Below are 57671 nucleotides of genomic sequence, written 5' to 3' on the forward strand. Positions count from 1 at the left end.
CTTTGCTGGATAAGGCGCCGAGTTGCCGGCGTTGTGCGGGCGCACCCGTGTGGTAATTTTCCCATAAATTCGTTCGGTAAGCAGGCGGTAAAGGTACCCCACTATCCTCCGGGACTATACAGCTAGCGCGTCTGCCAGTTCCGCCACCCCACAAGGAAATTGAAACAAATCTACACTATCGTTTATCAATAATAAAATAAATAATAAGATTATTTTGGTATTAATATTCGCTTCACACACAAGTTTCACCGCCGGAATCCTGCTTCGATGAACTGGATAACCGCGATGGAGAGCTGGAAACAAAGATTGCGCTCGCGGGGAACGCCGATTTATTTTTGTCCTAATAAATAGACAAGATAGTGAGTGATAGCTCCGTTCGCAAAATTATCCACCTGGATATGGATGCATTTTACGCTTCCGTGGAGCAGCGCGACCAGCCCGAGCTGCGCGGCCGGCCGGTGGCCGTGGGCGGGGCGCGGGAGCGCGGGGTAGTGGCGGCGGCCAGCTACGAGGCCCGGCAGTTTGGGGTGCGCTCGGCCATGCCCTCGACCACGGCGCTGCGCAAGTGCCCCGAGCTGGTGTTTGTGCCGCCGCGCTTCGCGGTCTACAAGGAAATATCGCGGCAGATTCGGGCCATCTTCGCCGAATACACGGCCCTGATTGAGCCCGTGGCCCTGGACGAGGCCTACCTCGATGTGACCCACAACCTGCGGCAGCTGACCTCGGCCACCCAGATTGCCCGCGAAATCAGGGCCAAAATCCTGGCCGAAACGGGGCTGACGGCCTCGGCGGGCATCTCCTACAATAAATTCCTGGCCAAGCTGGCTTCCGACTACCGCAAGCCCAACGGGCAGTTTGTGGTGCGGCCCGAGCAGGGGCTGGATTTCGTGGCGGGCCTGGCAGTGGGGCAGTTTCACGGCGTGGGGCCGGTCACGGCGGCCCGCATGAACCAGCTGGGCATCTTCACCGGGGCCGACTTGCGGCTGCAACCCGTGGAGCTTTTGCAGCAGCAGTTTGGCAAGGCGGGGCGCTACTACTTCGCCATTGCCCGGGCCGAGGACCTGCGCCCCGTGGTGGCCGACCGCCAGCGCAAATCGGTGGGCTCGGAAACCACCTTCGCTCAGGATTTAACCGAGTTTACCGACCTGCTCGACGGCCTGCGGTCCGCGATTGAGGACGTGTGGGAGTACTGCCAGCGCACCGGTATACTGGGCCGCACCGTGACGCTGAAGGTGAAATTCGCCGATTTTCGGCAGATAACCCGGAGCCGCAGCAGCACCGGGCCGGTGAGCAGCGCGGCCGTGCTGGAGCGCATTTGCCGGGAGCTGGTGGAGGGCCTGTTTCCGCTGCCCAAGGGGGTGCGCCTGCTGGGCGTCACGCTCTCCAACCTGACCACGGCCGAGCTGGCGGCGGGGCGGCAGCTCACGCTCAGCTTGTAGCCGAAAGGGGGGCGCGGCCGGGCCGGAGGCAGGCAACCAATCCGCAACCCCCCGGTTTCTTTTCCGACCTTGGGAGCAATTACTGGTGCGATTCTGGTTAATGGAGCAGCATCTTTACCGCCTGGCCCGTAGATAGGGGCGCAGGCTGGCCCAAAGGCCTTTTCTTACGTTTCAACTAGCCTTCTTCCGCATGCCATTTCCCCGCTTTAAACTAGGTATCTACTCCACTTCCGTGCTGGCCCTGCTGGGGCTGGCCTCGTACTCGGTGTACCAAGGCACGCCCCCGCGCGACCAGGTGGTGCTCGGCGTCATGCTTCAGGGCCTGACCCAGCTGCACTACCAGCCCGAGAAGCTGGACGACCAGTTTTCGCAGCGCGTGTTCGACCTCTACCTCAAGCGCGTAGACGTGAACAAGCAGCTACTGCTGGCCCCCGAGGTAGCCGCCCTGCGCCAGTACCAGACCAGGATTGACGATGAGCTGCGCGGCAGCAGCCACGAGTTTCTGGACGCCACCAGCCAGCTGCTGAGCAAGCGCATGCTGGAGGTGCAGACCATCTACCGCCAGGTTCTGGCCAAACCGTTTGACTTCACGGTGCAGGAAAGCTGGGAAACCGACCCTGCCAAGGCCGTGTATGCGGCCGATGCCGCCGCCCAGCGCGAGCAGTGGCGCAAGATGCTGAAGTACCAGACCCTGGCCCGAATGTCGGAAATGATGGACGACGAGGTGAGCAAAAAGGATAAGCCACTGGCCGCCGCCAAGGTGAGTGCCGCGCCGGGCACCACCACCACGCGCCCCCGCACGGCCGTGGAGATGGAGGCCGAAGCCCGCAAGCGCGTACTGAAATACTACGACGACGCCTTTGCCGACCAGCTGAAAAACGACTCGAACGACCGGCTGGCCGAGTTTGCCGACGTGATTGCCAACACCTACGACCCCCACACCAACTACCTCGCGCCCATTGCCCGCGACAACTTCGATATTGCCATGTCGGGCCGCCTGGAGGGCACCGGCGCGCAGCTGATTCAGGACGAAGGCCACCTCAAGGTGACGGACATCGTGGCCGGTTCGGCCTCGTCGCGGCAGGGCGAGCTGAAAGTGGGCGACATTATTCTGCGCGTGGCCCAAGGCGCGGCCGAGCCCGTGAGCGTGGAAGGCATGCGCTTCGACAAGGCCGTGAAGCTCATCCGCGGGCCCAAGGGCACGGAGGTGCGCCTCACGGTGCGCAAGCCCGACGGGGCCACGCTGGTCATTCCCATCATCCGCGATGTGGTGGTGATTGAGGAAACCTACGCCCAGTCGGCCCTCGTGAAGCAGAGCGGCCGCACCTATGGCTACATTCACCTGCCCGGCTTCTACGCCGACTTCAGCGGCAAAGGCGGCCGCAGCAGCGCCGCCGACGTGAAGAAGGAGCTGGCCAAGCTCTCGAAAGAAAACGTGGCCGGCGTGGTGCTCGACCTGCGCTACAATGGCGGCGGCTCGCTGCGCGACGCCGTGGACATGGGCGGCCTGTTTGTGCCCACCGGCCCCATGGTGCAGGTGAAAACCAGCCGTGGCGCCGCCGAGCCCGTGGCCGATACCGACCCGCAGGTGCAGTACGCCGGCCCGCTGGTGGTGCTCGTGAACAAGTACAGTGCCTCGGCCTCCGAGATTCTGGCCGCCGCCATGCAGGACTACAAGCGGGCCGTGGTGCTGGGCAGCACCACCTACGGCAAGGGCACTGTGCAGCAGGTATTCGACCTCGACAACGCGGTGTCGGCGCAGGCGGCCGCCCTCAAGCCGCTGGGCTCGCTCAAGCTCACCATCCAGAAATTTTACCGGGTGAATGGCGGCTCGACGCAGTTTAAGGGCGTGGTGCCGGACATCACGCTGCCCGATGCGCTCACCTCTTTCGCCAAGGGCGAGCAGGAATCGGAATACCCGCTGCCCTGGGATGAAATCATGCCGGCCGTGTACCAGCCGGCCAACACGCTGCCCGCCAGCATGGCCAAGCTGCGGGCCGCCAGTGCTGCCCGGGTGGCCATCAGCCCCGGCTTCCGCCTGATAACGGACGGGGCCGCCCGGGCCACCGAGCGCCGCAAGCAAACCACGCTTTCGCTGAACCTGGCCGCTTACCGCACCCTGCAGCAGCAGGCCCGCGATGCCAATAAGCAACAGACTGCCGCGCAAAACGCCCTGTCCATGCTCGATGTAGCGGCCTTGTCGGCCGACGCCCGCCCGGCCTCCGATTCGGTCGCGGCCAAGCGTCTGGCCCGCTTCCTGAAGCCCCTGCGCAAGGACGCCGCCCTGGCCGAAGCCGTCGCCGTGATTGGCGACGAGCTGTAGCCGGTTTGTAGAAATGGCCAAGCGCCCCCGCCACTCCTGTAGCGACGGGGGCGCTTTTGGGTTTTAGGAGCGGGGCGGTGCCAGCACTGCATGGCCGGCGTACCACCCGTAGGTCTGGCGGTGGTTGCAGCCGTGCGCTACGGGGCCACCACCTGCACCCGCACCGCCGAGGCGTGGCCGGCATCGTGGTACAGCCGGATGGTGGCTTTCTTAAAATCCCGGGCCTCCGCCGTGGCGATGGGCACGAAGGTCTGCGGGTTGCGGTCGACCAACGGAAACCAGGTGCTTTGCACCTGCACCAGTAGCCGGTGGCCTTTTTTAAAGGTGTGCAGCACGTCGGGCAGCTCGTACTTCACTTCGGTGGGCTCATTCGGCTTGAAAGCCTCGGGCTTGCTGAAGCTGTTGCGGAAGCGGCCGCGCATCACCTCGGCGCGCACGAGGCGCTGGGTGCCGTCGGGCTGCTCGTCGATAACTTTCACAATGAAGTCGGCATCGGTGCCGGAGGTGCTCACGAACAGGTCGGCGGTGAGGGGGCCGGCCAGGGTGAGGTCTTCGGGCAGGGCCTCGGTGTGGAAGGTGAGCACGTCGGGGCGCTTGGCGGCGAAGCGCTGGTCCTCCATCATGTATTCGTTGTTGCGGCTGCCGTGGATGCCGTCGGTGTAAGGCACCGGGTTGGCCGGGTCGCTGATGTATTCGTTTGGTTTCTGACCGGCAGTTGGGGCGGTAAAGGCGAGGCGGTTGGCCTCCTGGAAGTACAGCGTGCGGGTTTCTGTAGCCACCGGCGGCCAGGCGGCATACGTTTTCCACTCGTTGGTGCCGGTGTTGAAGACGGTGGCTTCGGCGGGGTTGAAGCTGCCTTTGTCCTTTAGGTAGAAGTTAAAAAATGGTGTTTCCAGCGTCTCGCGGTAAGTCTGGGCGGTATTTGAGCCGAAGCTGAGGGGGCCAAACTTGCTCCAGTCGGGCCGGGCCCAGGCCCCGTGCGTCCAGGGGCCCATCACGAGGTGGTTAGTGGTGCCGGGGTTCTGGTTTTCAATGGCCTTGTAGGTGTTCAGGGCCCCGTACAGGTCCTCGGCATCGAACCAGCCGCCGACGACCAGCACGGCCGGTTTCACGCCGGTGAGGGCGGTGCGAATATTGCGGGCCTGCCAGTAGGCATCGTAGGTATCGTGCTGCTGATACTCGTTCCAGATGCGGGCGCGGTTGTTGAAATATTTGGGACCGTTGGCGTTTTTGATGGGACCGAGCGCCAGAAAAAACTTGTACGCATCCTTGGGCTCGAACTTGAACAGCTCTTGGTACTCGGCCACCGGCCTGGGGCGCGGTACGTCGAAATAGTTGGTGAACTCAAAGTTATCGAGCAGGAAAAACGCGCCCTTGTGCCGGGCATCATCGCCCAGAAACTCATCCGTGACCGGAGCCTGGGGCGACACCGCTTTCAGCGCCGGATGGGCGTTGGGTAGCGCCGCCGAGGCGTAGAAGCCGGGGTAGGAAATACCCATCATGCCCACGCGGCCGTTGTGGCCGGGCACGTGTTGAAGCAGCCATTCAATGGTATCGAAGGTGTCGGTGCTCTCGTCGTGGGGCGTGGCCGGGCTTGGGCCGTTACCCGTTGGAATGGCCGTCAGGGCCGGGGTCATCTCCTCAAACCGGCCTTCGCTCATATACCGTCCGCGCACGTCCTGATACACGAAAATGTACTTCTCGGCCGAGAGCTCCTGGCTGGGTCCGGGGCCGCGGGTGCGGTACTTGTCCTCCCCATACGGCCCGGCCGAGTAGGGCGTGCGCGTCATCAGAAACGGGTAGGGCAGGGCCGCGGCGGCATCTTTGGGCACGTAGATGACGGTGTAGAGCTTCACGCCATCGCGCATGGGAACCTGGCGGTCAAGCTTGGTGTAATGCTGCCGCACGAAGGTGGAATCCTGGGCGCGGGTCTGGGCCAGGGCCGGGGCCGCCACGCTGGCAGCGGCAAGTAGCGCGGCAAAGAAAAAACGAGTCATGCGGGCGGTTTAGGGCTGAATTGGTGGGCAAAGAACGGCAGGCAGGAACAATGAAATTGCGCGGATAGCAGAACGTCATGCCGGATAAACAGAACGTCATGCTGAGCGCAGCCGAAGCATCTCGCGTGCAGCAGTAAATCTTTTCTTGCGATTTGATTACTACCACAAGCGAGATGCTTCGGCTGCGCTCAGCATGACGTTCTGTTTGCTTAGCCTGACGTTCGCGTTTCAGCCTGACCGTTCCCGTTCTTCTGTCGCTCAGTCGATTGCTACCGCAGCATGCGCACCGTAGTATCCAGCTTCTGAGTGCGCAGGTAGCCACGGTACAGCTCCAGCAGCCGGGCCTGGGCGGCGCGCTGCTCATCGCGCTGAAACAGCCGGACTTTGTACTTCTCACCGGGGGCCGTGCGCCGCAGGTTCAGGTAGGTGAGCTTGTTTTTGCCCTTGGCATCGGCTTTGTTCATCGGCTCGCCATTCTGGATGCGCTCGACCCGCTTGTCGTTATTTCCAAACAGGGCCTGCAGGGGCTTTAGGCCCACGTACAGGTTGGTAGCGCCGTCGAGGCCGTAGTGGCCACTCACTTCCAGGTTGCTCAGGTTGCTGTTCAGCTTCAGGCCGGGAATGAGGAGCTGGCCCTGGGCAAGCACGAACTCGCCGCTCACGGGCTCAAAATAGAGGTGGCCGGTGCGCTCGGCCTTCATGAATTTGAGGGCCTCCATCAGCACCTCCACGTTCAGCAGCTCCAGGTCGCGGAAGTCGGTTTTGAGGTAGCCCGCCGTTTGGGGCAGGGCCGGTAGAAAGGTGCGGCCCAGGTCGGTGTGCACGTCGGCCACGCCGCGCAAGGAGCCCCGAATGTTGTCGCCGCTCATCACGTTCAGGCCCATGCTGGTGATGGTGGCGAACAAGGCTGGCAGCTGCACATCCCGTAGGCGCACTTGCAGCTGGGTGGGGTGATGGGCCCGGTTGGCGGTGCTGCGCATGTAGCCGCTCAGGCTGATACGGCCCTGCAGGGCATCGAGCGAGCAGGTATCGAGGCGGGCCTCGCCGTCGAGCAGGTGCGATACCAGCCGGAAGTTGCGGCCATTCACCGTCGCGTAGCTCACGCGGTCGGCCTCCACGCGCAGCACGGCGCTCAGCACACCATTCGAAAACAGCGACGGGTTGCCGCCGGGCTGGCGCAGGCGCTGCTGGGCGCGCCGCTCGGCCCGGCGTTCGGCCCGGGCCAGGGTGCGGGCGGTGGGCACCGAGTCGGCGGGCGTGGTGAGGCTGGCGATGAGGCCCAGCAGGCGCTGCACGTCGAGGGTGCCGTAGCGCAGGGTCAGGTCGGCATCGGCGGCGGCCAGGCGCAGGCCATCGACCTGGGCCGTGCCCGAGGCCACGCCGGTGCCGCCCTCCGGCGTGCGGAAGCGCAGGTAGGGCATGCGCAGGGTGGGGCCGGTTTTTTCCAGCCGCAGGCTCACGCGGCTCATGCTTTCGTCTTCGGGCAGCTCCACGCGGTCAATATCGAGGTTGAGCTGGCCGTTGGCCATGAGCAGCAGCTCGCGCAGGGCGGGCAGGGCCACCCGCTTGCGCTGGCCCTTGGCGGTGCGGGCGGCCTCGGGTACGGGCCGCGTCAGGCGGGCCAGAAACTGCTGGTAGTTGAGCGTGGCAAAGCGTACGCCCATCTGATACTGCAGGGGCACTACCTTGTTTTCGGGGTCGGTGGGCCATTGCACCGAGCCGCGTACGTCGCCGCCCCACACGCGCCCGGCCAGGTTTTGGAGCTGCACGCGCTGGCCGTCGTGGCGCACGGTCACGGCCAGGCTGCTGAGGGTATCGGCGGCCAGCAGCAGGCGCTGGCAGCGCAGGCTCACATCCAGTAGCAGGCCCGCCGGAATCAGCTCGCTGCCTAGGGTGGCGGCCAGCTGGGCCTTGTCGCGCGGGGCGCGGGTTGGTTTGGGCAGGCTGGTGGGGGCAAACCCGGCCCCCACGGCGCGGGGCCGGGGCCGCATGAGCTCCTGCAGCCGGGCCACCCGCAGCTCATCTACCACAAACCGCCCGCTAATGCGGGCCGTGGGCTGGCGGCCATTGAGATACCCCAGCAGATTCACGGTGGTGGCCGAGGCTTGAAACTGCATCTGATTTAATACCCCCGAGGCATTGGCCAGGTGCCAGAGGCTATCGCGCATGCTCACCCGCACGTTCAGGCCCGAGATGTCGGCCCCGCGCGTGGGCAGCAGCAGCGAGGCACGGTGCAGCGTGACCGTGCCGCGCAACGAGAGCGGGCGCTGTGGCACGCGGGGCCCGGCGCGGCCGGCGCGGGGCGGCAGCCGGCCCCGCAGCCGCACGTCGATATCGGCGGTGCCGCCCCGGGCCTGCCACTGGCTGGGGCCCAGCAGGGCGGCCAGCTCGGGCAGCGTGGCGCGGCCCTGGAAGTGGCCATCCAGCAGCGGCCGCCGGAAATTGCGCAGCGTGAGGGCCACATCGAGCTGGCCCGCCGCCGAGTAAATCCGGCAGCGCCGCAGCGTGAGTATCGTAGATTTGATATTGTGGGCCGGGCCGTTATCATAGGTGCCCTGCAGGTCCCAGCGGCTGATGCGGCGGGCGGGCTCGGGCCATTGCAGGCTGGCCCCGCGCAGCCCGAAGCTGAGCACGTTTCGGGGCGTGACTTTGGGCCCGCTCAGCCCCGTGATGGTGTAGTGAATGTGGGCCTTGCTGGGGCTGCGGGTGCCGCTGAGGTAGGACTCCAGGCGCGGGGGCAGGGCCGCCCGCAGCACATCCACCAGCGGCTGGTTGCCCACGAACCGCAGGTTCATGAGCGTGCCCACGGGCTGTTTGGGGTCCACGGTGTGGGTGCCGCTCACCCGGATGGTATCGCCATTGAGCGTGGCGCGGGTGCGGTAAAACAGGCCCTGGCGCTCCTTAAAGGTGTAGCGGTAATTTACCAGGGCCGTGACCGGCTCGCGCTCAAACAGGGTGCCGCCGCGGGTGCGCAGGTAGCTCAGCTCGCCGGCCAGCGTGCCACCCACGCGCAGCACCCCGCCCCGGAGCCGGGCCCGGAGCCGGGCCTGCCGCACCAGCACGCCAAAAGCCCCCCGCGAATAGTCATTGTGCGAGCTGAACCGGAAGTTATTCACCACCAGTTCGTCGAGTTTCAGGTTGAGGGTTGGGACGTTGCCGGTGCCCTTTTGGCGCTTGCCGCGCAGGCCCCAGGCCCGCCCCAGCGAGTCTACCCGTTCCTGAAAGTTCACGTCGGTCACGGCCAGTCGGCGCACCTCAACCCGGCCGCGCAGCAGGCTCAGCAGCTCCACGCGCAAGTCGGCGCGGGCAATGCGCAGCACGGGCACGCTTTTTTGGTGCGACGTGTCGGTTAGCGCCAGGTTGTGCAGCGAAGCCGTGAGATGCGGGAAGTCGCGCCAGGGCGAAAACTCCACCGTGAACGGGGCCAGCACCAGCTCCGAATTGTGCGTGAGGGCGTAGCGTACCCGCTGGGCCACCACGCGCCGCCCGTATTTGCTGCCCACCAGCCACCCGGCCACTCCCACCCCCAGCACGCCCAGTAGCACCACCGATGCCAGTACTCGTCGCAGGGTCAGGAAGTTCATAAATGCCGAAAACGCCGTGGGGTGGCCGCGTGCCGTGGTGCCAAATTAGGCCCGCCGACGAGAAAAACCCAGCCGCGTACGGTTGGGAGGGCGCCTTAAAAGTTGTTGCCCCGGTCCGACCGCCCTGGGCGGTCCGACTGGTCGAAGTGAGAACGGTGGTTATACCAACGACGACCGGTCGGACCGGGGCAACGATTACTCCTCCTCAACTGCTACCGTGTCGGCGTGGGTCGCGGCTTCGTAGGTGTCGGCGTACTTGAAATCTTCCAGCCAGTAGGCCGAGCTCACTACGTCGAAGGTGATGGAGGTGGCCGTTTTTCCCTTCTCCGTCAATTGCCAGAGCATGGATTTGGCTTCCTCGAACTTATCGCCTTCGAGCTGCGAAGAAAACAGGCGGTTTATCAGGGCTTTATCCGAAAGGCCGGGGGCGAGCAGGCGCAGCAGCGGCGCGGCCGGCTCGGTGGCGAACACGGCCAAATCCTCCGCGTTTTCGGCCGTGACTTTTACCTCAAATTCCACGGCTTTGGTGGCCGGGAACGTGCCGTTATAAGCATCGTGCAGCAGCTGCGTGGCCTGGTAAAAGCCCTTGTGCAGCGGCAGCTCGGGGTTTTCTTCCCAGAGCTTTTCGGTGAGCATCTGGTGAGAAAGATTCTCGATTTGACCGGCGTTCAGCTCCTCCGGGTATAGGTAGCCCAGCACCACTTCGGCCGCCTCGCGCGGCTCCAAGTCGGTGAACGACATCAGGCACATTTCCTTCAGCTCAGCCTCGCTGATGCCGTCCGGGTTATCGTAGTTCATTTTCACGAGCAGGGCCTTGTAGTCCTGGTTTTGCCAGGTGTTCGGCAGCTCGGTCAGCGTGGCAAAGGTGAGGCGCTCAACGGTGAATTTCGGGGTGGGGGTGGTCGACATAAAACGTGTTTTCTGGGAGATTGAGGGGCAGCCCTGGGCTGCCGTTACGGTTGGGTTTACGCACGGCGGCGGCAAACAGCCGGAAAGGCGCGTATTAGAGTAGATAGAACGTCATGCTTCGGCTGCGCTCAGCATGACGTTTTACAATTCTTCCAATCCCGCCCTACGCCACCGGCAGCGTAAACAAAAACCGGCTGCCGGCCGCCGGCTGGCTTTCTACCCAGAGCTGGCCGCCCTGCGCATCAATAAACTCGCGCGAAATGCTCAGCCCCAGCCCCGAGCTGCCGCTGTGCCCGGCCTGCCCCGGCATGCCCGCGAAGCGCTCGAAAATGCGCCGGTGATGTTCGGCCGGAATACCCGGCCCGCAGTCTTCCACGCTCACGCGCACCATTTCGCCCCACGGCACCGCCCGGATGCACAGCGGTGCCCCGGCCGGCGAGTAGCGGATGGCATTCGAGAGCAGGTTGATGAGTACCCAGGTGGTTTTTTCCACGTCGCCGTGTACTTCGGGCAGGGTCTCGGGCAGGTTGGTGTCGAGCAGGAGCTGCTTGTCGTGGAGCTGCGGCAGCACCGTGCGGGTGGCGTAGCCGATGACATCGGCCAGGCGCATGGGCTGCACGTTGAGCTTGATGCCCGCGCCCGCGTCGAGGCGCGACACGTCGATGAGCTGGCCCACCATGCTCAGCAGGCGCTGGGTTTCTTCGCCAATGCCGGCGGCCAGGGTGTGGCGCTCGGCATCGGTGGTGCGCTCGTTCTGCAACAGCATCAGGCTGAGCTTGATGCTGGCCAGCGGGGTTTTCAGCTCGTGCGAAATCGTGGCCAGAAAACCCGACTTCACTTCATCCAGCTTCTTGAAATCGGACACGTTGCGCAGGCACAGGATGTAGCCGGCGGCCACCGCCGGGCCCGCCCCCGGCCCGGCGGCCGGCGCAATCGGGCTGATGCTGAGCTGGTAGTGCGGGGCATCGCCCTTGTGCGGAAACATGAACACGGGGTCGGGCACGGCGTCGCCGGCCAGGTTGGCTTCGGCCAGGGGCACCAGCAGCTCGCGCAGCAGCTCGTTGGTGGCGGCCACGGCTTCGGCCGACTGGCCCAGCAGGGCGGTTTGGGGCAGGCCCAGCAGGTCGCAGGCCACGGGGTTGGCCAGCACGATGGTGCCGTGCTCGTCCAGCAGCAGCAGGCCCTCATCGAGGTTGCTCACCAGGCTGGCCATGCGGTTGCGCTCGGTGAAGAGCTCGGCCAGCGTGGTGCGGCGGTCGGTCTGGGCCTGGCTCAGCACGAGGTTCACGGCGGCGGCCACCGAGCCTACTTCGTCGCGCCGGCCCACGGCCACGCGGGTGGCGGGGCCGGGGCCGGCTACCCGCTCCACATCCACGGTGAGGCGGCGGAGCGGCCGCACCACTATGCGCGGCAGCCGCACCATCATGACGATGCCCACCAGCGTGCCGGTTGCTAAAAACACCAGTACGGTGGTGCGGGCCAGGTCGAAATCATGCTGCTCGATGCCGTGCGCGCCGTGCTCCAGGTAGCTGATGGTGAAGAAAGCGTAGCCGCCCAGCCCCAGCAGCAGCAGGAGCAGCAGAAAGACGCTGAGGCGGATTTTGAGTTTGAGAGACATAGCGAAGGAAAATCCGGACCCGGCACCCGGGCCGGTTGCGGGGCCGAAGTAAGCGCCCGGGGCCGCATTGCGCGGCCGGCGGCGGGCGGGTCCGGTTCCTGAATCGTGCCGGCCCGCGGGGCATTACATGCTTGCGCCGCCACGGCCCGGCGGGCCCGGCACGCTCCCAAGCCGTGGCCACAGCACTTCAGCAGGGAAATAAAATCAACGGAAACAGATTTTTATTATTGAGTGAGCAGCTGGAATCAAATAAAAACGCTAACACCTTATTTATCAATTGTCTGATAGTTGTTTTGTTGTTTATTATTCACAAATTTATATTTATATATTGTATTTATTGTCAAAAAAGCCAGGATTGGGCCTGCCGTTTTGGGTTCTTATATTTAGGTTGCGTAGCTCCCGAAAGTCTGCCCGGTGGTCCTCGTTAGCGGGTCCGGGCGGCCTTGCGGGGCTGCGTTTTTAGTTCTCCTCGCGCCTTGGCCATGCCCGCTGTCTCCTCTTTCTCCGATGCCGAATGGGCGCAGCAGCTGGCCGCCGAGCGGGCCCGGCGCGAGCACGCCGAAGCCGAGCTGGCCCAAATGCGCGCCCGCCTGGCGGCGCTGGAACAGCCGGTTGCTGCGCCCTTCCACACCCTGCGCACCCAGATTGGCGCGCTGGTACACAACCTGCGCCTGGGGGTGGTGCTGGTCGATGGTAGTGGCCTGATTCAGTACGTGAGCCCGCATTTCTGGCGTTTATTTGGCTTGGAGCCGGTGGCCGGGCCGCCGCCGTTTGCCGCAAGCCAGCTGCCCATTGCCGCCGCCTTTGCCGACCCGGATGCCTTCCACGCGCGCGCATGGGCGCTGCACGCCGCCGGCAAAACCGTGCTCGGCGAGGTCTTCCGGCTGCGCGATGGCCGCCGGCTGGTGCTGGATTACCTCGTGCTCGACGAGGCCGGGGCGGGGCGGGTCATCTGCTACCGCGACGTGACCCAGGCTCACCGTCGCAAGCAGCAGCGCCTGCGCATGCTGGCCGCCGTGCCCGAACAAAACCCCAACCCCATTCTGCGCCTGGCTCCCAGCGGCGAAGTGCTCTACGCTAACCCCGCCGCCGCCCCGCTGGTAGAGGCATTGCGCACGACGGCGGCCGAGGTGCTGCCGTCCCTGCTGGCGCTGGCCCGAGCCATGCGGCAGGGGACCGCGCCAGGCCCGCAGGAGCTGACCGTGGCCGGGCAATACTACCTCGTGACGGCCGCGCTGGTGCCGGGTGGGGCAGATACGACGCTTTACTTCACTAATATTACCGACCGGCGGCTGGCCGAAGAATGGCTTGGTCGCCAGCGCATCTTTTATGAAAGCGTGCTGGAGCAGGTGCCCATCCCCGTGGCCGTGTTCGACGACGAGCACCGCTACCTGTTCATCAATTCCAGCGCCGAGCCCGACCCCGCCCTGCGGACCTGGATGCTGGGTAAAACCAGCACCGAGGCCTGCGTCCGCCGCCAGCATCCGGCCGCCAGCGCGCAACAGCGCGCCGCCGCTTTTGCCGAAGTGTTGCGTACCGGCGGCGAAATGCAATGGGAAGAAACCTTGCCGATGGCCGATGGCCCCGACCGCCACTCGATGCTGTGGTACCGGCCGGTGCGGGGCCTGGCCGGGATACCCCTGGTCATCAGCCTGGCCATCGACCTGACTGAGCGCAAGCAGGCCGAGCAGCGCGTAATTCAGCAGCAGGAGTTCTACGAGTCCATTCTCAATCTCCTGCCCTTTGATGTGGCCGTGTTCGACGCCGAGCATCGTTTCCGGTTCGTGAACCCGGCGACAATAGCCGACCCTGCCGTGCGCGAGCAAATTATCGGCCTCACCAATGCCGAATACTTTGGCCTGCGCCAGCTCCGGTACCCCGAGCTGGGCCGGCTGCGCGAGCAGTATTTCGACCTGGCCGTGCGCACCCGTACCGATGTGACCTGGGAGGAAGAGGGCCTCGACCGTCGGGGCCGCCCCCAATTGATGGTGCGCCACCTGCGTCCCGTGTTCGGGGCCGATGGCGGGCTGCGGTTGGTGGTGGGCTCGGGCATCGACATCACGGCCCGCTACCTGGCCGAAAACCTGCAACACCAGGTGCAGGACATGCTGCGCGAGCAGGAAGCCTTTATTCGTCAGATTGTGGATGCGCTGCCCAACGGGCTCCATCTGATAGAGCCGGGCGGGAATATCTCCTTCTCAAACCGCGTCTTTAATGAGCGCCTCAACGACTCGGCGCACTTGACGGCAGCCGAACCCAAACCGGAGGTCGTGGCGCGGGAAATAGCCGTTGTGCGCGCGTTGAACCGGGAAGTGCTGCGCACGGGTCAGCCCGAAACCCGCGAAATTTCCCTGACGCTGAACAGCGGCGAGCAGCGGTATTGCCAGGTGTATATGCAGCCGCTGCGCCGCGCCAATGGTCAGGTGGGCGTGCTCACCATCAGTACCGACGTGACCGAGATGAAGCGCACCCTGCAGGAGCTGGAACGCCGCGAAAAGCAGTACCACGACCTGGTGCACTACTCGCAGGCCCTCATCTGCACCCACGACCTGCAAGGCATCCTGCTGTCGGTCAACCCGGCCATCGAGCGGCTGCTGGGCTGGTCGGCGGCCGAGGTGGTGGGCCGCTCGCTGGACGATTTGCTGGCCCCAGCCCACCTGCCGGGCTTCCAGGCGTACCTGAATGACCTGCAAACCGTGCACCCGCAGGACCGACACATGACCATCCGGACCCGCACCGGCAACCTGCGCTACCTGCGCAACAACTCCTACCTGGTAGTGGAGGCCGGCTGCCCGTCGTACGTAGTGGCCTCGGGCTACGACGTGACGGCCGGCGTGCTGGCCCAGCGTGCCCTGGAGCAGGCCAAGCGCGAGGCTGAAGACAACGCCCTGGCCAAGGAAAACTTTCTGGCCCGTATGAGCCACGAAATCCGCACGCCCCTGAACGGGGTGCTGGGCATGGCCGCGCTGCTGCACAAAACGCCGCTCTCGGCCCAGCAGACCGACTACCTCACCGCCATGCAGCAGGCCGGCCTCCACCTGCTCAGCCTGCTGAATGATGTGCTGGACATGGCCAAAATCACGGCCCACCACCTGCAGCTCAATCCCGCGCCCTTCGACCTGGCCGAGCTGCTGGCCAGGGCCGGGCAGGCCGTGGCGGCGCTGGCCGCTACCAAGGGCCTCGCGCTGGAGGTGCAGCCCCCGTCCGGCGGCCCGCTGCGCGTGGCAGGCGATGCCTATCGCCTGCACCAAATCCTGCTCAACCTGCTCGCCAACGCCATCAAGTTCACCGAGCAGGGCCGCATCGGGCTGGGGGCCGACGTGTTGGCCGAAACGCCCGCGGACCTCACCCTGCGCTTCTGGGTAGTTGATACCGGTATCGGTATCGACCCCACCGAGCAGGCCCATATTTTCGAGGCCTTTGCCCAGGCCAGCGCCGACACCAGCCAACGCTTTGGCGGCACGGGCCTGGGCCTGGCCATCAGCCAGCAGCTGGTGGAGCAGATGGGCGGCATGCTGGCCCTGCACAGCGTGCCGGGCCAGGGCAGCACCTTTTCGTTCGAGCTGCACCTGCCGCGCGCCGCCGGGACCGCGCCCGCCGCCAGCAGTGCCGCCGAGGCCCGGCCCACGTTCGAGGGTCTGCGCGGCCTGCGCGTGCTGCTGGCCGAAGACAACCACCTGAACCAGCTGATTGCCCGCGCCGTGCTCGAGTACTGGGGCGTGGCCGTGGTGGCCGTGAGCAACGGCACCGACGCGCTGGCCCAGCTGCGCGGGCACGACTACGACGCGGCTATTCTCGACATCCGCATGCCGGGCCTGAGCGGGGTGGAGGTAACCACCGCCCTGCGCCTGCTGCCCGACGCGCGCCGCGCCGGCCTGCCCATCATCGCCCTCACGGCCAACGCCTTTGAAACCGACCGCCTCGCCTACCTGGCCGCCGGTATGAACGCCTGCCTCATCAAGCCCTACGAAGAAGCCGACCTCTGCCAGCTGTTGCTGGACCTGACGAACAAGTAGGGTGCGGGGCCTGGTTTCGCACCCTACCCCAGGCCGTACTCCTCCAATTTTCGGTACAGCGTGGTCAGCCCAATGCCCAGCCGCTTAGCCACTTCGGGCTTATTCCCTTCCAGCTCACCCATCAGCTTGCCGATGTGCCGGGCTTCCAGCGCCCGCAGGCTTTCATCGGCGGCGTCGGCACCGGGCCGCACGGGCCGGCCGAGGGCGTGGAACTCGTCGGGTAAGTAATCAGCCGACAGCATTTCCCCGGCCGGAGCCAGAATAGCCGCCCTTTCCAGCACGTTTTTCAGCTCGCGCACATTGCCGGGCCAGGGGTAGGCTTGCAGCAACTGCAGGCACTCCGGCTCCAGGCCGGGCAGGCGCTTGCTGAGCCGGGCGGCGAAGTATTGCAGGAAGTGCTGAGCCAGCGGCGGCACGTCGGCGGGCCGCTCTTTGAGCGATGGGATGAGGATGGTGAAGACCGAGAGGCGGTAGTACAAATCGGGGCGGAAGCGGCCTTCGGCGGCTTCGAGCTTGAGGTTGCGGTTGGTGGCGGCCACCAGGCGCACGTTCACCTGGGTGGGCTTGGTGTCGCCGAGCTTGGTGAACTGCTGCATCTCGAGCACCCGCAGAAACTTGGCCTGCACGTTGAGCTCCAGCTCGCCGATTTCATCCAGAAACAGGGTGCCGCCGTTGGCTTCTTCCAGCAGGCCCTTCTTGTCGGTCAGCGCCCCGGTGAAGGCCCCTTTCTTGTAGCCAAACAGCTCCGATTCGAGCAAATCCCTGGGGAAGGCGCTGCAATTGACGGCCACGAAGGCCTTGCCCTTGCGCCCGCTGGCCTGATGGATGGCCTGGGCAAACAGCTCCTTGCCGCTGCCGGTGGGACCTTCGAGCAGCACGGTAGAGTCCGTCGGCGCTACCTGCTGGGCCAGCTTCTGCACCCGCTTCAGCTCCGTGGAGTCGCCAATCATCGACTCGAAGCGGTACTGCTGGCCTACGCGGCGCTCCAGCTCGGTCACGCGCTTGCGGAGGCGGGCTTTTTCGGCGGCGCGGTCCACCACCACCACCAGCTGCTGCTCAAAATCGCCCTTGGTGAGGTAGTCGAACGCACCGAGCTTCATGGCCTTCACGCCATCGGGGATGGTGCCGTAGGCGGTGAGCAGCACCACTTCGGCCTCGGGGGCGGCGGCTTTGAGGCGGGGCAGCAGGTCGACGCCGTTGGCATCGGGCAGCTTCACGTCGCAGAGCACGAGCAGCACGTCGTCGGCGTGCTGCCGGAGCAGCTCCAGGCCGCGGGTGGCATCGGAGGCTTGCAGCACGGTATAGCCTTCCAGCTCCAGCACCTGCGCCAGCAGCTGGCGCAAGCGCGCCTCGTCGTCGATGATGAGTAGGGTACCGGTGGGCATTGGGTTGCGTTCGAAAGGCTGGATTCTTAGTATATCATTAGAGCCCTCGGCCCTGCAGCATCAAAAGTATCGGCTTGGATAGGAAGTAGCATTGCGGTGTCGCGTTTACCTTTCCATTATGTCTACTAAAGAGAGCCGTGAATTATATCTGTTAGAACGATTCCTTCCCCAGCTATTTGGGGCAAAATCCTACTCATTGTTGCAACCTGCGCCACCATTACCCGATGTGCTAATTCAGGTGGATGGAAGAAAAATCGGGATTGAAATGACTGCGCTCATTTTGAATGAACAGGCTAGAGAGAGAGAAGCAAATCAAGATGCAATTCTGATTGAAGCACAAAGAATTTTTGAGAAAAAACACCAGTTGCCACTTCAAGTCACGGTAGATTTTTTTGAAGCAGTCAACTGGAGGAATTTAGACCGGAAGTCGGTTGCTGCTCTTGTTGCCGAAGCTGTTGGAACGTGCGTATTGGAGGTAAAAGAAATGCCTCAATACCAAATTCATTTTGATGTAACAATAGACTCTTTTATCCACTCGCACATTCGGGGCATCAGCGTATTTTACTTAGATACTTTGACTCAACCCTGCTGGTCGCCAATTACAACTTTTTGGGTCCCAGACGCCCCATTCGAGAAGATTCAAGAAATAATTAACCGCAAAAACAAGAATGTGAGCGGCTACTTGGCTGGTTGTGATGAAGTATGGTTGTTGATGCTCGAAACTGGTAGTCCGTCTTCTTCCTTTCATAGATTTGAAAAATTGCAAGAACTCGCGTTTGCAAGTGCATTTACACGAACATTAATTGGCCGAGTTTCGAAAGGAGAACTACTGACACTACCAACAAAATCTTTGACGTAAATTAATTAACTCCCCCGAATCTCCTCCTTAATCTCGGCCACGAACTGGGCGAATTCGGGTTCGGCTTCGACATCGGGGTGCCAGGCGAGGCCGAGCTGGGCCAGGTTGTACTGGTGGCGGGGGCAGATGGTGGCGCCGGGCAGGAACTGGCCGCTGTCGTCGCGCTCGCGGCCCAGCAGCCAGAGGCGGTCGGCCAGGGCGGTGGTGGTCACGAGGTCGTGCGAGACGATGACGACGGTGTTCAGCTCGTCCATGGTCGTTACTTCGACGATGAGGCGTTTCACCTCGTCAATCATGGCCACGTCGAGGCCGGAGAAGGGCTCATCGAGCAGGATGAGGTGCTCGGAGCAGAGCAGCTGCTGGGCGATGGCCGCCCGCTGCCGCTGCCCGCCCGAGAGCTGGGCCGGGTACTTCTTGCGGTGCGGCGCGAGGCAGAACCGCTCCAGGTAGGTTTCGACGTGCTGGCGGGCGGCCTCGGGGGCGTACTTGCGCTGGGCGGCCACCAGCAGGTTGTCGAAGAGGGTGCGGTGGTCGAACAGCGGGTAGCGCTGCTGCACGAAGCCCACCATGCCGGCCCGCACGGGCTGCTGGGCGAGGCCCACTTCCACGGTGCCGCTGCTGGGGGCCATGAGCCCCGCCATGATGCGGCACAGGACCGACTTGCCGATGCCCGAGCGGCCGTAGAAGCCCAGAATCTGGCCCTGGGTCATGTTGGGTCGGATTACGTCGAGGATTTGGGCGTTGATATCGCGCAGGATGGGCTCGCCGTGGAAGGACATGGAGATATTGTCCAGGGTGAGGATGGGGCCGTGGTAGGCGTGGGTGTGGGCGGTCATGGGTGGTTTCGTTCTCACGCTCACCTCACCCCCCCGGCCCCCTCTCCTGCGGAGAGGGGGAGCCGAGGCGGCGCGGGTGGCGTTGGGCCGTTTTTTTGATGTTGACTGATTGAAAATCCTGCCGTGGCTCCCCCTCTCCGCGGGAGAGGGGGCCGGGGGGTGAGGTGAACGTTAAGCGGTTGTGCCCAGCGCCGAGTAAGGAAAAAACACCCGCCGCAGCAGCACAAACACATAATCCTGCGCCGCCCCGGTCGCCAGAATCACCAGCTGAATAGCCAGCACCCCATCCAGATGCAGATACCGGTTCTGCTTATACAGCAGCAGGCCAATGCCCCCTTCAGACTGATAGAGCGTTTCCACGAGCGTAATCATGGTCCAGATGATGGCGAAGTTCTGGCGCACCACTTCGAGCATTTCGTCCAGTTTGCCCAGCACTACTACTTCGTAGAAGCTGCGCCACTCGCCCATGCCCAGGGTGCGGGCGTGGTCCATTTCTTCCTGCGTGGTGGTCAGAATCACGCTCGTCATGCCCGTGACCAGGTACACCGTAGCCCCGAAAATGAGCACCGAGAGCTTGACCTGATGGCCGGAGCTGACCATGAGGGCCATGAAAAAGGTGAGGCCGGTGAGGGTGAGGTAGCGCATCTTGCTGGCCGCGTAGGCAATGGGCCGGAAGAAGGGCAGCGCCGTGAGGTAGGAAATGCCCAGCGCCAGCACCGTGGCCACGGCCAGGGCTTGCAGGGCCGTGGTCATGCTGGCCCACAGCTCCTGCACGAGGCCCTGGCTGGTGATGAGGTCGCCGAGCGAACGGAATACCTCGCCCAGACTGGGGAACAGCTGCATGGGGTAAAATAGCCACAGCAATAGCAGCAGGGCCACTTGCGCCACTACCATCGTGGTGAATACCAGGCGGGCGGGCTGGGCGTTGGGGGCGAATAGGGTTTTCATGGGGGAAGGGGATGAGGCGGTCAAACTCCCCTCCTTACCAAGGAGGGGACGTTGAGCCGCAGGCTCAACTGGGGTGGTTGGGGCGTATGAGCCGCCAGGGGTGGTGCGGTGGGCATCGTTCGGGTGTCGTTCAACGAATCAAACCACCCCCGTTCTCGCCTTTGGCTCGAACATCCCCTCCTTTTCCAAGGAGGGGAGTTGTCGTTCTAATTCCCCAGTACCACTTCCACGCGGCGGTTTTTGGCCTTGCCCACCGGGGTGGTATTGCTGGCCATCGGCTCGCTGGCGCCGTGGGCGTACACCTGCACGCGGCCGTCGGGGAAGGCGCTGCGGCTCTTGGCTTCGAGCCAGCGCTCCACGGCCATGGCGCGGTCTTCGGAGAGCTGCTGGTTCTTTTGCGGGTCGCCGGCGTTGTCGGTGTGGCCGTGCACGGCTACTTTGAGGCGGCCGGCCACCACGAGGTCATCAAATAGCTGTTTCAATTCCTTTTCAGCCATCGGGGTGAAGCTGCTCTGGCCGCTGTTGAACTCGATGTTCCAGGCCCGCTTGCTCACGCTCTGGCGGATTTCGTCGCCGGCGGCAAACTGCTGGGTTTCGGCCGGGGCCACGGCTTTGCCTTTGTATTGCTGCTGGAGTTTCTTGAGGGGCGTCAGGTCCAGCATTTGGGCCAGCGGCACGTAGCTGGGCAGCTCTTTGGGGTAAAGCTTGCTTTGCACGTCGCCGAAGGTTTTGTACACTGCCGCGTAGATGTTGGTGCCACCCTCGTCGAGGCCAAAGAGGCTCAGGTTGTCGCTGAAGTTGAAGGCTTTGCTGCCGCCCAGCTCCACCACCTCGCCGTTGCGGTCGGCCTCGCTCACGCCCTTGTAGTACTTCAGCCAGTAGGCGCCGGGCTTGTCCTGGTCGCCGTACACGGTGGCCGAAATGTCGGCGGCGCGGGCCAGGGCTTCGGGGTGCGATTTCACCTGGTCGCCGGCCACGGCCAGGCCCGTCATCAGGCCCAGTACTTCTTTGGGGTGGGCGTCGTACCAGCGCTTGGTGGTCACCATGATGTTGGGCATCTGGTTCGAATAGTCCTTGGTGCTCACGATGTTGACGAGGCCGCCGCGCTGCTTGGCGATGTTCACGTCGCCGGGCGTCCAGGTGGCCACGGCATCGGCCACTACGTCCACCTTCACGCCGGTGTTTTTGCCGTTCACCACTTTGGTGCGGGCCTCGGGCTTGCCGAGGATATATTTCTCGGCAGCTACCAGGAAGTCGCTGGCGGCCATGAAGTTCACGGCTTCGGGGTCGTAGGTCGTCTCGTCGGGGTTCACTTTCAGGCCGTTGTCGGCGCACCATTTCAGGGCGATGTTCTGGTCGCCGTCGCGCAGGTAGCAGGCCACCGTTTTGCCCAGAGCGAGCTTGGGGTTATCCAGCCATTCTTTCGGACCCATCAGCTTATCCTCACCAAAGCTTTTACCCATGCTGTAGGGGATGATTTGCAGCTGCGTGCCGACCTTTTTGAGCTGTTCCTGCACCGCCGAGAAGCCGGGCAGGCCGTCGCCCATGATGCTCACAATCAGGCCCGGCGTTTCGGGGTTGTTTTGCAGGTCGAGGGCGTTTTTCACCAGGTCGGCCTGCATCTTGCTCACGTCGTCCTGCCGCACAATCTGCAGGTCGAGGCCATTGGCGGCCAGGGCTGAGCCCATGGTGCTGCGAGGGCCGCCGTTGGCCAGCATGCCGGCCATCTGGCTGTTCCAGGCCATCACTTCCCACACCACCGGCGTGCCCTTATCGGCCGGGGCCGTGCCGGGCAGCTGCGCCAGCGGCACCACGATGTTGGCCCGGTTGCCGCCGGTGGTGGCGGGCAGCTCAATCGAGTTCAGCAGTACCGACTGCGTGTCGGCTTTTTTAAATACGGCCCCGCTGGAAACCAGCTTGTTGATGCCGAAGTACAGGGCCGTCACGAGGATAAGGCCGATGAGAAATTTACCGCGAGTTGTCATTTTAGTAAGGGCAAAAGAGGGGTGGTGCGCCCTTTTTGGGCACAAGGGTTTTTCGGTTTTTGGGGGAGTGATTAGTAGCTGTCCGTCTGCTTGGCCGTCACGCCGAGCGTAGCCGAGGCATCTCGCTTGGGTGCCCAGAACGGTCATGCTGAGCTTGTCGAAGCATCTCTACCGCTTAGTTGGAACGTCATTGATTACTACCACACGCGAGATGCTTCGGCTACGCTCAGCATGACGTTCTGTTGGGGTGTGATGACCCAGCAGGCCCACCACATAGTAGGCCAGCAAAAAGCTAATCAAGCAGGCTAGAATAGGCATCATCAGAGGCTTTTTTGGTGGCTAGAATACTTTGCTGCGCTTGTGGCTTTTCGTTGAGCACGGCGTTGAAATCGCCTTTCTGGTATTTCTCCAGCAGACGCTGGCCCTTCTCGCTCATCACGCCGTTCTGGATGTCCATTTCCTTCACGAACTCCTGCGAGTAGCGCATGGCCTGCTTGATTTGACCGAGCTGCTGGGCCATGTCCTGGGCCACGCGGTCGGTGGCCAGGTCGAAGAAGTACTTCTTGTCGGGGTCGCCGCGCAGGATGTTCATGGCCGCCCGCATGCCCGAGCTGGTGCGTTTCACCAGCTGGTATTCGTCCTTCAGCAGGCCTACTTTGAACTTGCTGCCGTCAATCTGACGCAGGGCGGCTTTCAGAATCTGGCGCATCACCACCGTCACGTTGGCTGTGGTGGTGGCCATGGGCTGCAGGCGACGGTTGTAGTCTTCGAGCTGGGCGGCGCGCGAGGCGTAGGCTTCGGAAGCATCCTTTTCGCCCTGGCGGGTGGCCGAGTCGGCCAGGGCCAGGTACTCCTTCATCTGAGCTGTGTTGTCGGCCAGCTTGCGCTTCACCAGCTCGTGCGCGCCTTCGATGTGGCCCACCTCGGCGTCCATCTTGCGGGCTTCCTTCTCGGTGTTCGAGATGTAGTCCTCCATGATGCCGATGGGGTCGGTGTTGACGAAAATACCGGCGGCCGTGCGCAGAATGCGCTGCCCGGCGTACCACAGCCCGGCATGAATCCGCTTGTTGGTCAGCACTAAAAACAGCACAAACAGCACGCCCAGGCCAATGCCCAGCTTCACGGTGTCGAACACCATGTCGACCAGAAAGGGCAGGATGCGGCCCCAGAAGTACACTGCCGTGCCCGCCAGGCCGGCCAGGAAAAACCAGCCGGCGACTTTCTCGGGCTGCTGCCACTTGGGCAGGTCAGAATCGGAATTAAGGGTTGGGAGCGTGTTCATTTTCGTAAGGTTTTGGAATGGTTAGCGGGTAGGAGTGGATGCCAGGAATGATTGCGCCGCCTGGCGGTGGGCCTGCAGCTCGGCGGCGGTAGCCGCGTTGGCCAGCTCGTAGGATGCCAGCGCGCCCTGGGTCTTCTGGTGTTCGGCCTGGGCCTGCTGCTGGATTTCGCGCAGCTGCTGGTTTTTCTGGCTGAGCTGCTCGGTGAGGGCGGCCACGTCGGCCTGCAGCTGGGTTTCCTGCTTTTGCAACTGCACCAGCGGGCTGGGGGGGGCTTGCGGATTGGCACTTTCGCCCAGCTTTTCGCGGTGGCGCTGGAGCACCTGGGCGCGGTCGTCGGTCAGCTTCTGAGCCAGCGCATCGGCCGAGGCCAGGAGGGCGGGCTGGTCCACGCCGGTGAGGGCAGCGAAGGCGTTGAAAGCCGTTTGGTAGAGCAGCGGGCCGGTGAGGCCGCTGCCGGCCATGCTGGTCACCATTTTGGTGTAGGCCCCGAAATCCTTGCCATCGCCGGCCAGCAGCCTGGCGATGTGGTCGAGGTGGCGCGGCTCGGCCTGGGCGACGAGCGGCCCCGTGCCGGCCGGCAGCGGGGCCGCCGGAGCGGCGGGCGTCAGGCCCGGCGCGGGGGCGGCAGCCGTTTCGTCTTCTTCAATGAAGAAGCCTTTGGCGGCTTTGGTAAGGTTATCGAGAATGGCCATGGCAGCAGGTGTTTGGTGACGGATACCCAATGCCAATACCAGTGCCGATTCAGTGATTACCGTGAGTTATTTTTGATGATAGATTGATTAATAGGGTGTTAATTAAAAATCCCCGCCCGGCACAAGGCCGGGCGGGGATGGATTTTTTCAGAATGGAAAGGCTGAATTTTCAAATCAGCAAGGGAAAGGCATCAGCCGGTGGTGAGGTGGACGTCAGGACGCGAGGTTTCCCGCCGCCACTTCGCGTGGCATCGCCCGCAGCAGCCACTGAAATAGCCGCTCCGCATCTTCCTTATGAAACAGCTCGGTGCCGAAATTCATGGTGGCAGCCGTGCCGCAGGCTACGCCCATGCGCACGGCCTCGCGCACCGACTGGCCCTGGCAGAGCGCGAACACCATGCCGGCCACCATGCTGTCGCCGGCACCCACGGTGCTGTTTTTTTTCACGGCGGGGGCCGATATATGTTCCACCACATCGCGGGTGACGAGGCAGGCCCCGGCCGCGCCCAGCGACACCACCACGATTTCGCACTTGCCCCGCGCGATAATGGCCTGGGCGGCGGCAGCGGCCGATTCGCTGTCCAGCGCCTCCACGCCGGCCAGCTTGCTCAGCTCGCCCAGGTTCGGTTTAATCAGGTAGGCGCCTTCTTCCACGGCGCAGCGCAGGGCTTCATCGGAGGTATCGACCACCAGCTTGGCCCCGGCCTGGCGGGCCCAGCGGGCTATTTCGCCCATGAATTCGGGCGGCACACCCTGGGGCAGACTGCCGCTGGCCACCAGCATGTCGGGTACGGGGTTGAGGGCGGCCAAGGTGGCCAGAACCTGGGCTTGCTCAGCGGCGGTGAGGGTAGTGCCGGGCATGCCGAAGCGGAATTGCTGGTTGCTGGCGGCCTCCACTACGGTGAAGTTTTCGCGGGTCCAGTCGGCCGTGGGTACTGGGCAGCAGGCGATGCCCTCGCGGGCCACCAAATGTTGCAGCACTTCGCCGGGCGGGCCGCCAGCCGTGAATACGGCTTGTGCATCGAGGCCCAGCCGCTTCAGGCCCCGGGCTACGTTGATGCCACCCCCGCCGGGCTCCACCTTGGGCGGGTCGCACTTAAGCTTTTGCTCGGCCACCAGTTTGGGCACGGACGTGCTTTTGTCGATGGCCGGATTCAGGGTGAGGGTGACGACGGTTTTCATGGTGGAGAATGGAATTGGTCTGGTCTGACCGCCCTAGGCGGTCCGACCGGTTGAAGTGAGAACGGTAGGTATAACAACAAGAATGAGCGTCATAACAACGACAATCGGTCAGACCGCCTAGGGCGGTCAGACCGGCGCAATGGTGCTACTGCACCAGGACTAAGGCGGAGTTGCCAGATACCTGAACGCCGCTAGTTACTTCCAGTACGTCGAGGCCGTCTTCGTTGAGCTGGTTGCCGCGCAGCACCACCTTATACGTGCCACGGGGCAAAGAAACCCCAGTTGCCGACTTGCTGCCGTTGAAAATGACGGTGATATTTTCCCATGCGTCACCGCCAGCGTGGTCTTTCAACTGATAGGCAATTGACCCAGGTCGGGTAGGCAGGAACTCCAAGTGCTGCTGAATGAGCCCGGCGGTGGGCAGGCGGAAGGCGGGATGGGCGCGGCGCAGGGCAATGAGGCGGCGGTAGAAATCATACACCTGCGCATATTTCGCCTTGCGGCTCCAGTCGATTTGGTTCACGCTATCGGGCAGGTTGTAGGAGTTGTGTGCGCCGCCCTTGGTACGCAGAAACTCGTCGCCAACCGGCAGAAACGGGATGCCCTGCGAGGTGAATACAATGGTATTGCTGAGCAAATCCATCTTAATCAGCGTGTCTTCCGACACGTTGGGATTCGAGACGTGGAGCTTGTCCCAGAGCACCATATCGTCGTGGCAGGCCACGTAGTTGATGGCCTGGGCGGGGGAGCTGGCCCAGGGCGCTTTCGAGTAGTTCACCTTGGCATAATCAAGCTGCGGGTGCTGGGTGGCGGCCACGATGCCGAATTTCACGCTCTCCTCCAGGCCGGGCTGGCCACTGGCGAAGCCGGGTTCGGTCTGGCGGGCGTAGTGGCCCTTCACGCCGTCGCGCAGCTCATCGCCGAAGGCCGCGATGCGGTCGAGCTTCATCATATTGCCTTTGAGGGCGCGGCGGGGGTCGGGCAGGGGCGAGGGGCCGGCGGTCCAGCCCTCGCCATACACGAAAATGCTGTGGTCCTGCTGGTCGAGCGCAATGCGCACGGCGCGCATGGTCTCGATGTCGAGCACGCCCATCAGGTCGAACCGGAAGCCGTCGGCGTGGTATTCGCGGGCCCAGTGCGCCACCGATTCCACGATGAGCTTGCGCACCATGGGCCGCTCGGAGGCGATTTCGTTGCCGCAGGCGGTGGCGTTGCTCAGGCGGCCGTCGGGGTTTTGGCGGTAGTAGTAGCCGGGCACCAGCTGCTCGAAATTGCTGCGGGCGGCATCGGCGGTGTGGTTGTACACCACATCGAGTACCACGCACAGGCCCGCGCCGTGCAGGTTTTCCACCATCTGCTTGAACTCGCGGATGCGGGCGGCGGGGTCGGCGGCGTTGGTGGAGTAGCTGCCTTCGGGCACCGAGTAGTGGAGCGGGTCGTAGCCCCAGTTGTAGCGGTTGGCGCGGGCGGGCGCGGCTTCGTCGATTGAGGCAAAGTCGTTGGTGGGCAGCAGGTGGACGTGGGTCAGACCCAGCTCCACGAGGTGGTCGAGGCCGGTGCTCAGCACGCCGCCGGGGCCGCGGGTGCTGGTTTGGGCCAGGCCCAGGTACTTGCCCTTCTCCCGAATGCCCGACTGCGGGTGCATGCTGAGGTCGCGCAGGTGCACTTCGCCAATCACGATATCGGTGGCCTGTTTCAGGGCCGGGCGCAGGTCGTCGGGCCAGCCGGGGGGCTGGGCGGTGGCGGGGTTGAGCACGGCCCCGCGCACGCCGTTGATGCCGACGGCATGCGCATACGGGTCGGCTACTTCGGCCAGGGCTTTGCCGCCGATGGTGGCCTGCACGGTGTAGAAGCCGGTGGTGCCGGCGGGCAGGGCGTAGGTCCAGGTGCCGCCTTCGGCCTTGGCCATGGCGTGGGTGGAGGTGGGGATGCCACCGGTGCCGGCTACGTAGAGGCGCAGGCGCAGCGCCTCGGCGGTGGGGGCCCACACGCGCAGGGTGGCCTGGGGGCCGCGCCAGGTCAGGCCCAGGTCGGGGCCGAGGTAGGTGGGGTAAGTGGAATAATCGGGCAGGGGCGGGGCCGCCGGGGTAGGCGTGGGGGCAAGCAGCACAAGCAACAGCAGTAGCGGGCGAATCATGGGGGCAAAGGTCGGGCGGCAGAACGACAAACTCCCCTCCTTTTTTAAGGAGGGGATATTTCAGCAACGCTGAAATTGGGGTGGTCGCACTCGTTGAACGACACCCGACCGGTATCCTGCTAATGGTATGAGATGCCTTACTTGTTCATCGTTCAACGCCCACCCTCCGGTGGCACCACCCCGGTTCAGCCTTGCGACTGAACATCTCCTCTCTGGTAAGGAAGAGTTGCCGTTCGCCTTTGCAGGCCTTGCCCCAACCGATAAAACTCTCCCCGCCGTCGATACAATTCCCCGGGCGGTCGGTTTGGAAGCGGCTGGTTCGCCGGGCTCCGCTATGTTTGCCTGTAACGGTTTCCTGCTCCATGACTTTGACCACTCCCCGTCGCTACCTCTCGCCGCTGATTCATGTGCTGGTGTGGGGCTTGTTCGGGCTCACGTTTTTGCTGTTTCAACCGCTCACCGGGCGGCTCACCATGCCGCCGCAGTTCTGGCTGAAGCAGGGCCTGATGTTTATCGTCTGGGTTTCGGTGTTTTACCTCACGGCCAGGGTTACGGTGCCCCGGCTGTTGTTTCAGGGCCGCAACGAGTGGTTTGTGTTGGCGCTGTTCGGGACCACCGTGGCCGTGCTGCTGTTCAGCAAGTTCCTGGAGATGACGCTGGACCTGCCCGCCCTGATTGACAAAGCGTTTATGGAGGTGACCGGGCGGCCCCGGCTGCCCCGCTCGGGTTTCCGCCTCGACACCATGGGCCTGCTCACCACCCTATTCGTGCTGGGCATCAGCACCAGCATCACGGTGGTGCAGAAGTGGCAGAACGATGCCCGGATGCGCCAGACCTTGGAGCAGCAGCGCGTGTCGTCCGAGCTGTCGGTGCTCAAGGCCCAAATCAACCCGCACTTCTTCTTCAATACCCTCAACAACATCTACGCCCTCACGCTGCTCGACGGCGAGCAGGCCCGCGAGGCCATTCACCGGCTCTCGCGCATGATGCGCTACGTGCTCTACGACACGGCCAGCGGCCCCACGCTGCTCAGCCAGGAAATTGCCTTCGTGCAGGACTACATCAACTTGATGCAGCTCCGGCTCGACGACCGGGTTACGGTCACCTTCGAGCGGCCCGCGCCCGGCCACGACGTGCCCGTGGCCCCCATGCTGCTGCTGCCCTTCCTCGAAAACGCCTTTAAGCACGGCGTGGCGGCCACCGAGGCCAGCCGCATTTTCGTGGCCATCCGCCAGCCCACGCCCGATGTGGTGGAGCTCGAAGTGCGCAACTCCCTGCTGCCGCTGCCCTCCACCGACCTGGCCGGCAGCAACGGCATTGGCCTGGCCAACACCCGCCGCCGCCTCGATTTGCTCTACCCCGGCCAGTTCACGCTGCTGGTCGACAACCACACGCCCGCCAATGAATTCCGGGTTCACCTCACGTTGAATGTAGGGTAGGAGGGTGAGTTTTTAGGGTAGGAGGGTGTGGGGGTAGGAGGGTAGGAGTTGTTATTGGTTTATTATTTTCTGCCCTCATACCCCATACCCCCACACCTCATACCCCCATACCCCCATACCCCCATACCCCCATACCCTCCTACCCTCCTACCCTAAAAGTCCACCCTCCTACCCTAAAAAAATGTCCCCCCTCAAAACCATTGCCGTTGACGACGAGCCGCTGGCCTTGGGTCTGGTGGCGTCCTTCGTGCAGAAAACGCCATTTCTGGAGCTGGTGGGCAAGTTTGGCAGTGCCGTGGAAGCCCTGAAGTACCTGCATGCGCACCCCGGCACCGTCGACCTGGCCTTTCTCGATATTCAGATGCAGGAGCTCAACGGCCTGGAGCTGGCCCGGGTGCTGGGCCCGGCTGGGCCGCGCGTCGTTTTCACCACCGCCTTCAGCCAGTACGCCCTGGAGGGCTACCGCGTCGATGCCCTCGATTACCTCGTCAAGCCCTTCAACTACGAGGAGTTTCTGCGGGCCGCCGGCAAGGCCCGCGCCTACGCCGAGCTCACCGCCCAGCACGCCGGCGCCCCCATCACCACCGGCCCCGAGGAAGAAGAATACCTTTTCCTGAAGGCCGAATACCAGCTGGTGCGCGTGGCCTTCAGCGACATTCTCTACGTAGAGGGCCTCAAGGATTACATCAAGGTTCACCTCAAAAGCGCGCCCCGCGCCCTGCTCTCGCTCATGAGCCTCAAGGCGATGGAGGAAAAGCTGCCCGCCCGGCGTTTCATGCGTATCCACCGCTCATTCATCGTGGCGCTCGATAAGATTGAGGCCGTGCGCCGCCTCACCGTGCAGATTGGGGCCGTCACCATCCCCGTCGGCGACCAGTACAAAGACGCGTTTCTACAGTTTCTCAGCCGCTGGAGTTAAGGCAACGGCGCGCTGAAAAGTCATCCGCATCTGGCGTTCGCACTAAACTTTCTCGCTTTCTACCCCTCCAATGCCCTCCGCACATCCTGTTTCCCTGAGCTATGCACCCATTCACCTCTCCCGGGAGTCCCATTCCCAGCCTGGCTTCCAGTAAGCAGGAGGCAACTCCCCAGCTGGGCGTGCTCTGCCTCTCCGGCAGCCTGGGCGGGCTGGAGCTGAACAGCCTGAAATTTGCCAGCTGGATGCGGGAGCGCGGCTGGCGCGTCACCTTCTTCGCGCCGGCCGCCACGCCGCTGGCCCAGTGGGCCGAAGACTGGCTGGTGCCCCTCGAAACCCCGGCCGTGCGCCGGGGGCTGGCCATGCCGCTCCTGGCCTGGGCGCTGAAGCAGCAGGTAGAACGCCTGCGCATCGACGTGCTGGTGGTGACGCAGAACAAGGACCTGGCCCTGGCCACGCTGGTTAAAAGCCTGCTGGGTGGCCGCCTGCGCATTATTTATCAGCAGCACATGCAGCTGGGGCGGCCCAAGCGCAGCCTGGTCCATACGCTGCGCTTCCGCCTCGTCGATGCCTGGCTGACGCCCTTGCCCGGCCTGGCCCGCGAAGTCACGCGCCTCACCCGCTTTGCCGCCGAGCGCCTGCACGTGGTGCCGCTGGGGCTGCCCATCGAGCAGTTTGCCCCGCCCACCCGCACGGCCGCCCAGGCCCGCCACGAGCTGGCCCTGCCCGCCACGGGCCGCCTGCTGGGCATTCTGGGTCGGTTCGATGACGGCAAGGGCCAGGATTTCGTCATCGACACTCTCCACCACCTGCGCCAGGAGATGGGCCACGACGTCGGCCTCGTGCTGATGGGCGAGCCCACCCGCAACGAGGGCGACGACTACCTGCACCACCTGCAGCGGCAGGTGGCCCGGCTGGGCCTGTCCGCCTACGTTCACTTCCGGGGCTTCCGCGCCGACCCCGCGGTGTTCTACCAGGCCATCGACGTATTCGTGCTGGCCTCCGAGAATGAAACCTACGGCATGGTCACCCTCGAAGCCCTGGCGGCCGGGGTGCCCGTGGTGGCCACCGCCACCGGCGGCACCCTCGAGCTTGTCACCCACGACCAGACCGGCCTGCTCTACCCGCACCGCGATGTGGCCGCCTGCGCCCGCGCCGTGCGCCACACCCTGGCCAACCCCGCCGCCACCGCCCAGCGCGTGGCCCGCGCCCGCCTCGAAAGCCGGCGCTATTCGCACCACCGCCAGTGCGCCCTCACCGAAGCCGTGATTCGGGGCCTGGAGCCCGTGGCCAGCCGGGCCGCCGGGCATCCGGCCGCGCCCGGGGCCACCCCGGCCGCGTTCTCGTCTGCGCCACCGCGCTAGTTATTGCCCGTTTCCCCGGGTTCAAGTCCTGTCGTTTCGGGGCCGGCCGGGCGGCCGGGCCGGGGCCACCCACCCAGCCGCTTCGCCGCTGCTGGCTGCCCTGGCCCACGCCGCCCCCGGCCCGCAATAGCAGGCACCAAAAAGAAAGCCTCCGCAACCGTGGAGGCTTTCTTTTTGGTGCCTGCTGGAAGCCGGGCCTGTATTGAAGTCGTCGGGCCGGGATAAGTGCTTAATTGGCAGTCGATGTGCCCTTTCTACAGCGGGTAGGGGGATATAATGATTTAGTAATTCTGGCTGGCCAGAAGTGTGTTTGCCTGGGTGCAATTCAAATTGTCGCGGCGTATTGGTAACTTGTGTCATGCCGACCTCCCCCACCACCGCCATGAGCAAAGCCGAATATCTCGCCTTGGCCGAGCAGAAATACAACGATTTGCAGGCCCTTGGGACCGCGCCGACTTTCTACGATTACGAGAAGTCGTTTGAAGCCATCTGGCTGGAATTGGGCCGTCAAGTGCTTGAGCGCAATATGGGCCCCGTGCCAGACGACCGGCGTAAAAAAAAAGATGATGACGCGCTTTGGCCAAATCCAAATAGCAAATAGTGAGGTCTTTAGCGCGCACCCAAACGGGTTTGGCATCAGCCCCTACCTCCAGGAGAAGCTTATTTTTTTAGGGCAATCCGAGGTCTACCAACAGGCTGCCGCCTTGACCGAAACCCTGCTGGGGGTGCCCGTAGGGGCCAGTCAGATTGACCGGCTCACGCGCTTTTACGGGAAGGCCATCGCCGATGACCTGGACCAGGTTCCGGCTTGCCCGGCCCCTGAAGCCGCCCCGGCGGGCATCGTCTATGCGCAGGCCGACGGGGCGATGCTGCTCACCAACTAGGGGTACAAGGAAGCCAAGTTGGGCCGCATTTTTGCCGCGATGGCCTTGCAAACGAGCGTGGTCGAGGAGCGCGGCGGGCACATTGCCGCGTCTGTTTTTGTGGGCCATCTGGGGACTGCAGCCGCGTTTGGGGACAAATTTGCCGCGCAACTCGCCCCCTACAAAGACCATGGGCGCGAACTGGTCTTTCTCAGCGATGGGGCCATTTGGCTGCGCCAGTTCATCGAAAAAACCTGTCCACAGGCCACACTGATTTTGGACTTCTACCATGCCATGGAACACATTGGCCAGGCCGGCAAGGCGTGTTGGGGGAGCGGAAAAGCGGCTTCCGGCTGGTTTAAATAACAGCGCAAGGTACTGATTAACAGCAAATTATACCAAGTTTTAGTCCATCTAAAGCAGCTCTCCATCGCCCCGGCCCTGTGCGAGTCGGTCTGTGCTTACCTCGAAGCCAACCGCGACCGGATGGATTACAAAGCCTCCCGCAAACGCGGCTTGTTGATTTGCTCGGGTGCCATTGAGGCCGCCCACCGCACGGTGATGCAACGCCGCATGAAGCGGGCGGGCCAACGCTGGGGCAAAAACGGCGCCCAACGCGTCTTGACCCTGCGCGTCTGCGCCATGAGTAACCGATGGCAATTGGTACGACAGCAAATTGAACCCTTCAATCCCGCAAGAGAGGCCTAGCGACAATTTGAATTGCACCCAGGCTGCCTTGCTTTATTATCGCCTGCGCCAGGTGGACCGCGACGGCACGTTCACCTTCTCGCCGGTAGCCACGGTGGTCGGCAGCGGCGTAGCTAAAGTGCTGCTCTTTCCAAACCCCGCGCACAGCTCCATCAGCTTCCTGGCCGCTGAGGCCACGCCCTACCGCGTGCTCAACCAGCTGGGTCAGTCCTTGCTGACGGGTACTGCCGAAGCCGGCTCACCCAGCATCAACATCGAGAAGCTGAGCCCCGGCCTCTACTTCCTGGAACTGCAGACCGCTACCGGCCGCATGGTGCAGAAGTTCGAGAAACAATAAATCACGGATTACGCGGATTTTAGCGGATTTCGCGGATTTTGTAGGCGATTATTTTTTCGCCACCTTATTCAACAAAACAAAAAGGCTTGCCAAATGGCAAGCCTTTTTTGATGATAATGCCCGGTCGGTAGTCGCCTACAAAATCCGCGAAATCCGCTAAAGTCCGCGTAATCCGTGATTAGACGGAGAAGCTTTCGCCGCAGCCGCACTCGCGCGAGGCGTTGGGATTGCTGAACTGGAAACCCTTGCCGTTGAGGCCATCGGAGAAATCCAGCTCGGTGCCGGCCAAGTAGAGAAAGCTCTTCATGTCGACCACCACGCGCACGCCCTTGTCCTCAAACTCCTGGTCCATGGGCCGCACCTCGTTGTCGAAGTCCAGCTTGTAGCTCAGGCCCGAGCAGCCGCCGCCGGCTACCGAGGCGCGCAGGCGAAACGTGTCGTCGAGGTTGGCGTCCTGAATCAGACGCGATACTTTTTCCTTGGCTTTATCCGAAACGGTAATCATGGCGGTAGGAGTGGTGCTTGCTCAACCAGCAAATAGGTTAATGAGCACGCAATTTAGACACATTATAAACAAGCGCGTGTGTCGCAAGGTTCACGCGCCGCCTCGGTGCCGTCAGGAGCTGGGGTTCAAGACCACGCTGAACACGGTAATCGTGTTCAAATCGCGGCCGAAATAGAGCTTGTCCAGCGCCTCGTACACGTTGTGAGCGCGGAAGTAGGAAGTGTGTAACTCCTTGTCGCCGTGAGCGCGCCATTGCACGGTGTATGGGCTTTCGTTATCACGGTAGCCGCGCACGTAAGCCAGCATCTTCTCCAGGCATTCTGCCTTGTCGCGGCCGGTTTCATAGCGAAACAAAAAGCTCTGCTGGTGCCGGGGACTCACCGTGATGAGGTCCAGCCGGGCCAATCCGTCCAACTCCCGAAACTCAAAGCGCAGTTGCTCGGCTTCCAGGCCGAGGTACTGCTGAATCTCGCGTTCCAGGCGCGCGGTTTCAAATTCGTCCATCAGGGGGTAAATTAAAAATTGAGAACTAAAAATTAAAAATGTTGGCGTTGACCGACATTTTTAATTTTTAATTCTCAATTTTTAATTGTCTTTGAATTAGTGGTGAGCCAGTTCCAGCGCGGGCAGGCCATTCTTCACGCGGTAATCCGAGATGGCCGACTTGATGGCATCCTCAGCCAGTACCGAGCAGTGGATTTTCACGGGCGGCAGGGCCAGCTCTTCCACAATCTCCATATTGTCGATGGCTAGGGCCTCGTCGATGGATTTGCCCTTGAGCCACTCCGTGGCCAGTGACGACGATGCGATGGCCGAGCCGCAGCCGAACGTCTTGAACTTCGCGTCGGTGATGGTGTTGGTGGCTTCGTCCACCTCAATTTGCAGGCGCATTACGTCGCCGCACTCGGGTGCGCCCACGAGGCCGGTGCCTACGTTCTTCTTGCTTTTATCTAGCGTACCCACGTTGCGGGGGTTGCTGTAGTGGTCGATTACCTTATCGGAATAAGCCATGGCTTTTTTGAATTAAGAATTAAAAATTAAGAATTAAAAATTGAGTTCTAACGCAAATGGGTCAAGCCATTTTTAATTATTAATTCTCAATTTTTAACTAAGGCGAAGCCTAGTGTTCGGCCCACTCGATTTTGCTCAAATCGATGCCTTCCTGGAACATCTCCCACAGGGGCGACATTTCGCGGAGCTTGGTTACGGCCTCTTTTACGTGGCCGATGGCGTAATCGATTTGCTCGTTGGTGGTGAAGCGGCTCAGGCCGAAGCGCAGGCTGCTGTGGGCCAGGTCGTCGCTCAGGCCCAGGGCCTTGAGTACGTAGCTAGGCTCCAACGAGGCCGAAGTGCAGGCCGAACCCGACGAAACCGCCAGGTCTTTCACGCCCATCATCAGGCCTTCGCCTTCCACGTATTTGAAGCTGATGTTGGTGACGTGCGGCAGGCGGTGCTCAATCGAGCCGTTTACGTACGTTTCCTCCATCGTCATCAGCTCTTTTTCGAGGCGGTCGCGCATCACGCTCAGGCGAGCGGTGTCGGCGTCCATTTCGAGGCGAGCCAACTCGCAGGCCTTGCCCAGGCCCACAATGCCAGGCACGTTGAGGGTGCCCGAGCGCATGCCGCGCTCGTGGCCGCCACCGTCCATCTGGGCGGTCACTTTCACCCGGGGGTTCTTGCGGCGCACGTAGAGCGCACCCACGCCCTTGGGGCCGTACATTTTGTGAGCCGTGAAGGCCATGATGTCGATGCCGTCGGCAATGACATCAACCGGGATTTTACCCACGGCCTGGGTGCCATCGGTCATGAACAAGGCACCGTGGCTGTGCGCAATGCGGGTGATTTCACGGATGTTATTTATCGTGCCCGTCTCGTTGTTGCCGTACATGATGCTGACCAGGATGGTTTCCGGCGTCATGGCAGCTTCCAGCTCTTCCAGGCTGATGAGGCCCTGCTCGTCCACGGCCAGGTAGGTCACGCGGCCACCCAGCTTCTCAATGTGCTTGCAGGTATCGAGCACGGCTTTGTGCTCGGTGGTACAGGTGATGACGTGGTTGCCCTTCTGGCTATACATCTCAAACACCCCCTTGATACCCAGGTTGTCTGACTCGGTAGCGCCCGAAGTGAAAATGATTTCTTTCGGGTCGCAATTGATGAGCTTGGCGATTTGCTCGCGGGCGTAGTCCACGCCTTCCTCGGCGGCCCAGCCGAAGGGGTGGTTGCGCGAAGCCGCATTGCCGAACACGTCGGTCAGATAAGGCATCATGGTCTCCAATACCCGCGGGTCAAGCGGCGTGGTGGCGTTGTTATCGAGGTAAATAGGGAGCTTCAGCATTGCGCGTAGCGGGATAGCAAAAAGTTAAACCAGTGAATCGTTGGTCGGTGTTAGAACACGGTTCGGGGGCAATCAGTTTTCTTTGGCCTCACAAAAGTAGACACAATCTAAATAAGGATATGCTCTACCCGCCGGCAGCGGTCCAAAATTCCTGGTAAATCAGGCTTCTTTGCCCGGTCAGTGCCATTTCTGCCCATCCATTCCATCCAATGATTACCAACCTCGAACACCTCGGCCTGGCCGTACACGACCTCGAAGCCGCCACGGCTCTCTACACCAACTTGCTCGGCGCGGCTCCTTACAAAAAGGAACATGTAGCCAGTGAGGCCGTGGACACGGTCTTTTTCCAGGTTGGCGGCTCCAAGATTGAGCTTCTGGCCGGCACCTCGCCGGATAGCGCCATCACGAAGTTCCTGGCTAAAAAGCCCGAGGGTATTCATCACGTCGCATTTGAGGTGGATGATATCCGGGCCGAGATGGCGCGACTGAAAGGGGAGGGCTTCGTATTACTAAATGAAGAGCCCAAGCGCGGGGCCGATAATAAGCTGGTGTGCTTTATACACCCCAAAAGCGCCGCCGGTGTATTGGTGGAGCTCTGCCAATCGCTGATTAGCGCTGATTAACCGTGATTTCGCTGATTCTTCACCAACCCTCATGTCATCGTTACTGGTGGAAGATTGGCAGTCCGGCTAAAAAAAAGCGCTATTCAGCACCCATCAATTCAATAATTCAGAACCGTGTTGCCCAGTAAAAAAAAGCAGCAAAATCACGGTTAATCAGCGTCAATCAGCGATATGAAATTCCTCCGTCAAGAAGTAGATGCCGCCGTGGATGCCCTGCTGCTTCAGCAAGTCATTCTTTATCCCACCGATACCGTGTGGGGCCTGGGCTGCGATGCCGAAGCACCGCCCGCCGTGCAGGAGCTGTATAAGCTGAAGGGCCGGCCGGAAGGCCAGCCCGGCATCGTGCTGGTGGCCGATTTGGCGATGCTGAAGCGCTATGTCGCCGAAGTGCCGGCCGAGCTGGAGGCGTTGCTGGCCGCCGATACGCGGCCCACTACGTACATTTTGCCGGCCAGTCGGGCCGTGGCCCCGGCACTGGTGGCGCCCGACGGTACGGTGGGCCTGCGGGTGGTGAAGGACGAGTTTTGCTTTAAAGTAGTGCGCCGGCTGGGGCACGGGCTGGTGTCGACGTCGGCCAATAAGGCGGGCGAGCCAACCCCGGCGGTGTACTCGGAAATTGACCCGGCGATACTGCGCGGGGCCGACCACGTGGCGAACTGGCGGCAGGACGATGCCACGCGCACCGCGCCTTCGCGGGTGGTGCGGCTGGGGGTCGGCGGGCAGGTGGAAGTAGTGCGGGAGTAGCAGAACGTGTACCCCGAAATTTCATTTCGGCTCCCCCAGAACGTGTACCCCGAAATTTCATTTCGGCTCCCCAGAACGACAACGGCCGGACGTTCCGGCGGCCGAAATGAAATTTCGGGGTACACGTTCTGGTGCCAGCGCCGAACTTTGCACCCATGAAGACGCCTGAACTGCCCGAGCTGCCCATTTTCCGGACCATTGCCGCCGCCGCGGCCGAGCTGAAGCAGCCGGCCTACGTGATTGGCGGCTACGTGCGCGATTTGGCGTTGGGCCGCGCCAGCAAGGATATCGACGTGGTGACGGTGGGCGACGGCATTGCGCTGGCGCAGGCCGTGGGCGCGAAACTGCCGGGCCGCGGCCGGGTGCAGGTGTTCAAGAACTTCGGCACGGCCATGCTGCCAACCAAGGAAGCCGGCGACATCGAGTTTGTGGGAGCCCGCAAGGAAAGCTACCGCGCCGACAGCCGCAAGCCCGAGGTGCAGGCCGGCACGCTGGAAGAGGATTTGGCCCGGCGCGACTTCACCATCAATGCCCTGGGCCTGAGTTTGAACCCCGAAGATTTCGGGGCGCTCGTGGACCGCTACGAGGGCATGAAGGACCTGGCCAGCAAAACCATTCGCACGCCGCTGGGGCCGGATGTGACGTTCTCCGACGACCCACTGCGGATGATGCGGGCCGTGCGCTTCGCCTCGCAGCTGGGCTTTGATATTGAGCCCGACACGTTCGATGCAATCATTCGGAATAAGGACCGGATAAAAATCGTGTCGCAGGAGCGGATTACCATCGAGCTGAACAAGATTATCGAGTCGCCCACGCCGAGCTACGGCTTCAAGCTGCTCTTTCAAACCGGGCTTTTGCAGCTCATCTTTCCGAAGATGGCGCTGCTGCACGGCGTGGAAAAAGTGGGCACCCATGCCCACAAAGACAATTTCTACCACACCCTGCAAGTGCTGGATAACGTGGCTGCCGCCGGCGGCGACCTGTGGCTGCGCTGGGCCGCCGTGCTGCACGACATCGCCAAGCCCGCCACCAAGCGCTACTTCCCCAAAGTGGGCTGGACGTTTCACGGCCACGAGGACAAAGGGGCGCGCTGGGTGCCGGGCATCTTCACGGAGCTGAAACTGCCGCTGGGCGAGGAAATGCGCATGGTGCAGAAACTGGTGAAGCTGCACCTGCGCCCCATCGCGCTGGTGAAGGAAACCGTGACCGACTCGGCCGTGCGCCGCCTGCTGTTCGAAGCCGGCGACGACATTGACCGCCTCATGCTGCTGTGCCGGGCCGACATTACCAGCAAGGACCACGAGCGCAAGGCCCGCTACCTGCGCAATTTTGGCGAGGTGGAAGAAAAGTTGAAGGAGGTGGAAGAAAAAGACCACCTGCGCAGCTTTCGGCCCGTCATTACCGGCGAAATCATCATGGAAACCTTCGGGCTGAAACCCTCGCGGCAAGTGGGCGAGCTGAAGGAAGCCGTGATGGAGGCCATTCTGGAAGGCACCATTAAAAACGAAATGGAGCCAGCCCTGGCCTTCCTGTTGCAGCAGGGAGGGGCTATGGGACTGGCTCCGGAAGGAGGCCTCGTTCACTCACCAAACTAAGCCTGACTTCTTTTTTCTCTCGCAAGATAGACGCAGGTATACGGATAACATTGCCCACGGATTAATTAATCCGATAAATAGGGAGGCAGAAGCTGAGCACAAGTAGCAGAGCTGCCTGTCAGCTACTTATCGGCCGCTTTGGCTGCTTGTTTTTTACAGGCGCTTGATGCTGGAAGGGCCGGTGGCATCGAGCTTCACGCGGGCGGGCTGGCCGCTGTAGGCCACTTCGCTGGCGCCCACGGCATCGCCTTCCAGGCTTTCGGTCACGTTGAGGCGGGCCTTGCACACGCCGGCAATGGATACTTTGCTGTTCCGGGTTTTGAGGTTGGCTCCGGCCAGCTCGCAGGCACCGGCGGCGTCCAGGTCGAGGTTGTCGGCGTTGCCGGTGGCGGTGGTGCGGCAGGCACCGGCCTGCTCCAGCTTCAGGGTGCCGTAGCTGCCATTGAGGCGCAGGTGGCTGGCGCCGGTCTGCTCCACGCGCAGCTCGTCCTGGCGTTCGAAGCCGCCGAGGTCGGCGTGCACGGCCCCGGCCAGCTCCAGGCGGCTCACGCTGGGCATTTCGATGCGGATGAGCACCCGGCGCTGCTTGCGGTTCCAGTCGCCGCCAAAGAAGCTGGTGCTGCTGCGGGGGCGAATCTGCAGCTCGTCGCCATCGCGCTCCACGCGCATATCTTTCAGGGCTTTGTCGTCGCCGCCAGCCTCTATTTTGAAGGAGTCGCCGCGGCGCACCACCACCCGGTAGCCGCCGGCCACGCTCACCCGCGAGAACCCGGTTTCCTCAAACGTGCGGCGGGCGCTGCCGTAGCTGCCCAGGTCGGTATCGAAGGACGGGGCCCCGCCGTAGTTGAGCGAGAGGCCGCTGCTGTTGGCGCGGTCGTTGCCGTCGGCATCCTCGTCGCTGTTGTCGCTGTCGGCATTGTCGTCGTCGTCGCTGTCAATATTGATGTTCACATTGCCATCGTTCTCGTCGTCGCGGCCCAGCTGTTCGGCGGTGCAGCCGATGCACTCCAGCTTGTTGCCGCGCAGCTGGTAGCGGTGCTGCGCGGGGTCTTCTGGGCGGCGGTTGCCCACAAAGTCGTCGTCATCAAGCAGGTTATAAGCAAAGTCCCGGCTCATGCGGAAGGTGCGGTCGCGGGGCAGGCGAATGGTGAGGGCTAGGTCCTGCTTGCGGAACGAAGCGCCGGGCAGGAAGGAGAAATGGTCGTCGAACACCAGCGAGGAATCGCCGCTGGGGCGCACCGTGTAGTCGATGGTAGTGAGGGCGGTGCGGCGGGCTACCTCTTCGCTGGGGCCTTTGGCACCCAGCGTGCGCAGCACTTCCACGGTTTTGCCGCTGTCGGCGGCGGCCAGACGCACATTCACGCGCTGGTCCCATTCGCGGTCTACGTGGCGGGAGTCCAGCATCAGCACGGGCGTGGTGAGGGCGGGGTAGCGCTCCAGCTGTTCTACTTCGGCATTGTACTGGTACTGGCGGCTCTGGCGGGCAATGGTCATGGTCAGGCCAACGACGCTCAGTAGCCACAGGCCCAGCAGCGACAAGCTCACGGTGCGGGGCACCAGGGTGCGCTTAAAAAGCAGGTTGAGTCCGCCCAGCAGCATCCACAGGGCCGGAATGCCGGCGGCCAGGAACCCGGCCAGCAGACCCCAGGCCGGAATCCCGTTGAGCAGCACGTGGGCGGGTACGTCGCCGGCCACGATGTTTTCAGAGTTTGGAATCAGGCCAATGCCCGCGCCCAGCATGATGGCCAGCATCAGCAGCAGCGAGAAGCCGCCAATTGTGAGCAGCACGCCGGCCGCAATGCGAATGGCTGAGCCCACAAAGTTCACCAGCGGCTGCAGGCCGCGGGCCGCATCCTCTACAAAAGCGCCCACCGGGCGGTTGGTGGTGGTAGGGCCATCGGCGAAAGCATTGTTGCGCACGCTGCTATCGAAGCTTTCGAGGGTCATGGCGTCGCCGCGCATCCGGAGCTTGTCCGAAACCGTTTTGGCCTCGGGCAAGACTATCCAGAGAATGACGTAGAGCAGGAAGGTGAAGCCGCCCGCAAAGAGGCCGGCCAGCAATACCACCCGCACCAGGGTCACATCAATGTTGAAGTAGGCGGCCAGGCCGGCGGCTACCCCGGCTACTTTGCCCGTGCCGGTATCGCGAAACAAGCGGCGGCCGGCCAGCGGACCCGAGTTCAGCAGGGCCTCCGGATGGGCGGGGGCATCGTAGCGCTTGGGCAGTACAATCCAGAGTACGATGTAGCCCAGCACGGCCCAGCTGCCCAGCTGTAGGTTGAAGCGGAAGTCGCCGTCTTCGAGGATGCGCCACACGGCGGGCGACAGAAGGGCCGTGACCACGAAGCCCAGGCGAATCCAGAGGGGATTTACGGCGAAGTATTGGGCAATGCCGGCGGCTACGCCCGCAATCTTGCGGTTGGCCATGTCGCGGTACAGCCGCTTGGGTTCGGCTGAAGCACCTGCTGCCGCCGCGCCGGGGCCGAAAGGACCTTTGGAACCAAAAGTGCCCTCGGGGCCAAAAGGACCTTTGGTGCCGAAAGCGCCCTCGGGACCAAACGTGCTGCCGCTTGCGGCGGGCTCGGTGGCTTCATCGTCCTCGTCGGCATCGGGGGCGAAGTCGCTCACCCGGCCCATCTTGGCGGTCATGGCCTGCACGTCTTCCAGCGAAATAACCTGCTGGGTAGGGGAGAGGCGGGCCGAAAACAGCTCGGCGATGCGGCCTTCGATGTCGGCTACGATGTCTTCGTGGCCGCGATAGTTGGCAAAGTGGGCTTTCACCTCGGCCAGATAGCGGCTGAGGACGTCGAAGCCATCTTCCTCGATGTGGAAGATGATGCCCTGCAAATTGATGCTGATGTTCTTTTTCATGTGAAAGAAGGCCGAACGGGCCGATTGAATGCTGGTGAGTGAAGCAGAAAAGAAGGCGTGGTGCTAGCGGCTATCCCCTGGCGGCCGGCTGTGGCGGATGATGCCCACCGAAGTGGCCATTTCCTCCCAGGTATCGCGCAGCTCGGCGAGAAACTGGCGGCCGGCATCGGTCAGGGTGTAGTACTTGCGGGGTGGGCCGCTGGTGCTTTCTTTCCAGACATAGTCCAGCAAAGCGGCGTTTTTGAGGCGGGTTAGCAGCGGGTAGAGCGTGCCCTCCACCACTATCATGCGGGCCGAAGTCAGTTCCTCCAACATATCGGAGGCGTAGGCTTCGCCGCGGGCGATGATTTCCAGGATGCAGAATTCAAGGATTCCCTTGCGCATCTGAACCTGGGTGTTCTCGAGTTTCATGGGCGAGTTGGATGACTAGTGGGTGAGAAACAGTACAAATGTATGGTAGGTACTTTGTAACGCAAGGTACTGGATGAATAATTCAATTAAAACCATCAAAATGATTTGCTATACATTGATAATCAGCAATAAAAGTTTTTGAAATAAAGCAGCTGAATGTCATGCCGAGCGTAGCCGAGGCATCTCGCATGGGTCGGTAGCCTAATTGTTGTCGCGGTATTGATTAGTGGTGGCACGCGAGATGCCTCGGCTGCGCTCGGCATGACGTTCGTATTCCCAGGGTTGTCGTTTAGGCCCAAATCCATAATTGGCCCGAAATTGGCAGGCCCGAGCGCACTATAATGAAGTAACTTGCGTTCCGTCCGCGCAATTCGTACCCGCTTTCCAATTATCCTATGCTCCAGCTTTCCTCTGCCGCCCGTGGGCTGCTTCTTCTGGGTGTTTCTGCGGCGCTGGCGCTGCCCGCCGCCGCCCAGTCGACCAAAACCCCCAAATACAGCAACGAATTTTTGAATCTGGGCGTGGGAGCCCGGGCCCTGGGCATGGGCAAAGTGCAGGTGAGTCTGGCCGACAATGCCACCGCCGGCTATTGGAACCCGGCGGGCCTGACCAACCAAACCCACAAGTACGACGGCGTGCTGATGCACTCCGAGCTGTTTTCGGGCGTGGTGAAAAACGACTACGCGGCCTTCTCCATGCCGCTCGACGACAAGAGTGCCATTGGGGTGAGCGTGCTGCGGCTGGGCGTGGATAACATTGCCGATACCCGCAACCTCGTGAACGAGTACGGCTACATCGATTACAGCAAAATCGAGTATTTCTCGGTGGCCGATTACGCCCTGCTGCTGTCGTACGCCCGCAAGATTAGCCGCGTTGAGGGCTTGAGCGTGGGGGCCAACGGCAAAATTATTTACCGCAACATTGGCAAGTTTGCCACCGCCTACGGCTTCGGCTTCGATGCGGGCGTGCAGTACAACCACAAGGGCTGGAACCTGGGCCTGATGGCCCGCGACATCACCACCACCTTCAACGCCTGGAATATCAACTCGGCCGAGTTCCGCAAGGGTGTCAACAGCCAGGTAGCAATCGGCAGAGACTCCATCCGGAAAAACAGCACCGAAATCACGCTGCCGCGCTTCGTGCTGGGCGCGGGCCGGCGCTTCGATTTGCCCAAGCAGTTCTCGGCCCTGCTGGCCGTCGACATCGAAGCCACTACTGATGGTCAGCGCAACACGCCCATCTCCACCCGCGGGGTGAGCGTGGACCCGCGCGTGGGCCTGGAGCTGGGCTACAAAAACCTGGTATTTCTACGCGGCGGGGCTGGCAACTACCAGAAAATACAGGACTTTGCAGTCAACAGCAACGGCACGTACAACAGCAGCTGGAAAGGCCAGTATACCCTCGGGGCCGGGGTAGCCGTGAGCGGCCTGCGCGTGGACCTGGCCCTGTCGCGTCTGGCCGTGGAGACACTGAGCAGCCCCTCGCAAACCAACTCGCTGATAGTATCGTTGGGCTACGCCTTCAAATAAAAGATTGAACAAGGAAAAGAAGCCCTCAGCCTCAGGCTGGGGACTGATTGGGAATAGTTAAAAACGAATGTTATGACTAAAAAATACCATCAGCTGCCCAGTGGCTGGGCTATAGTGGCAGTGCTCTTAGGGCTGCTATTGAGTGGCCCGGCCGTGCAGGCGCAGTCGGGCCCGGTGGGCAACGAATGGATTGTGCCGGGTCAGCAGTACTATAAAGTGAAAATAGTCCGTGATGGACTTTACAAGCTAAACTATCAGTACTTAACCCAGGCGGGTATTACCGGCGTAGCGCCCAGCCAGCTGCAAGTCTGGCGGCGCGGGCGCGAGCTGGCCCGGTACGTGGGCGGCAACGCCGCCGTGCTCGACCCGACGACGTTTCTGGAGTTTTATGCCGTGCGTAACGATGGCCGGCTCGATGCGGAGCTGTACAAGGACCCGGCCGCGCAGCCGCATCAATTCTATAGCTTTTACACCGACACGGCCAGCTACTTTATTACCTGGGCCGTGGGCAGCGCCGCCCGGCCCGGCCGGGCCATGAGCCAGCCAGTGGCAGCCGGTGGCACCGCTCAGCCACATTGGCTTACCAGTCAGGTCAACCTCAAAGTCAACATCTTTCTCGATGCTCCACCAATCCAATTTACTTTCCTGCCGTGGTTAGAGCCCGGGGAAGGCTTTTTTGGGGGCGGAACCAACACTGTTGACTCCGACTCCATCATTCGGAACGTAGCCCCAACCGGCCCGGCTCCTATGCTGGAAGTGGCCATGTTCGGGGCTAATACGCTGGCTCATGCCACCGAAGTACTGGTGGTAACGCCAGCCGGCACGCAACGGAGCCTGGGGGTGATTCGGTGGACCGGCCGCACCCGGGGCATTCGCCGGTTTCAGCTGCTGCGCTCCGATGTGAGCCCCGCCGGCCGGGTTCGGGTGATGTACCGGTTAGACGCCTCCGCGCTGCCGGGCGATAACTACTACGCCGCGTACCTGCGCGTGGTGGCTCCACAGCTCAGCCGCTGGTTTCCGAACCGGCGTAGCGTCAGCTTCCAGAACGACTCGCTGCTGGCGGGGCCCGCCACCTACGAGTTTGAGGCCGACTCTATTCCCGCTACCGTGGTTGGCTTTGATGTCCAGGATTTAGCTAACGTACAGCGGATAGTGAGTGTCCCGGGCAGCACGGCTACCCGGCGGCGGTTCGTGTTTCCGGCCGCCACCGCGGCCGCTACGCGCCGCTTGCTGCTGGCCGACGAAGCCTTTCCGGCCGTGCCGCCGCTGCCGGCCCGTCGCGTGCGCTTTCGCGCCATCAACCCGGCCGCGTCCACGTTCATCATCATCACGCACCCGCAGCTGATGGGCCCTGCCGCGGGCGTTCCCAACGCTGCCCGGGCCTATGCCAACTACCGGGCCTCGGCGGCCGGCGGCAGCTACGACACGCTGATGGTGATTTCCCAGCAGCTCTACGACCAGTTCAACTACGGCGAAAAATCGTGGCTGGCGCTGCGGCACTTTTCGCGGTGGATGGCGGCGGCCAGCCCGGTGGGCAGCAACCGCTACCTGATGTTGCTGGGTAAGGGTATTGTGCCCAGTGAGCGGGTGAATGGTGCTCATTTCGCTCGCAATGGGGAATTTGGGGTGGATTTGGTGCCCGCCAGCTCGCGTGCGGTTTCCGACAACCTGCTCACGGCCGATTATATGAACGACGATTTTGTGGCCAAGCTGCATACCGGCCGCCTCAACGTGACCACCCCCCAGCAGGTGATGACGTACTTCAACAAATTGACTTCCCACGAACGGCTGGGGACCGAGCCGTGGCGCAAAAACGTTCTTCACCTGGTGGGCGGGTACGATGCGAACGAAACAGCAGAGTTTAAGTCATACCTGGATGCCGGCAAGGTTCGGGTGGAGCGGCCCTTTCTGGGCGGGCGCGTCACTACCGAATCGCGCATCACCCCCAACCGCTTGCCAGTCAGTATCGACATTTCGGCGCAGCTCAATGCCGGTCTTGCGATGATTACTTACTTCGGCCATGCGTCATCCACAAGCTTCGCACTCAATTTTGGTGCTCCCTCCACTGCTCCGAACTATACGAATACCGGAAAGTACCCTTTCCTTTTCCTGAACGGCTGCGCGGCCAATGCTACCTATACCCAGGGATATACCGTTGTTCAGGACTGGCTGCTGGCTGAGCAAAAGGGGGCCCTGGGCTCGCTGGCGGAGTCTGGTTTCAGCTACGCGACCCAACTGAGTATTGCCCAGGACTCGCTCTACAAACTGCTCTTCAACGACCCCCGGTGGTACGGCAAGCCGATTACGGTGGTACACGATGAGTCGGTGCGGCGGCTGCAGGGGAGTCTCTTTTTCAATAATGAGCCTGGGATTGAGCAGCTGCTCGGCACGGGCTGGCAGGGCGACCCCACGCTGGCACTGTTTGCGCCTCCCCGGCCGGACTTCATCGCCAGCGCGGCCACGGTTTCGGTTACGCCATCGGCCGGGCAGGGGCCGGTGCGGGCGGCCTCGGCCGATTTCGTGCTGAATGTGGGCGTGGCTAACCCTGAAAAAATTACCTACGAACCGTTGCAGATTCAGGTAACGCGCATTTTCCCGTCGGGCTCGGGCCGCCCCAACCAGGTGTACCCGCTCGTGACGGTGCGGCAGTCCTGGCGGGCCGACACCACCTACGCCCTCACGCTGCCCAACGCCGTGGGTGTGGGCGGCACCAGCACCTTCCGGGTAGTGCTGGACCCCAATAACCTGGTGCTGGAAAAGAACGAAACCAATAACACGGCTCAAATCGACTTCTCCTTTCTGCAAGGTGGCCTGACGGTAATCAACCCCACCGAATTCGCCATTTCCACCACCAACCAGCCCCGTTTGGTGGTGCAGTCCAACGACCCGCTGGGTGCCCAGCGCGTGTATGAGTTTGAAATTGATACGGTGGCCACGTTCGACCGGGCCGTGCAGCGCACCACCGTGTCGGCGGGCGTGGTGGCCGAGTGGCGGCCCACGCTGCCGGCCACGCTCGGCCAGCGCGACAGCCTGGTGTGGTACTGGCGGGCGCGTTTCCAAACCCCCGGCCCGCTGGAGGACGGCAGCTGGGCCACCTCCTCGCTGCGCGTGATTCCGAATAGCCCCGGCGGCTGGTCGCAGAGCCACTACACGCAGTTCAAGCGCGATGCGCGCACCGGCGTGGAGGTGAATGCCCCCACGGGCCGCTGGACATTTGTGAATACCCGGGTGCCGCTGACGCTGCGCACCCGCGGGGGCGGTGCGCCACGCAGTGCCGCTACGTTTAGTACGCTGGTGGGGGCGGGAATCAATATTCAGACGGCCGCCGGTCTGGCTTCGGTGAGTGGCTGTGGCATCCTTTCGCCCAACCTGCTGGTGGCCGTTTACAACCCTGCCTCGCTGCGGCCGGTGGCCATGCCAGCCAGCTTCCAGCGGTGCGGTCAGGCCCCGGACTACTTCTATTACTTCTCCACTACCGACGCGACCACCCCGCGGGATACCCTCGACAACCTGAACTACAGCACCGTACGGCAGCAGCAGCTCGACGCCTTTCTCACGGCCGTGCCCGCCGGCTCGTACGTGGCGGTGGTGTCGACTAACCGCTTGCGCTACACCCTGCTGCCGGCTGCGCTGAAAGCGAAGCTGCAAACCCTGCTCGGCTCGCAGCTTATCACCCAGCTCAACGATGGAGAGCCGTTGGCCCTGCTGGGCCAGAAGCTGAGTGCCACCACCGGCCGCCTGGTGCATGAGCGTGGCCCTGACCGCAGCAACGTAACCATCCTGCCCTACAACCAAACCATTGAGCTGCGCGACACCCTGCAACGACCCAGCAGCTCGGGCCGGGTGGTTTCGACGCGTATTGGCCCGGCCAAAGAGTGGCTGAACCTGTATAGCACCATCAAGCGCATTACGCCCGATGCCCGGCACCAGCTGAGCGTGGTAGCCATCGACACGCTGGGCCGCGAAACCGTGGTATTGCCCCGCGTGACGCTGGCCACGCAGCCGCTGGGAGCCTTGATTTCGGCCGTGCGCTACCCCTACCTGCGCCTGGAGCTGGAGCTGGCCGATACCGTGACCCGCGTGCCCCCGCAGCTGATAGAGTGGCTGGTGACCTCGCGGGGCCTGCCCGAAGGCGTGGTGCGCCGCGACCTGGTGGCCGCTGCCGACTACGACCCCGCCAAGCTGGCCCTGGGAGTTGCTACCACGGGCTTCCTCGATTTTCCGGTGAAGTTCCAGAATATCTCGGACGAAGCTTTTCTCGCTCCTTTGAGCACCCGCATCAATGTGCGCGATGTGAGCCAGCCCACCCGCCCGGTGGTGGCTACCGCACTGGTGCCCTCGCCGGCGCTGGCCCCCGGCACTACGCTCACCCTGCCCGTGCGCCTCAGCCTGGCGGGTAAGTTTGGCACATTCGTTACCGAAGTAGTGGTGAACCCGCGCCTGCAGCCCGAACAGATTTATTCCAATAACGAGTTGACCCTCGCCCCCTTCTCGGTGCAGGACAACAACGTGCCGCCCACCTTGGATGTGGCCTTTGACGGCCGCCATATCCTGAACGGGGAGCTGGTGTCGCCCACGCCCACCATCAATATTCAGCTCAGCGATGAGGACCGGATACGCCAAATCACTGACCGGTCGGTGTTCACCGTGACCCTCACCCGGCCCGGTGGCACGCCCACGCTGGTCGACCTGAACAACAGCGCCGAAGTGGCTTTCAGCGTGAACGTTACCCAGGGCAGCGTGGCGACGCTGAAATACGAGCCCGGCAAAAGCAAGCCCCTCGCCGATGGCATGTATACGCTGCGCGTGCAGGGCCGCGACCCCAGCAACGCCAGCGCCGGCTCGCAGGAGCTACAGGTGAAATTCGAGGTCGTGAATGCCTCCAAAATTACCAACGTGTACCCGTACCCGAACCCGGTGGTGAACAAAGCCCGCTTCGTGTTCACGGTGACGGGCCAGACGCTGCCCACCAATATGAAAATCCAGATTATGACCCTCACGGGCCAGGTAGTGCGCGAGCTCTACATGAGCGACCTGGGTCAGCTGCACATCGGCAACAACATCACCGAGAATGCCTGGGACGGTACCGACAGCTACGGCGACCGCCTGGCCAATGGCACCTACCTCTACCGCGTGGCCCTCGACGACCCCAACGGGCAGTTTGGCCGCCGCGATACGGCCGGCGATAAAGCCTTCAAAAACGACTGGGGCAAGCTGGTGCTCATGCGGTAATTTTAATGAGTGAATGGGTGAATGAGTGAAGTTGCTGTTTGACCTGCGCATATGGCGCAAGCTGAACAGCAACTTCACTCATTCACCCATTCACCCATTAAACTTACCGCCGCCGCAGCGTCACGAAGCTGAAGGCGTAGGCGTGCCGCTCGTCGGCCTCGTGGCGCTCGCGGGTTTCTTCGCGCCAGTCGGTGGGGCTGAGGTCGGGGAAATACGCGTCGCCTTCGAAGGAGTGATGGACTTCGGTGAGGTAGATGACATCGGCGGCGGGCAGGGCTTCGCGGTAGATTTCGCCACCCCCAATCACGCACACCTCCTCGTCCAGCTCGTGGGCGCGGGCCAGGGCATTGAGCACTGATGCCGCCGTTTCGCAGCCGGGCGCGGTCCAGTCGGCCTGGCGCGTGATTACGATGTTGGGGCGCTTGGGCAGGGCGCGGCCCAGGCTGTCGTAGGTGCGGCGGCCCATCACAACAGGGTGCCCCAGGGTGAGGCGTTTAAAGTGCCGAAGGTCGTCGGGGAGGTGGCTCCAGGGCAGCTCGCCTTTGTACCCAATAACCCCGTTTTCAGCAACTGCGACGACGAAAGAAACCATATATTTTTGGTTGTTTAACAGTGAGGAATTAACAACGAGAACCGTAGCCCGAGGACCCCGAAATTTCATCTCGGCGCGTTGGACGATTCCTGTCGGAGTCGTTCGCGCGGGCCGAAATGAAATTTCGGGGTACTCGGGCTAGGCCGGCAGCTTGAAGCCGCGTAGCAGCTCGGCCACCGGCATCCGCTTTTTGCCTTCGAGCTGCACGTCGAGCAGGTCGAGCCAGGCATCGGCGGCGGCCACGCGCAGGTAGGTTTTGCCATCGGAAGCCCAGGTGCCGGGGGCGGCCAGGGGCCCGGTAGTAGCATCGGGCACGGCGGCCTGAGCCCGGAATATTTTCAGCATGCGGCCATCCGTGAGCGGGGCGAAGGCCGTGGGAATGGGGGAGAGGCCCCGCACCCAGTTCACGAGGTCGGCGGCGGGGCGGGCGAAATCGAGCCGGCCGGTTTCCTTCTGAATCTTGGGCGCCGGGCGCAAAGCCTCCCCCTGCACTTGCGGAATGCTGGGCGCGGTGCCGGCCGCGATGGCCTCCACCGAGCGGCGGGCCAGGGCGGCCCCGGCCGTTTTCAGCTTGTCGTAGAGGCTGCCGAAATCATCCTCGGGCGCAATGGCCACCCGGTCCTGAAAAATCAGGTCGCCGGTGTCAATCTCATGCCGCAGGAAGAACGACGTGACCCCCGTTTCCTGGTCGCCGTGCATCAGGGCCCAGTTGATGGGGGCCGCGCCCCGGTACTGCGGCAGTAGCGAAGCGTGAATGTTTATCGAACCCAGGCGGGGCATGTTCCACACGGCCTCGGGCAGCATGCGGAAGGCCACCACTACCTGCAAATCGGCGGCGTAGTTTTTGAGCTCAGCCTGAAACTCCGGCGACTTCAGGTTGGTGGGTTGCAGCACGGGCAGGCCGTGGGCTTCGGCGGCCACCTTCACGGCCGAGGCCTGGAGCTGGCGGCCGCGCCCCGCTGGCCGGTCCGGGGCCGTGACGACGGCCACCACCTGCCCGCCCGGCCAGGCCAGCAGGCTTTCCAGGGTGGAAACGGCGAAATCGGGCGTGCCCATGAATACGATATTCAGCATGTAAGTTGTTGTTAGTATTGTTGTTATAGCAGTTTTGAAATTCATGTACCCAGTTAAAAGTTGAGAGTTAAAAGTTAAAAAATCAAACAGATTGGGTTTTAACTTTTAACTCTCAACTTTTAACTGGGTACACCAATAGAATAACTGCTGTAGTTGCGCTTAGCTCGTTGTCAGGTCGTGCAATGGTGTCACCGGCAAAAAACGAGCGACTGACAACGGGCACCTGACAACTATTTTTCCGGGTACAACAAATATTTCTTCCGCAGGGCTTTAAACCTGCCCAGGCCCGGCTCCCAGGAAGCACGGATTTCAGCCTCGGTTTTGCCGGCGATAATCTGCTGGCGCAGGGCGGCGGTGCCGGACAGCTCCTCGAAATACTTGCCGAAGAAATGGGTTTTGTCGGTGCTTTGCTGGTAGAAATCGAGCAAATAGCTCAGCACCAACCGGCCCGCGTCGCGGGTAGCGGCCTCGGCCAGGTTGAGGCCGTAGCACGGCTGGCCCTTCAGGGGCGGGCTGGGCGAGCCTGCGTTGGGCTGGGGTGTGAACGAGTAGGGCCGCGTGCCGGGCTGGGTGGGCCCGCCAATTACTTCAAACGGCGTGGCCGTGCCCCGGCCCACGCTGATGTTGGTGCCCTCAAACAGACAGATGCTGGGGTAGAGCGCCACGGCGTGGTCGGTGGGCAGGTTGGGGGAGGGGCGCACGGGCAGGTGGTAGGCCGTGGCGTGGGTGTAGCCTTTGGCCATCGGTACGACGGTGAGGCGGCACTTCCGGCCCCCGGTCAGCCACTTTTCGCCGTTGAGCATAGTGGCCAGCTCGCCCACCGTGAGGCCGTGGGCAATGGGCAGCGGGTCCATACCCACGAAGGATTTGTGAGCCGGCTCCAGGATGGGGCCGTCCACGAGGTCGCCGTTGGGGTTGGGGCGGTCGAGCACCAGCACGGCTTTGTTCTGCTCGGCGGCGGCTTCCATCACGTAGTGTAGCGTGCTGATGAAAGTATAGAACCGCGCCCCCACGTCCTGAATATCGAACACCAGCACGTCCACGTCGGCCAGCATTTCGGGGGTCGGCTTCTTGGTTTTGCCGTACACTGAGCGCACGGCCACGCCGCTGCGGGCGTCGCGCCCATCCTTAATAGTGGCTCCATCGGCCTCCTCGCCCCTAAACCCGTGCTCGGGGGCGAAGATGGCCGTCACGTTCACGCCCCGCGCCCGTAGGGTGTCCACCAAAAAAGCCGTGCCCACGCGGGAAGTCTGGTTGATGACCAGGCCCACGCGCTTGCCTTTCAATTGGGGCAGGTAGCTGGCCATTTGTTCGGCCCCGACCACCACCCGCGCAACGGGCGGTGGGGTGTTCAACGTATGGGCCTGCGCCGGGGCCGGGCCGGAAGCCGGCGGGCGGGCGGTGCCGCAGGCCGGCAGGGCCAGCAGCAGCGATAACGTGAATTTAGCGGAAATGCCAATCATAAATGGGAAGGAAAGCAGTTGAAACAAAGCAGGTTTGGGGGATGCCCCCGGCAGGTACTGGCCGGAGTGCGGCTGGTACCGCCGCAAAACGTAGCTTTACGGTCGAATAATGAATGTCGCCCGCTACATCTCGCAGAAGATTGACGGGGGAGCCGACTCCGGCTCCTTCACCTCTTCGGTTACAAAAATAGCCATCATCAGCATTGCCATGGGCTTGGCGGTGATGATTGTGTCGTTTGCCATCCTGCAAGGGTTTCGGAACGAGATTCAGAACAAGATTTTCTCGTTCGGGGCGCACCTGCAAATCTCGCGCTACGATACCAACCAATCGTTGGAGGTAGCCCCGATTAACGGGCCGCGCCTGGTGGAGCAGCTGCACCGGTTTCCGGAAGTGAAATCGACGCATCCCTTCGCCGTGAAAACGGCCATCATCAAAACCAAGGATGAGGTGCTGGGCGTGGTGCTGAAGGGCATTTCGGAGGGCGACGGTGTTTCGCCGATGCGCGAGAATCTGGTGGCGGGCAAGTTTCTGAGCTACCCCGATTCGGCGGCGAGTGATGACGTGCTGGTGTCGCGCAAGGTGGCCGACAAGCTGCGGCTGGCCGTGGGCGACAAGGCGCTGTTCTACTTCATCCAGAACCCGCCGCGCATTCGGCAGTTTCGGGTCAGCGGCATCTATTCTACCGGCCTCGATGAGTTTGATGAAGTGTACGTCATCGGCGATATTCGCCAGATTCGCGAGCTGAACTCGCCGGCCTGGGCCGACTCGCTGGTGGGCGGCATGGAGGTGGTGCTGAAAGATTTCGTGACGCTGGACCGCACCGAGCAGTCCCTCCTTGAGCAGCTGCCCTACGACCTCAAAATTGATAAAATCACGGACCAGTACGCCCAGCTGTTCGACTGGTTGCAGCTGCTGAACCGCAACGTGATTATTTTCCTGATTCTGATAATTTTCGTGGCTACGTTCAACATGGTGGCCACCATCTTTATCATGATTCTGGAGCGCACCAACATGATTGGAATTCTGAAAGCGCTGGGCGCGACGGACAATCAGATTCGGCGGATGTTCTTTTTCCGGGGGCTGTCGCTCACGGTGCGCGGCATGCTGATTGGTAACGCGGTGGCGGTGGGTTTCTGCGCCATCCAGTACTACTTCCACGTCATTCCCCTCGACCCCGAGAACTACTACATGGACCGCGTGCCGATTTCCTGGGACCCGCGCATGCTCATTCTGCTGAACGTGGCCACGTTCGGGGCCTCGCTGCTGGCCGTGCTGGTGCCCACGTACCTGATTTCGCGGATTAAGCCAGTGGTGGCCATCAAATTCGACTAGGGATTAGTCCGCCGGAACTGGGAACGAAAAGGAACGTCATGCAGAGCGCAGCCGAAGCATCTCGCGTGTGGTAGTAATCCAATCGTTGAACGATGCGAGTGAGATGCTTCGGCTGAGCGGACGACAGATGAGCATGACGTGCTTTTCTAATCGAGGACGCTACACTGCAACACCAGGTTCGGGTTGGGGCACAAGACTTCCCACGCAGCGCGCTCGCTGGGCGGGGCCACGCCGGGAAAGTCGCCCACCCACCCCTGCATATCGGCCATTAATTGAAAATGCAGATGTGCGGGCCAGTCGCCGTTTTCGGGGAAGGGGCCAACGGTGGCAAATGCTTCACCTTTTTCGAGGACCTGACCCACGCGCAACGCCCGCCACTCCTGGCGGCTGAGGTGGCCGTAGAGGCTGTAGAAAACCGTGCCTTCCAACTCGTGCTGGAGGATGACGGTGGGCCCGTAATCGCCGAAGTTGTCGTTGTCGGCCAGGCTGTGGATGGTGGCGGGCAGCGGGGCCAGCACCGGCGTACCGGCGGGCAGCCACACGTCCACGCCCAGGTGCAGGGAGCGGGCCTCGGGCACCGCGCCGGGCCCGAAATGCTGGCTGCGGCGGTAAATCACGCGGTTTTCGAGGTAGCCGCCCACGCCGATGGTGGCGTGCTGCGCGGCCAGTAACTCCTCTACCAGCACGGCGAAATCGGCCGTGTTGCGCAGGTCGGCAGTGGCTACGCGTGGGTTGTTGGCGGTGAAATCGAGGCGGGTGACGGCGGGGCTGTTGAGGTCGACGGGCAGCACGGGGCCGAAGTCGGCTTGGTGGCGCTGGAGCAGGGCAGTGAGCAAAACGAGAAAGAGGGAATAAAAGAGTGAGTGAAACCGTGGGCGGCAGTAGGCCCGTAGCCCAAGCGGCAAGTTACCTTTGCTGCGCAAGTTGGCCCGGCGGCCTTCACTTTTGGCGACTTTTTTTGTTAACGATTTACCGGAAGCGCGACGGGACTCCCCGGCTCCCGTTTTCCGCCATTTATTCATTCGCTACTTACCCGATGTACCAAACCCTGACCGTTGTTGAGTTGACCCAGGAAACTGCTGATTCTGTTACCATTCACCTTGAGCGGCCCGACCGCGCCGCCATTGCCAGCCGCCCCGGCCAGTTTCTGACCCTGATTGTGCCCTGCGGCCCCGGCGGCAAAAAGGAGCGCCGCGCCTACTCGCTCAGCAGCACCCCGCACGAAGCGCCGCGCCTGTCCGTGACGGTAAAGCGCGTAACCGGTGGCCTGGTAAGCAATTATCTACTCGATACGGTGAAAGTGGGCCAGCAAATCGAGGTAATGGAACCGCTCGGTAATTTCACGCTCAGCCCCAGCCCGAAGGCGGCCCGCTCGCTGGTGCTCATCGGGGCGGGTTCGGGCATCACGCCGCTCATGTCCATTCTGAAAGCGGTGGTGAATACTGAGCCCAACAGCCACGTACTGCTGATTTATGGCAACCGCAATGAGGAATCGGTGATTTTTCAGCGGCAGCTCACGGCCCTCGAAACCGGTTCTAACGGCCGGGTGCAGGTCGAGCACGTGTACAGCCAGCCGCTGAAGCCCAGCGGTGCTCACCAGCACACGGGTCGCCTCAACCGGACCATGATGCTGCGCATTCTGGAGAACCGGCACCAGTTTCCGGCCGAGCAGGCCGATTATTTTATGTGCGGCCCCGAAGGCCTGATGGCCGAAGCCCGCGCCGCCCTCGACCTGCTGAACGTGCCCGAGGCCCGCATTCGCCGCGAGAGTTTCGTGGCCAGCGCCGATGTGGTTGAAGCCGCCGCCGCCCAGCCCAACGGCCACGGCGACGTATCGACCAGCGCCGCCGACGACACCAAGAACACCCGTTCGGTCACTATTCAGTACGAAGGCAGCGAGTACGTGATTGAAGTGCCGGCCGGCAAAACCATCCTCGAAACCGCCCTCGACCAGGATATTGACCTGCCGTATTCCTGCCAGGCGGGCCTGTGCACGGCCTGCCGCGGCAAGTGCCTCACCGGCAAAGTTCACCTCGATGAGCGCGAAGGCCTGTCCGATTCGGAGCTGAAACAAGGCTATATCCTCACCTGCGTGGGCCACCCCATGACGGACGATGTGGTGATTGAGATTGGGTAAGTGCGAGCCTGGAAAAGAGCGTCATGCTCATCTGGTCTGCAATTTCTTTCAGTCCATCCTTACGTTCGTTCCCGTAAAGGCAAGTGACAGGGCTGCTACCGCTGTAGCTTCTTACCTCCTTCGATTATTATTGCATCATGATGCCTCTCGCTGAACCTACCGCCGAATCGGCCACCGACACCAGCCGGCCGCCGCGCCACTATTTGCCCGAAGATTTCCTGGGAAAGGATTGGGCTGACATTGAGCCTTTTTTTCAGGAGCTGCAAGGCCGTGAAATTGGCTCGGCTGAGGAATTGGAGCACTGGCTGCTCGACCGTTCGGAACTGGAATCGGTTCTCAGCGAAGACCTTGCCTGGCGCTATATCCGCATGACCTGCGATACCCAGGACGCTACCCGCGCCGAAGCTTTCCAATACTTCGTGAATGAAGTGGAGCCCCAGGTAGCACCCTACGACCACGCTCTGAACGAGAAGATGCTGGCTTCGCCGCACCTCGCCGGCCTCGACGAGCACCGTTACGGTGTGTTTTTACGTTCCGTGCGTCGGGCTTCGGAAATCTACCGGGTCGAGAATATTCCGCTCAAAACCGAAATCAGCACCAAGCAGCAGCAGTACGCGGCCACCGTGGGGGCCATGAACGTGACCATCGACGGCCAGGAGCTGACCCTGCCGCAGGCCGCCGACCGCCTCAAAAACCCCGACCGCGCCGTGCGCGAAGCCGCGTACCGCGCCATCCAGGCGCGCCGCCTGCAGGACTCCCAGCCGCTCGACCAGTTATTCACGGAACTAGTAGGCCTGCGCCACCAGGTGGCCCTGAACGCGGGTTTTGCCAACTTCCGCGATTACATGTTTGCCGCCCTGGGCCGGTTCGATTACACGCCGCAGGACTGCTTCGACTTCCACGCGGCCATTCGCGAAACGGTGGTGCCGCTGATTGACGACTTCGACCTGGAGCGCCGCCAGGACCTCAACCAGCCCGCCCTGCGCCCCTGGGACCTCGACGTGGACCCCAGCGGCCAGCCGCCGCTGCGCCCCTTCGCCACCGGCGAAGAGCTGCTGGACAAAACCATTACCGTTTTCCAGAATCTCGATTCCTACCTCGGCGACTGCCTGCGCACCATGCGCCACATGGGCCACCTCGACCTGGAAAGCCGGAAAGGAAAAGCGCCGGGCGGCTACAATTATCCGCTGGACGAAACCGGCGTACCGTTCATCTTCATGAATGCCACCAGCTCCTTGCGCGACGTGGTGACCATGTTGCACGAAGGCGGCCACGCGGTGCACAGCTTCCTCACCCGCGGCCTGCCGCTGGGCGCCGACAAGCACCCGCCGTCCGAAGTGGCCGAGCTGGCCTCGATGAGCATGGAGCTGATGAGCATGGACCAGTGGCACGTATTCTTTCCCGACCCGAAAGACCTGCGTCGCGCCAAGAAAACCCACCTCGAAAGCGTGCTCGAAACTTTCCCGTGGGTGGCTACCATCGATAAGTTTCAGCACTGGATTTACGAAAACCCCGCCCACACCGAAGCGGAGCGCCACCAGCGCTGGGTCAGGATTTTCGACGAATTCAACCAGCGCACCGTGGACTGGAACGGCTTGGATGCCTTCAAGCCCTACCTCTGGCAGAAGCAGCTGCACCTCTACGAAGTGCCGTTCTACTACATCGAGTACGCTATGGCGCAGCTCGGGGCCATTGCCGTGTGGCGCAACTACCGCCAGAACCCCGCCGAGGGCCTGGCCGCCTACAAGCGGGCGCTGGCGCTGGGCTACACCGCGCCCATCGGCCAGATTTACGCGGCCGCCGGCATTCGCTTCGATTTCAGCACCGAATACCTGCGCACGCTGGCCGACTTCGTGCGCGAGGAAATGGCCGCGCTGTAAGGGCGCTCAATACCCATATCTAAAGCAAAAAAGGCGGCCGGCAAATTTGCCGGCCGCCTTTTTTGCTTTCGTTTTTGCTGCGAATTTCCGCCGGGAGTTACCGGCGGCGTGGCAGGGGCGTTATTAATACAGAGGCCTCAAAACACGGGTAGCGGCTTCACTTTGGCATACTTGCCGCCTAGCGAATGCAGGTCGGTTTGGTGTAGCATGAGGTAGTCGTTGTACTGCTTGGCGGCTTGGTTGTACTGCACCCGGAAGGTGACCACGCCGGCATCAAGCTGCTGAATACCTTCGACAAAATTGCGGGCGTTTTCGGTGGGGGCGTTGCCATTGGGCGCGGCCACCGGGTACACGGCCTTCAGCAGCGAGTCTTGAGCCGTGTCGTACTGGTCAATCAGGGCCGAGGTGGCCATGGTCTGCTGGTCGTAGCGGCGGGTTTTGAGCCGGTTGTTAGCCCGCTCCAGGCCCTGCAGCTGGGCGGCGCTGATGCCGGGCTGGCCCTTCAGCTCGCGCAGCAGCAGGCGCGT

Annotated in this window: 39 protein-coding genes and 1 pseudogene (1 of these 40 running past the window's edge); 17 read left to right on the plus strand and 23 right to left on the minus strand. The window is 62.5% G+C overall.

The features are described 5' to 3' along the window. Nucleotides 1-359: 359 nt before the first annotated feature. On the plus strand, nucleotides 360-1439 hold the full coding sequence (gene dinB, locus ABD819_RS15195) for a DNA polymerase IV (RefSeq protein ID WP_345125683.1): 1080 nt from the start codon (nucleotides 360-362) through the stop codon (nucleotides 1437-1439). 190 nt (nucleotides 1440-1629) lie between these two features. Further along, complete coding sequence (locus tag ABD819_RS15200; protein WP_345125684.1) at nucleotides 1630-3762, plus strand: carboxy terminal-processing peptidase; 2133 nt, start codon at nucleotides 1630-1632, stop codon at nucleotides 3760-3762. Between the two features lie 137 nt (nucleotides 3763-3899). Here ABD819_RS15200 and ABD819_RS15205 read toward each other — a convergent pair whose 3' ends face one another. The 4 genes from ABD819_RS15205 to ABD819_RS15220 all read right to left on the minus strand — a co-directional run bounded on the left by ABD819_RS15205 (nucleotide 3900) and on the right by ABD819_RS15220 (nucleotide 11870). After that, complete coding sequence (locus ABD819_RS15205) at nucleotides 3900-5759, minus strand: CocE/NonD family hydrolase (protein WP_345125685.1); 1860 nt, start codon at nucleotides 5757-5759, stop codon at nucleotides 3900-3902. A gap of 269 nt (nucleotides 5760-6028) precedes the next feature. Then, nucleotides 6029-9343: an AsmA-like C-terminal region-containing protein gene (locus tag ABD819_RS15210; protein WP_345125687.1), complete on the minus strand. Its 3315-nt coding sequence runs from the start codon at nucleotides 9341-9343 to the stop codon at nucleotides 6029-6031. Nucleotides 9344-9538: 195 nt separating this feature from the next. Further along, on the minus strand, nucleotides 9539-10252 hold the full coding sequence (locus ABD819_RS15215; protein WP_345125689.1) for a hypothetical protein: 714 nt from the start codon (nucleotides 10250-10252) through the stop codon (nucleotides 9539-9541). A 163-nt stretch (nucleotides 10253-10415) separates the two neighbouring features. Beyond that, entirely contained in the window at nucleotides 10416-11870 is a 1455-nt protein-coding gene (locus ABD819_RS15220) for a sensor histidine kinase (protein ID WP_345125691.1), read from the minus strand. Nucleotides 11871-12352: 482 nt separating this feature from the next. On the opposite strand from ABD819_RS15220, the gene ABD819_RS15225 reads away from it, so the two are divergent. Further along, entirely contained in the window at nucleotides 12353-15886 is a 3534-nt protein-coding gene (locus ABD819_RS15225) for a PAS domain S-box protein (protein ID WP_345125692.1), read from the plus strand. Nucleotides 15887-15909: 23 nt separating this feature from the next. On the opposite strand, the gene ABD819_RS15230 is transcribed toward ABD819_RS15225, so the two are convergent. Then, entirely contained in the window at nucleotides 15910-17271 is a 1362-nt protein-coding gene (locus ABD819_RS15230; protein ID WP_345125693.1) for a sigma-54-dependent transcriptional regulator, read from the minus strand. Nucleotides 17272-17389: 118 nt separating this feature from the next. On the opposite strand from ABD819_RS15230, the gene ABD819_RS15235 reads away from it, so the two are divergent. After that, nucleotides 17390-18130: a hypothetical protein gene (locus tag ABD819_RS15235; protein WP_345125694.1), complete on the plus strand. Its 741-nt coding sequence runs from the start codon at nucleotides 17390-17392 to the stop codon at nucleotides 18128-18130. Nucleotides 18131-18135: 5 nt separating this feature from the next. Here the strand turns inward: ABD819_RS15235 and ABD819_RS15240 are convergent, their stop codons facing one another. The 7 genes from ABD819_RS15240 to pulA form a co-directional block, all read right to left on the minus strand. Further along, on the minus strand, nucleotides 18136-18966 hold the full coding sequence (locus ABD819_RS15240) for an ATP-binding cassette domain-containing protein (protein WP_345125696.1): 831 nt from the start codon (nucleotides 18964-18966) through the stop codon (nucleotides 18136-18138). A gap of 171 nt (nucleotides 18967-19137) precedes the next feature. Then, nucleotides 19138-19914 (minus strand): ABC transporter permease, encoded by a 777-nt coding sequence (locus ABD819_RS15245; RefSeq protein WP_345125698.1) that lies wholly within the window; start codon nucleotides 19912-19914, stop codon nucleotides 19138-19140. Nucleotides 19915-20120: 206 nt separating this feature from the next. Continuing rightward, on the minus strand, nucleotides 20121-21899 hold the full coding sequence (locus tag ABD819_RS15250) for an OmpA family protein (protein WP_345125699.1): 1779 nt from the start codon (nucleotides 21897-21899) through the stop codon (nucleotides 20121-20123). 292 nt (nucleotides 21900-22191) lie between these two features. Next, nucleotides 22192-23181 (minus strand): hypothetical protein, encoded by a 990-nt coding sequence (locus ABD819_RS15255; protein WP_345125700.1) that lies wholly within the window; start codon nucleotides 23179-23181, stop codon nucleotides 22192-22194. Nucleotides 23182-23202: 21 nt separating this feature from the next. Next, on the minus strand, nucleotides 23203-23874 hold the full coding sequence (locus tag ABD819_RS15260; protein ID WP_345125701.1) for a hypothetical protein: 672 nt from the start codon (nucleotides 23872-23874) through the stop codon (nucleotides 23203-23205). Nucleotides 23875-24087: 213 nt separating this feature from the next. Further along, the gene (locus tag ABD819_RS15265; RefSeq protein WP_345125702.1) at nucleotides 24088-25056 is read right to left on the minus strand and encodes a 1-phosphofructokinase family hexose kinase; all 969 of its coding nucleotides are present in this window, start codon (nucleotides 25054-25056) and stop codon (nucleotides 24088-24090) included. A 145-nt stretch (nucleotides 25057-25201) separates the two neighbouring features. Further along, on the minus strand, nucleotides 25202-27193 hold the full coding sequence (pulA, locus tag ABD819_RS15270) for a type I pullulanase (protein WP_345125703.1): 1992 nt from the start codon (nucleotides 27191-27193) through the stop codon (nucleotides 25202-25204). A 362-nt stretch (nucleotides 27194-27555) separates the two neighbouring features. Here pulA and ABD819_RS15275 point away from each other — a divergent pair, with 362 nt between their 5' ends. The 5 genes and pseudogenes from ABD819_RS15275 (at nucleotide 27556) to ABD819_RS15295 (ending at nucleotide 32820) form a co-directional block, all read left to right on the plus strand. Then, the gene (locus ABD819_RS15275; RefSeq protein WP_345125704.1) at nucleotides 27556-28632 is read left to right on the plus strand and encodes a sensor histidine kinase; all 1077 of its coding nucleotides are present in this window, start codon (nucleotides 27556-27558) and stop codon (nucleotides 28630-28632) included. 181 nt (nucleotides 28633-28813) lie between these two features. Further along, nucleotides 28814-29551: a LytR/AlgR family response regulator transcription factor gene (locus ABD819_RS15280; RefSeq protein ID WP_345125705.1), complete on the plus strand. Its 738-nt coding sequence runs from the start codon at nucleotides 28814-28816 to the stop codon at nucleotides 29549-29551. 101 nt (nucleotides 29552-29652) lie between these two features. Continuing rightward, nucleotides 29653-30912 (plus strand): glycosyltransferase family 4 protein, encoded by a 1260-nt coding sequence (locus tag ABD819_RS15285; RefSeq protein ID WP_345125706.1) that lies wholly within the window; start codon nucleotides 29653-29655, stop codon nucleotides 30910-30912. A gap of 358 nt (nucleotides 30913-31270) precedes the next feature. Continuing rightward, a pseudogene (locus tag ABD819_RS15290) lies at nucleotides 31271-32483 on the plus strand (ISLre2-like element ISRsl1 family transposase). Between the two features lie 28 nt (nucleotides 32484-32511). Then, nucleotides 32512-32820, plus strand: coding sequence for a T9SS type A sorting domain-containing protein (locus tag ABD819_RS15295; protein WP_345125707.1), 309 nt, complete (start codon nucleotides 32512-32514; stop codon nucleotides 32818-32820). 178 nt (nucleotides 32821-32998) lie between these two features. On the opposite strand, the gene ABD819_RS15300 is transcribed toward ABD819_RS15295, so the two are convergent. The 4 genes from ABD819_RS15300 to ABD819_RS15315 form a co-directional block, all read right to left on the minus strand. Next, entirely contained in the window at nucleotides 32999-33325 is a 327-nt protein-coding gene (locus tag ABD819_RS15300) for a HesB/IscA family protein (RefSeq protein ID WP_345125708.1), read from the minus strand. A 111-nt stretch (nucleotides 33326-33436) separates the two neighbouring features. After that, nucleotides 33437-33829, minus strand: a complete 393-nt coding sequence (locus ABD819_RS15305; protein WP_345125709.1) for a hypothetical protein — start codon at nucleotides 33827-33829, stop codon at nucleotides 33437-33439. Between the two features lie 96 nt (nucleotides 33830-33925). Then, the gene (gene iscU / locus ABD819_RS15310) at nucleotides 33926-34336 is read right to left on the minus strand and encodes a Fe-S cluster assembly scaffold IscU (protein WP_046244756.1); all 411 of its coding nucleotides are present in this window, start codon (nucleotides 34334-34336) and stop codon (nucleotides 33926-33928) included. A 109-nt stretch (nucleotides 34337-34445) separates the two neighbouring features. Further along, nucleotides 34446-35660 carry an IscS subfamily cysteine desulfurase gene (locus ABD819_RS15315; RefSeq protein WP_425554013.1) on the minus strand — a complete coding sequence of 405 codons (1215 nt, stop codon included), beginning with the start codon at nucleotides 35658-35660 and terminating at the stop codon, nucleotides 34446-34448. Between the two features lie 209 nt (nucleotides 35661-35869). Between ABD819_RS15315 and mce the strand changes: the two genes are divergently transcribed. The 3 genes from mce to ABD819_RS15330 all read left to right on the plus strand — a co-directional run bounded on the left by mce (nucleotide 35870) and on the right by ABD819_RS15330 (nucleotide 38622). Then, a complete protein-coding gene (gene mce / locus ABD819_RS15320; protein ID WP_345125710.1) occupies nucleotides 35870-36283 on the plus strand; it encodes a methylmalonyl-CoA epimerase in 414 nt (137 codons plus the stop codon). Between the two features lie 171 nt (nucleotides 36284-36454). After that, complete coding sequence (locus ABD819_RS15325) at nucleotides 36455-37027, plus strand: L-threonylcarbamoyladenylate synthase (RefSeq protein WP_345125711.1); 573 nt, start codon at nucleotides 36455-36457, stop codon at nucleotides 37025-37027. Nucleotides 37028-37182: 155 nt separating this feature from the next. Next, on the plus strand, nucleotides 37183-38622 hold the full coding sequence (locus tag ABD819_RS15330) for a CCA tRNA nucleotidyltransferase (protein WP_345125712.1): 1440 nt from the start codon (nucleotides 37183-37185) through the stop codon (nucleotides 38620-38622). Nucleotides 38623-38775: 153 nt separating this feature from the next. Here ABD819_RS15330 and ABD819_RS15335 read toward each other — a convergent pair whose 3' ends face one another. Both ABD819_RS15335 and ABD819_RS15340 read right to left on the minus strand, forming a co-directional pair. Beyond that, nucleotides 38776-41493 (minus strand): PspC domain-containing protein, encoded by a 2718-nt coding sequence (locus ABD819_RS15335; RefSeq protein WP_345125713.1) that lies wholly within the window; start codon nucleotides 41491-41493, stop codon nucleotides 38776-38778. Between the two features lie 63 nt (nucleotides 41494-41556). Next, the gene (locus ABD819_RS15340; protein WP_345125714.1) at nucleotides 41557-41904 is read right to left on the minus strand and encodes a PadR family transcriptional regulator; all 348 of its coding nucleotides are present in this window, start codon (nucleotides 41902-41904) and stop codon (nucleotides 41557-41559) included. Nucleotides 41905-42299: 395 nt separating this feature from the next. Here ABD819_RS15340 and ABD819_RS15345 point away from each other — a divergent pair, with 395 nt between their 5' ends. Both ABD819_RS15345 and porU2 read left to right on the plus strand, forming a co-directional pair. Continuing rightward, nucleotides 42300-43433, plus strand: coding sequence for a putative type IX sorting system protein PorV2 (locus ABD819_RS15345; RefSeq protein ID WP_345125715.1), 1134 nt, complete (start codon nucleotides 42300-42302; stop codon nucleotides 43431-43433). A gap of 72 nt (nucleotides 43434-43505) precedes the next feature. Beyond that, nucleotides 43506-48665, plus strand: a complete 5160-nt coding sequence (porU2, locus tag ABD819_RS15350) for a putative type IX secretion system sortase PorU2 (protein WP_345125716.1) — start codon at nucleotides 43506-43508, stop codon at nucleotides 48663-48665. A 103-nt stretch (nucleotides 48666-48768) separates the two neighbouring features. Here the strand turns inward: porU2 and ABD819_RS15355 are convergent, their stop codons facing one another. From ABD819_RS15355 to ABD819_RS15365, 3 genes are all read right to left on the minus strand, one after another. Further along, entirely contained in the window at nucleotides 48769-49257 is a 489-nt protein-coding gene (locus tag ABD819_RS15355) for a dihydrofolate reductase (protein WP_345125717.1), read from the minus strand. A 138-nt stretch (nucleotides 49258-49395) separates the two neighbouring features. Then, on the minus strand, nucleotides 49396-50331 hold the full coding sequence (fmt, locus tag ABD819_RS15360; protein ID WP_345125718.1) for a methionyl-tRNA formyltransferase: 936 nt from the start codon (nucleotides 50329-50331) through the stop codon (nucleotides 49396-49398). A gap of 230 nt (nucleotides 50332-50561) precedes the next feature. Further along, nucleotides 50562-51794, minus strand: coding sequence for an exo-beta-N-acetylmuramidase NamZ family protein (locus ABD819_RS15365; RefSeq protein ID WP_345125719.1), 1233 nt, complete (start codon nucleotides 51792-51794; stop codon nucleotides 50562-50564). Between the two features lie 109 nt (nucleotides 51795-51903). Between ABD819_RS15365 and ABD819_RS15370 the strand changes: the two genes are divergently transcribed. Beyond that, nucleotides 51904-53127: an ABC transporter permease gene (locus tag ABD819_RS15370; protein ID WP_345125720.1), complete on the plus strand. Its 1224-nt coding sequence runs from the start codon at nucleotides 51904-51906 to the stop codon at nucleotides 53125-53127. Nucleotides 53128-53273: 146 nt separating this feature from the next. Here ABD819_RS15370 and ABD819_RS15375 read toward each other — a convergent pair whose 3' ends face one another. Continuing rightward, nucleotides 53274-53963 (minus strand): peptidoglycan DD-metalloendopeptidase family protein, encoded by a 690-nt coding sequence (locus tag ABD819_RS15375; RefSeq protein WP_345125721.1) that lies wholly within the window; start codon nucleotides 53961-53963, stop codon nucleotides 53274-53276. A 200-nt stretch (nucleotides 53964-54163) separates the two neighbouring features. On the opposite strand from ABD819_RS15375, the gene ABD819_RS15380 reads away from it, so the two are divergent. Next, on the plus strand, nucleotides 54164-55264 hold the full coding sequence (locus ABD819_RS15380) for a 2Fe-2S iron-sulfur cluster-binding protein (protein ID WP_345125722.1): 1101 nt from the start codon (nucleotides 54164-54166) through the stop codon (nucleotides 55262-55264). A gap of 137 nt (nucleotides 55265-55401) precedes the next feature. Then, nucleotides 55402-57144 (plus strand): M3 family oligoendopeptidase, encoded by a 1743-nt coding sequence (locus tag ABD819_RS15385; protein ID WP_345125723.1) that lies wholly within the window; start codon nucleotides 55402-55404, stop codon nucleotides 57142-57144. A gap of 137 nt (nucleotides 57145-57281) precedes the next feature. Here the strand turns inward: ABD819_RS15385 and ABD819_RS15390 are convergent, their stop codons facing one another. After that, nucleotides 57282-57671: the 3' portion of a hypothetical protein gene (locus ABD819_RS15390; RefSeq protein ID WP_345125724.1), read on the minus strand. It continues 216 nt past the right edge of the window; 390 of the gene's 606 nt are visible here — the last part of the coding sequence; its start codon lies off the right edge, out of view — the gene reads right to left on this strand; it ends in the stop codon at nucleotides 57282-57284.

Source organism: Hymenobacter antarcticus (assembly GCF_039539545.1).
GTDB classification, from domain to species: domain Bacteria; phylum Bacteroidota; class Bacteroidia; order Cytophagales; family Hymenobacteraceae; genus Hymenobacter; species Hymenobacter antarcticus.

What these genes read in the sequence shown, in the direction of transcription:
- ABD819_RS15200 (WP_345125684.1), top strand. Translation starts at nt 1,630, where the DNA reads ATGCCATTTCCCCGCTTTAAACTAGGTATCTACTCCACTTCCGTGCTG.
- ABD819_RS15205 (WP_345125685.1), bottom strand. Translation starts at nt 5,759, where the DNA reads ATGACTCGTTTTTTCTTTGCCGCGCTACTTGCCGCTGCCAGCGTGGCG.
- ABD819_RS15210 (WP_345125687.1), bottom strand. Translation starts at nt 9,343, where the DNA reads ATGAACTTCCTGACCCTGCGACGAGTACTGGCATCGGTGGTGCTACTG.
- ABD819_RS15215 (WP_345125689.1), bottom strand. Translation starts at nt 10,252, where the DNA reads ATGTCGACCACCCCCACCCCGAAATTCACCGTTGAGCGCCTCACCTTT.
- ABD819_RS15220 (WP_345125691.1), bottom strand. Translation starts at nt 11,870, where the DNA reads ATGTCTCTCAAACTCAAAATCCGCCTCAGCGTCTTTCTGCTGCTCCTG.
- ABD819_RS15225 (WP_345125692.1), top strand. Translation starts at nt 12,353, where the DNA reads ATGCCCGCTGTCTCCTCTTTCTCCGATGCCGAATGGGCGCAGCAGCTG.
- ABD819_RS15230 (WP_345125693.1), bottom strand. Translation starts at nt 17,271, where the DNA reads ATGCCCACCGGTACCCTACTCATCATCGACGACGAGGCGCGCTTGCGC.
- ABD819_RS15235 (WP_345125694.1), top strand. Translation starts at nt 17,390, where the DNA reads ATGTCTACTAAAGAGAGCCGTGAATTATATCTGTTAGAACGATTCCTT.
- ABD819_RS15240 (WP_345125696.1), bottom strand. Translation starts at nt 18,966, where the DNA reads ATGACCGCCCACACCCACGCCTACCACGGCCCCATCCTCACCCTGGAC.
- ABD819_RS15245 (WP_345125698.1), bottom strand. Translation starts at nt 19,914, where the DNA reads ATGAAAACCCTATTCGCCCCCAACGCCCAGCCCGCCCGCCTGGTATTC.
- ABD819_RS15250 (WP_345125699.1), bottom strand. Translation starts at nt 21,899, where the DNA reads ATGACAACTCGCGGTAAATTTCTCATCGGCCTTATCCTCGTGACGGCC.
- ABD819_RS15255 (WP_345125700.1), bottom strand. Translation starts at nt 23,181, where the DNA reads ATGAACACGCTCCCAACCCTTAATTCCGATTCTGACCTGCCCAAGTGG.
- ABD819_RS15260 (WP_345125701.1), bottom strand. Translation starts at nt 23,874, where the DNA reads ATGGCCATTCTCGATAACCTTACCAAAGCCGCCAAAGGCTTCTTCATT.
- ABD819_RS15265 (WP_345125702.1), bottom strand. Translation starts at nt 25,056, where the DNA reads ATGAAAACCGTCGTCACCCTCACCCTGAATCCGGCCATCGACAAAAGC.
- pulA (WP_345125703.1), bottom strand. Translation starts at nt 27,193, where the DNA reads ATGATTCGCCCGCTACTGCTGTTGCTTGTGCTGCTTGCCCCCACGCCT.
- ABD819_RS15275 (WP_345125704.1), top strand. Translation starts at nt 27,556, where the DNA reads ATGACTTTGACCACTCCCCGTCGCTACCTCTCGCCGCTGATTCATGTG.
- ABD819_RS15280 (WP_345125705.1), top strand. Translation starts at nt 28,814, where the DNA reads ATGTCCCCCCTCAAAACCATTGCCGTTGACGACGAGCCGCTGGCCTTG.
- ABD819_RS15285 (WP_345125706.1), top strand. Translation starts at nt 29,653, where the DNA reads ATGCACCCATTCACCTCTCCCGGGAGTCCCATTCCCAGCCTGGCTTCC.
- ABD819_RS15300 (WP_345125708.1), bottom strand. Translation starts at nt 33,325, where the DNA reads ATGATTACCGTTTCGGATAAAGCCAAGGAAAAAGTATCGCGTCTGATT.
- ABD819_RS15305 (WP_345125709.1), bottom strand. Translation starts at nt 33,829, where the DNA reads ATGGACGAATTTGAAACCGCGCGCCTGGAACGCGAGATTCAGCAGTAC.
- iscU (WP_046244756.1), bottom strand. Translation starts at nt 34,336, where the DNA reads ATGGCTTATTCCGATAAGGTAATCGACCACTACAGCAACCCCCGCAAC.
- ABD819_RS15315 (WP_425554013.1), bottom strand. Translation starts at nt 35,660, where the DNA reads ATGCTGAAGCTCCCTATTTACCTCGATAACAACGCCACCACGCCGCTT.
- mce (WP_345125710.1), top strand. Translation starts at nt 35,870, where the DNA reads ATGATTACCAACCTCGAACACCTCGGCCTGGCCGTACACGACCTCGAA.
- ABD819_RS15325 (WP_345125711.1), top strand. Translation starts at nt 36,455, where the DNA reads ATGAAATTCCTCCGTCAAGAAGTAGATGCCGCCGTGGATGCCCTGCTG.
- ABD819_RS15330 (WP_345125712.1), top strand. Translation starts at nt 37,183, where the DNA reads ATGAAGACGCCTGAACTGCCCGAGCTGCCCATTTTCCGGACCATTGCC.
- ABD819_RS15335 (WP_345125713.1), bottom strand. Translation starts at nt 41,493, where the DNA reads ATGAAAAAGAACATCAGCATCAATTTGCAGGGCATCATCTTCCACATC.
- ABD819_RS15340 (WP_345125714.1), bottom strand. Translation starts at nt 41,904, where the DNA reads ATGAAACTCGAGAACACCCAGGTTCAGATGCGCAAGGGAATCCTTGAA.
- ABD819_RS15345 (WP_345125715.1), top strand. Translation starts at nt 42,300, where the DNA reads ATGCTCCAGCTTTCCTCTGCCGCCCGTGGGCTGCTTCTTCTGGGTGTT.
- porU2 (WP_345125716.1), top strand. Translation starts at nt 43,506, where the DNA reads ATGACTAAAAAATACCATCAGCTGCCCAGTGGCTGGGCTATAGTGGCA.
- ABD819_RS15355 (WP_345125717.1), bottom strand. Translation starts at nt 49,257, where the DNA reads ATGGTTTCTTTCGTCGTCGCAGTTGCTGAAAACGGGGTTATTGGGTAC.
- fmt (WP_345125718.1), bottom strand. Translation starts at nt 50,331, where the DNA reads ATGCTGAATATCGTATTCATGGGCACGCCCGATTTCGCCGTTTCCACC.
- ABD819_RS15365 (WP_345125719.1), bottom strand. Translation starts at nt 51,794, where the DNA reads ATGATTGGCATTTCCGCTAAATTCACGTTATCGCTGCTGCTGGCCCTG.
- ABD819_RS15370 (WP_345125720.1), top strand. Translation starts at nt 51,904, where the DNA reads ATGAATGTCGCCCGCTACATCTCGCAGAAGATTGACGGGGGAGCCGAC.
- ABD819_RS15380 (WP_345125722.1), top strand. Translation starts at nt 54,164, where the DNA reads ATGTACCAAACCCTGACCGTTGTTGAGTTGACCCAGGAAACTGCTGAT.
- ABD819_RS15385 (WP_345125723.1), top strand. Translation starts at nt 55,402, where the DNA reads ATGATGCCTCTCGCTGAACCTACCGCCGAATCGGCCACCGACACCAGC.